The sequence below is a fragment of the Mangrovimonas spongiae genome, from assembly GCF_003944795.1.
GTDB classification, from domain to species: domain Bacteria; phylum Bacteroidota; class Bacteroidia; order Flavobacteriales; family Flavobacteriaceae; genus Mangrovimonas; species Mangrovimonas spongiae.
Window position 1 is genome coordinate 1 of record NZ_RWBG01000006.1, and the last position, 57,671, is coordinate 57,671.

At 34.0% G+C, this 57,671-nt stretch carries 55 protein-coding genes and 2 other RNA genes (1 of these 57 running past the window's edge); 26 read left to right on the forward strand and 31 right to left on the reverse strand.

From position 1 onward, the window contains the following. The 3 genes from EJA19_RS11960 to EJA19_RS11970 form a co-directional block, all read left to right on the forward strand. Window positions 1-3,513 (forward strand): gliding motility-associated C-terminal domain-containing protein (locus EJA19_RS11960; RefSeq protein WP_148101712.1); only part of this gene is annotated, 3,513 nt, incomplete at its 5' end. 13 nt (window positions 3,514-3,526) lie between these two features. After that, window positions 3,527-4,453, forward strand: a complete 927-nt coding sequence (locus tag EJA19_RS11965) for a PorP/SprF family type IX secretion system membrane protein (RefSeq protein ID WP_125468616.1) — start codon at window positions 3,527-3,529, stop codon at window positions 4,451-4,453. 11 nt (window positions 4,454-4,464) lie between these two features. Further along, window positions 4,465-6,381, forward strand: coding sequence for an OmpA family protein (locus tag EJA19_RS11970; RefSeq protein WP_125468617.1), 1,917 nt, complete (start codon window positions 4,465-4,467; stop codon window positions 6,379-6,381). A gap of 298 nt (window positions 6,382-6,679) precedes the next feature. Here EJA19_RS11970 and EJA19_RS11975 read toward each other — a convergent pair whose 3' ends face one another. Together EJA19_RS11975 and pdxH are read right to left on the reverse strand one after the other, a co-directional pair. Continuing rightward, window positions 6,680-7,174 carry a CAP domain-containing protein gene (locus tag EJA19_RS11975; RefSeq protein ID WP_125468618.1) on the reverse strand — a complete coding sequence of 165 codons (495 nt, stop codon included), beginning with the start codon at window positions 7,172-7,174 and terminating at the stop codon, window positions 6,680-6,682. Window positions 7,175-7,329: 155 nt separating this feature from the next. Next, the gene (pdxH, locus tag EJA19_RS11980) at window positions 7,330-7,983 is read right to left on the reverse strand and encodes a pyridoxamine 5'-phosphate oxidase (RefSeq protein WP_125468619.1); all 654 of its coding nucleotides are present in this window, start codon (window positions 7,981-7,983) and stop codon (window positions 7,330-7,332) included. 176 nt (window positions 7,984-8,159) lie between these two features. Here pdxH and EJA19_RS11985 point away from each other — a divergent pair, with 176 nt between their 5' ends. Next, entirely contained in the window at window positions 8,160-8,492 is a 333-nt protein-coding gene (locus EJA19_RS11985; RefSeq protein ID WP_240640288.1) for a hypothetical protein, read from the forward strand. Here the strand turns inward: EJA19_RS11985 and EJA19_RS11990 are convergent. The 9 genes from EJA19_RS11990 to lon form a co-directional block, all read right to left on the reverse strand. Continuing rightward, window positions 8,485-9,396, reverse strand: a complete 912-nt coding sequence (locus tag EJA19_RS11990; RefSeq protein WP_125468621.1) for a ribonuclease Z — start codon at window positions 9,394-9,396, stop codon at window positions 8,485-8,487. The two genes, EJA19_RS11985 and EJA19_RS11990, sit on opposite strands and share 8 nt — an antisense overlap. Window position 9,397: 1 nt before the next feature. After that, a complete protein-coding gene (locus EJA19_RS11995; protein WP_125468622.1) occupies window positions 9,398-9,730 on the reverse strand; it encodes a ribonuclease Z in 333 nt (110 codons plus the stop codon). Window positions 9,731-9,734: 4 nt separating this feature from the next. Continuing rightward, window positions 9,735-10,664 carry an aspartate carbamoyltransferase catalytic subunit gene (locus tag EJA19_RS12000; RefSeq protein WP_125468623.1) on the reverse strand — a complete coding sequence of 310 codons (930 nt, stop codon included), beginning with the start codon at window positions 10,662-10,664 and terminating at the stop codon, window positions 9,735-9,737. Between the two features lie 9 nt (window positions 10,665-10,673). Then, window positions 10,674-11,213, reverse strand: coding sequence for a bifunctional pyr operon transcriptional regulator/uracil phosphoribosyltransferase PyrR (gene pyrR / locus EJA19_RS12005; RefSeq protein WP_125468624.1), 540 nt, complete (start codon window positions 11,211-11,213; stop codon window positions 10,674-10,676). Window positions 11,214-11,350: 137 nt separating this feature from the next. Further along, window positions 11,351-12,097 carry a T9SS type A sorting domain-containing protein gene (locus EJA19_RS12010; protein WP_125468625.1) on the reverse strand — a complete coding sequence of 249 codons (747 nt, stop codon included), beginning with the start codon at window positions 12,095-12,097 and terminating at the stop codon, window positions 11,351-11,353. Between the two features lie 313 nt (window positions 12,098-12,410). Beyond that, window positions 12,411-14,249 carry a 30S ribosomal protein S1 gene (rpsA, locus tag EJA19_RS12015; RefSeq protein WP_125468626.1) on the reverse strand — a complete coding sequence of 613 codons (1,839 nt, stop codon included), beginning with the start codon at window positions 14,247-14,249 and terminating at the stop codon, window positions 12,411-12,413. Window positions 14,250-14,427: 178 nt separating this feature from the next. Next, window positions 14,428-15,123 (reverse strand): (d)CMP kinase, encoded by a 696-nt coding sequence (cmk, locus tag EJA19_RS12020; protein ID WP_125468627.1) that lies wholly within the window; start codon window positions 15,121-15,123, stop codon window positions 14,428-14,430. Then, on the reverse strand, window positions 15,120-16,148 hold the full coding sequence (gene porQ / locus EJA19_RS12025) for a type IX secretion system protein PorQ (protein WP_125468628.1): 1,029 nt from the start codon (window positions 16,146-16,148) through the stop codon (window positions 15,120-15,122). Before porQ ends, cmk begins: the two co-directional genes overlap by 4 nt. Before the next feature lie 95 nt (window positions 16,149-16,243). Then, entirely contained in the window at window positions 16,244-18,694 is a 2,451-nt protein-coding gene (gene lon / locus EJA19_RS12030) for an endopeptidase La (protein WP_125468629.1), read from the reverse strand. A gap of 226 nt (window positions 18,695-18,920) precedes the next feature. Between lon and EJA19_RS12035 the strand changes: the two genes are divergently transcribed. From EJA19_RS12035 to EJA19_RS12045, 3 genes are read left to right on the forward strand one after another with little or no spacing between them, the layout of a single operon-like run. Further along, on the forward strand, window positions 18,921-19,481 hold the full coding sequence (locus EJA19_RS12035) for an RNA polymerase sigma factor (protein ID WP_125468630.1): 561 nt from the start codon (window positions 18,921-18,923) through the stop codon (window positions 19,479-19,481). Between the two features lie 11 nt (window positions 19,482-19,492). Then, the gene (locus EJA19_RS12040) at window positions 19,493-20,044 is read left to right on the forward strand and encodes a hypothetical protein (RefSeq protein WP_125468631.1); all 552 of its coding nucleotides are present in this window, start codon (window positions 19,493-19,495) and stop codon (window positions 20,042-20,044) included. Beyond that, window positions 20,022-21,101 carry a DUF4097 family beta strand repeat-containing protein gene (locus tag EJA19_RS12045; protein WP_125468632.1) on the forward strand — a complete coding sequence of 360 codons (1,080 nt, stop codon included), beginning with the start codon at window positions 20,022-20,024 and terminating at the stop codon, window positions 21,099-21,101. The genes EJA19_RS12040 and EJA19_RS12045 overlap by 23 nt, the downstream gene beginning before the upstream one ends. 52 nt (window positions 21,102-21,153) lie before the next feature. Here EJA19_RS12045 and EJA19_RS12050 read toward each other — a convergent pair whose 3' ends face one another. From EJA19_RS12050 to EJA19_RS12060, 3 genes are read right to left on the reverse strand one after another with little or no spacing between them, the layout of a single operon-like run. Beyond that, complete coding sequence (locus tag EJA19_RS12050) at window positions 21,154-21,762, reverse strand: hypothetical protein (protein ID WP_125468633.1); 609 nt, start codon at window positions 21,760-21,762, stop codon at window positions 21,154-21,156. A 37-nt stretch (window positions 21,763-21,799) separates the two neighbouring features. Next, a complete protein-coding gene (locus EJA19_RS12055; RefSeq protein ID WP_125468634.1) occupies window positions 21,800-23,128 on the reverse strand; it encodes an MFS transporter in 1,329 nt (442 codons plus the stop codon). 59 nt (window positions 23,129-23,187) lie between these two features. Further along, window positions 23,188-24,024: a M48 family metallopeptidase gene (locus tag EJA19_RS12060; RefSeq protein WP_125468635.1), complete on the reverse strand. Its 837-nt coding sequence runs from the start codon at window positions 24,022-24,024 to the stop codon at window positions 23,188-23,190. A 179-nt stretch (window positions 24,025-24,203) separates the two neighbouring features. Between EJA19_RS12060 and msrB the strand changes: the two genes are divergently transcribed. Beyond that, the gene (gene msrB, locus EJA19_RS12065; RefSeq protein ID WP_317124829.1) at window positions 24,204-24,710 is read left to right on the forward strand and encodes a peptide-methionine (R)-S-oxide reductase MsrB; all 507 of its coding nucleotides are present in this window, start codon (window positions 24,204-24,206) and stop codon (window positions 24,708-24,710) included. On the opposite strand, the gene EJA19_RS12070 is transcribed toward msrB, so the two are convergent. Continuing rightward, window positions 24,707-25,993, reverse strand: coding sequence for an NAD(P)/FAD-dependent oxidoreductase (locus tag EJA19_RS12070; protein ID WP_125468636.1), 1,287 nt, complete (start codon window positions 25,991-25,993; stop codon window positions 24,707-24,709). The two genes, msrB and EJA19_RS12070, sit on opposite strands and share 4 nt — an antisense overlap. A 108-nt stretch (window positions 25,994-26,101) precedes the next feature. Between EJA19_RS12070 and lpdA the strand changes: the two genes are divergently transcribed. Then, window positions 26,102-27,478 carry a dihydrolipoyl dehydrogenase gene (lpdA, locus tag EJA19_RS12075; protein WP_125468637.1) on the forward strand — a complete coding sequence of 459 codons (1,377 nt, stop codon included), beginning with the start codon at window positions 26,102-26,104 and terminating at the stop codon, window positions 27,476-27,478. Window positions 27,479-27,561: 83 nt separating this feature from the next. Here the strand turns inward: lpdA and aroQ are convergent, their stop codons facing one another. The 3 genes from aroQ to EJA19_RS12090 form a co-directional block, all read right to left on the reverse strand. Beyond that, on the reverse strand, window positions 27,562-27,981 hold the full coding sequence (gene aroQ, locus EJA19_RS12080) for a type II 3-dehydroquinate dehydratase (protein WP_125468638.1): 420 nt from the start codon (window positions 27,979-27,981) through the stop codon (window positions 27,562-27,564). Window positions 27,982-28,048: 67 nt separating this feature from the next. Then, entirely contained in the window at window positions 28,049-28,582 is a 534-nt protein-coding gene (locus tag EJA19_RS12085; RefSeq protein WP_125468639.1) for a hypothetical protein, read from the reverse strand. 152 nt (window positions 28,583-28,734) lie between these two features. Then, a complete protein-coding gene (locus EJA19_RS12090; protein WP_125468640.1) occupies window positions 28,735-29,319 on the reverse strand; it encodes a porin family protein in 585 nt (194 codons plus the stop codon). Between the two features lie 193 nt (window positions 29,320-29,512). On the opposite strand from EJA19_RS12090, the gene xerD reads away from it, so the two are divergent. Further along, a complete protein-coding gene (gene xerD / locus EJA19_RS12095) occupies window positions 29,513-30,409 on the forward strand; it encodes a site-specific tyrosine recombinase XerD (protein WP_125468641.1) in 897 nt (298 codons plus the stop codon). A gap of 138 nt (window positions 30,410-30,547) precedes the next feature. Here xerD and rny read toward each other — a convergent pair whose 3' ends face one another. The 4 genes from rny to EJA19_RS12115 form a co-directional block, all read right to left on the reverse strand. Continuing rightward, the gene (rny, locus tag EJA19_RS12100) at window positions 30,548-32,122 is read right to left on the reverse strand and encodes a ribonuclease Y (RefSeq protein ID WP_125468642.1); all 1,575 of its coding nucleotides are present in this window, start codon (window positions 32,120-32,122) and stop codon (window positions 30,548-30,550) included. A gap of 59 nt (window positions 32,123-32,181) precedes the next feature. Next, a non-coding RNA gene (gene ssrS / locus EJA19_RS12105) (6S RNA) lies at window positions 32,182-32,289 on the reverse strand. Window positions 32,290-32,342: 53 nt separating this feature from the next. After that, a complete protein-coding gene (locus EJA19_RS12110) occupies window positions 32,343-32,636 on the reverse strand; it encodes a cell division protein ZapA (protein ID WP_125468643.1) in 294 nt (97 codons plus the stop codon). A 19-nt stretch (window positions 32,637-32,655) separates the two neighbouring features. Beyond that, window positions 32,656-32,946: a hypothetical protein gene (locus EJA19_RS12115; protein WP_125468644.1), complete on the reverse strand. Its 291-nt coding sequence runs from the start codon at window positions 32,944-32,946 to the stop codon at window positions 32,656-32,658. A 185-nt stretch (window positions 32,947-33,131) separates the two neighbouring features. On the opposite strand from EJA19_RS12115, the gene EJA19_RS12120 reads away from it, so the two are divergent. Continuing rightward, window positions 33,132-34,826, forward strand: coding sequence for a M23 family metallopeptidase (locus tag EJA19_RS12120; RefSeq protein WP_125468645.1), 1,695 nt, complete (start codon window positions 33,132-33,134; stop codon window positions 34,824-34,826). A gap of 11 nt (window positions 34,827-34,837) precedes the next feature. Beyond that, a complete protein-coding gene (locus EJA19_RS12125) occupies window positions 34,838-37,300 on the forward strand; it encodes a TonB-dependent receptor (RefSeq protein ID WP_125468646.1) in 2,463 nt (820 codons plus the stop codon). Between the two features lie 15 nt (window positions 37,301-37,315). On the opposite strand, the gene EJA19_RS12130 is transcribed toward EJA19_RS12125, so the two are convergent. Further along, window positions 37,316-38,464, reverse strand: coding sequence for a cysteine desulfurase family protein (locus EJA19_RS12130; protein WP_125468647.1), 1,149 nt, complete (start codon window positions 38,462-38,464; stop codon window positions 37,316-37,318). A 121-nt stretch (window positions 38,465-38,585) separates the two neighbouring features. Here EJA19_RS12130 and EJA19_RS12135 point away from each other — a divergent pair, with 121 nt between their 5' ends. After that, window positions 38,586-39,557, forward strand: coding sequence for a hypothetical protein (locus EJA19_RS12135; RefSeq protein ID WP_125468648.1), 972 nt, complete (start codon window positions 38,586-38,588; stop codon window positions 39,555-39,557). Here EJA19_RS12135 and EJA19_RS12140 read toward each other — a convergent pair. Further along, the gene (locus EJA19_RS12140) at window positions 39,554-40,099 is read right to left on the reverse strand and encodes a Smr/MutS family protein (RefSeq protein ID WP_125468649.1); all 546 of its coding nucleotides are present in this window, start codon (window positions 40,097-40,099) and stop codon (window positions 39,554-39,556) included. The genes EJA19_RS12135 and EJA19_RS12140 overlap by 4 nt on opposite strands. Beyond that, window positions 40,092-40,295 carry a hypothetical protein gene (locus EJA19_RS12145; protein WP_125468650.1) on the reverse strand — a complete coding sequence of 68 codons (204 nt, stop codon included), beginning with the start codon at window positions 40,293-40,295 and terminating at the stop codon, window positions 40,092-40,094. The genes EJA19_RS12140 and EJA19_RS12145 overlap by 8 nt, the downstream gene beginning before the upstream one ends. Window positions 40,296-40,468: 173 nt before the next feature. On the opposite strand from EJA19_RS12145, the gene EJA19_RS12150 reads away from it, so the two are divergent. The 4 genes from EJA19_RS12150 to EJA19_RS12165 all read left to right on the forward strand — a co-directional run bounded on the left by EJA19_RS12150 (window position 40,469) and on the right by EJA19_RS12165 (window position 41,850). After that, window positions 40,469-40,735, forward strand: a complete 267-nt coding sequence (locus EJA19_RS12150) for a DUF2752 domain-containing protein (RefSeq protein ID WP_125468731.1) — start codon at window positions 40,469-40,471, stop codon at window positions 40,733-40,735. A 12-nt stretch (window positions 40,736-40,747) separates the two neighbouring features. Then, window positions 40,748-41,083, forward strand: a complete 336-nt coding sequence (locus tag EJA19_RS12155; protein WP_125468651.1) for a CCC motif membrane protein — start codon at window positions 40,748-40,750, stop codon at window positions 41,081-41,083. Window positions 41,084-41,171: 88 nt separating this feature from the next. Further along, window positions 41,172-41,447: a CD225/dispanin family protein gene (locus EJA19_RS12160; protein ID WP_125468652.1), complete on the forward strand. Its 276-nt coding sequence runs from the start codon at window positions 41,172-41,174 to the stop codon at window positions 41,445-41,447. Then, a complete protein-coding gene (locus tag EJA19_RS12165; RefSeq protein WP_125468653.1) occupies window positions 41,434-41,850 on the forward strand; it encodes a DUF2752 domain-containing protein in 417 nt (138 codons plus the stop codon). The genes EJA19_RS12160 and EJA19_RS12165 overlap by 14 nt, the downstream gene beginning before the upstream one ends. Window positions 41,851-41,913: 63 nt before the next feature. On the opposite strand, the gene rocD is transcribed toward EJA19_RS12165, so the two are convergent. Beyond that, window positions 41,914-43,158: an ornithine--oxo-acid transaminase gene (rocD, locus tag EJA19_RS12170; protein WP_125468654.1), complete on the reverse strand. Its 1,245-nt coding sequence runs from the start codon at window positions 43,156-43,158 to the stop codon at window positions 41,914-41,916. Between the two features lie 270 nt (window positions 43,159-43,428). Here rocD and rlmD point away from each other — a divergent pair, with 270 nt between their 5' ends. From rlmD to EJA19_RS12195, 5 genes are all read left to right on the forward strand, one after another. Beyond that, window positions 43,429-44,883, forward strand: coding sequence for a 23S rRNA (uracil(1939)-C(5))-methyltransferase RlmD (rlmD, locus tag EJA19_RS12175; protein ID WP_125468655.1), 1,455 nt, complete (start codon window positions 43,429-43,431; stop codon window positions 44,881-44,883). Window positions 44,884-44,890: 7 nt separating this feature from the next. Continuing rightward, complete coding sequence (locus EJA19_RS12180) at window positions 44,891-45,421, forward strand: DUF6452 family protein (RefSeq protein ID WP_125468656.1); 531 nt, start codon at window positions 44,891-44,893, stop codon at window positions 45,419-45,421. Further along, a complete protein-coding gene (locus EJA19_RS12185; protein WP_240640290.1) occupies window positions 45,393-46,121 on the forward strand; it encodes a DUF6048 family protein in 729 nt (242 codons plus the stop codon). The genes EJA19_RS12180 and EJA19_RS12185 overlap by 29 nt, the downstream gene beginning before the upstream one ends. A 95-nt stretch (window positions 46,122-46,216) precedes the next feature. After that, a complete protein-coding gene (pheT, locus tag EJA19_RS12190) occupies window positions 46,217-48,643 on the forward strand; it encodes a phenylalanine--tRNA ligase subunit beta (RefSeq protein ID WP_125468658.1) in 2,427 nt (808 codons plus the stop codon). A gap of 99 nt (window positions 48,644-48,742) precedes the next feature. Then, on the forward strand, window positions 48,743-48,985 hold the full coding sequence (locus EJA19_RS12195) for a putative signal transducing protein (RefSeq protein ID WP_125468659.1): 243 nt from the start codon (window positions 48,743-48,745) through the stop codon (window positions 48,983-48,985). Here the strand turns inward: EJA19_RS12195 and EJA19_RS12200 are convergent. Continuing rightward, window positions 48,982-50,607 carry an ABC-F family ATP-binding cassette domain-containing protein gene (locus tag EJA19_RS12200; protein WP_125468660.1) on the reverse strand — a complete coding sequence of 542 codons (1,626 nt, stop codon included), beginning with the start codon at window positions 50,605-50,607 and terminating at the stop codon, window positions 48,982-48,984. The two genes, EJA19_RS12195 and EJA19_RS12200, sit on opposite strands and share 4 nt — an antisense overlap. 144 nt (window positions 50,608-50,751) lie before the next feature. On the opposite strand from EJA19_RS12200, the gene EJA19_RS12205 reads away from it, so the two are divergent. Further along, window positions 50,752-52,200 (forward strand): TlpA family protein disulfide reductase, encoded by a 1,449-nt coding sequence (locus EJA19_RS12205; RefSeq protein ID WP_125468661.1) that lies wholly within the window; start codon window positions 50,752-50,754, stop codon window positions 52,198-52,200. 49 nt (window positions 52,201-52,249) lie between these two features. On the opposite strand, the gene fsa is transcribed toward EJA19_RS12205, so the two are convergent. The 3 genes from fsa to ffs form a co-directional block, all read right to left on the reverse strand. Next, window positions 52,250-52,903: a fructose-6-phosphate aldolase gene (fsa, locus tag EJA19_RS12210; RefSeq protein WP_125468662.1), complete on the reverse strand. Its 654-nt coding sequence runs from the start codon at window positions 52,901-52,903 to the stop codon at window positions 52,250-52,252. A 131-nt stretch (window positions 52,904-53,034) separates the two neighbouring features. Further along, on the reverse strand, window positions 53,035-53,838 hold the full coding sequence (locus EJA19_RS12215; protein ID WP_125468663.1) for an SDR family oxidoreductase: 804 nt from the start codon (window positions 53,836-53,838) through the stop codon (window positions 53,035-53,037). 56 nt (window positions 53,839-53,894) lie between these two features. Further along, an RNA gene (gene ffs, locus EJA19_RS12220) (signal recognition particle sRNA small type) lies at window positions 53,895-53,993 on the reverse strand. 89 nt (window positions 53,994-54,082) lie between these two features. Between ffs and EJA19_RS12225 the strand changes: the two genes are divergently transcribed. The 3 genes from EJA19_RS12225 to EJA19_RS12235 all read left to right on the forward strand — a co-directional run bounded on the left by EJA19_RS12225 (window position 54,083) and on the right by EJA19_RS12235 (window position 57,120). Continuing rightward, window positions 54,083-55,114 (forward strand): glutaminyl-peptide cyclotransferase, encoded by a 1,032-nt coding sequence (locus EJA19_RS12225; RefSeq protein WP_125468664.1) that lies wholly within the window; start codon window positions 54,083-54,085, stop codon window positions 55,112-55,114. A 1-nt stretch (window position 55,115) separates the two neighbouring features. Further along, window positions 55,116-55,502, forward strand: a complete 387-nt coding sequence (locus EJA19_RS12230) for an acyl-CoA thioesterase (RefSeq protein WP_125468665.1) — start codon at window positions 55,116-55,118, stop codon at window positions 55,500-55,502. A gap of 64 nt (window positions 55,503-55,566) precedes the next feature. Then, the gene (locus EJA19_RS12235; RefSeq protein ID WP_125468666.1) at window positions 55,567-57,120 is read left to right on the forward strand and encodes a right-handed parallel beta-helix repeat-containing protein; all 1,554 of its coding nucleotides are present in this window, start codon (window positions 55,567-55,569) and stop codon (window positions 57,118-57,120) included. Window positions 57,121-57,327: 207 nt separating this feature from the next. Here the strand turns inward: EJA19_RS12235 and EJA19_RS12240 are convergent, their stop codons facing one another. Beyond that, a protein-coding gene (locus EJA19_RS12240; RefSeq protein ID WP_125468667.1) for a serine hydroxymethyltransferase crosses the window boundary here: on the reverse strand, window positions 57,328-57,671 show its 3' end. The gene runs 928 nt beyond the window's last position; 344 of the gene's 1,272 nt are visible here — the last part of the coding sequence; its start codon lies off the right edge, out of view; the stop codon is at window positions 57,328-57,330.

Below are 57,671 nucleotides of genomic sequence, written 5' to 3' on the forward strand. Positions count from 1 at the left end.
GAATTACCGGCATTTACTGTACCAGCTAGTGAAACGGAAACAGTGGATTGTTTAGCTGATGCTGTACAACCTACCGCGCCTGTCGTAGCTGATGCTTGTGGTAATGATATTACACCAGTAATCACTGAAAATGCTGATCCAGCTTGTGAAGGGGCGAAAGTTTATACCTTTACTTATACCGATTGTGCTAATAACGAAGCCGTATATACCTATACGTATAATATCGAATTACCGGCATTTACCGTACCAGCTAGTGAAACGGAAACAGTAGATTGTTTAGCCGATGCTGTACAACCTACCGCGCCTGTCGTAGCTGATGCTTGTGGTAATGATATCACACCAGTAATCACTGAAAATGCTGATCCAGCTTGTGAAGGGGCGAAAGTCTATACCTTTACCTATACCGATTGTGCTAATAACGAAGCCGTATATACCTATACGTATAATATCGAATTACCGGCATTTACCGTACCTAATGGCGAAAGCTCAACGGTTACTTGTATTGATGACGCACAAGCTGTTCCTACACCTCCAGAGGTTCAAGATGCATGTGGAAATATGATAACTCCAACTGGACCAATTGTTAGCAACGACCCTACTTGTGATGGTGTAAAAACCTATACATGGAATTATACCGATTGTGCTGGAAATTCAAATGATTGGACTTACACATACAATATAAATGACAATATCAACCCTACAATTGATATAGCAGCAAGTGACTTAATTGTAGAATGTGATGGAAGTGGAAATAATGGTGCTATTCAAGACTGGTTAGACAATAACGGAGGTGCTCAAGCTACAGATAATTGTGGAGATGTCACTTGGACAAATAATTATAATGGTGCTGATTCTGACTGCTCTACTCCTGTAGATGTCATTTTTACAGCAACTGATGAATGTGGTAATTCAATAACCACAACAGCAAGCTATGCTATTCAAGATACAACAGCTCCAGTAATTTCAACAGAAGCTTCTAACGAAACTGTAGAATGTGGTGGGGACGGAAATATAACTGATTTAAATGATTGGTTAACTAGTAATGGTGGTGCTGTAGTTTCCGATGACTGCTCAGCAATTACTTGGTCAAATGACTTCACCGCTCTTTCAAGTGAATGTGGAGCAACAGGTTTCGCCACAGTTACATTTACAGCAACTGACGGTTGCGGTAATGAAAGTACAACTACTGCTACATTCACTATTGAAGACACCAATAATCCCACGTTCTCAGTACCACAAGATATCACCATTGAATGTGATCAAGATGCAACGGACCTTACCTTAACTGGTGATGTAACAGATGAAGCGGATAACTGTTCTGCTGATATTGAAGCAACGTATACAGATAGCGTGGCCGATGGCAACTGTCCTTCTGAAAGTATTATTACGAGAACATGGACATTAGTAGACGATTGTGATAACACAACGACGCAAACACAAACTATTAATGTAGTCGATACGACTAATCCTACGTTCTCAGTACCGCAAGATATCACCATTGAATGTGATCAAGATCCAACAGACCTTACCTTAACGGGAGATGTAACGGATGAAGCGGATAACTGTTCTGCTGATATTGAAGCAACGTATACAGATAACGTGGCCGATGGCAACTGTCCTTCTGAAAGTATTATCACGAGAACATGGACTCTTGTTGATGATTGTGGTAACACAACGACGCAAACACAAACTATTAATGTAGTCGATACCACTAACCCAACATTCTCAGTACCGCAAGATATCACGATTGAATGTGATCAAGATCCAACAGACCTTACCTTAACGGGAGATGTAACGGATGAAGCGGATAACTGTTCTGCTGATATTGAAGCAACGTATACAGATAGCGTGGCCGATGGCAACTGTCCTTCTGAAAGTATTATTACGAGAACATGGACATTAGTAGACGATTGTGATAACACAACGACGCAAACACAAACTATTAATGTAGTCGATACGACTAATCCTACGTTCTCAGTACCGCAAGATATCACCATTGAATGTGATCAAGATCCAACAGACCTTACCTTAACGGGAGATGTAACGGATGAAGCGGATAACTGTTCTGCTGATATTGAAGCAACGTATACAGATAACGTGGCCGATGGCAACTGTCCTTCTGAAAGTATTATCACGAGAACATGGACTCTTGTTGATGATTGTGGTAACACAACGACGCAAACACAAACTATTAATGTAGTCGATACCACTAACCCAACATTCTCAGTACCGCAAGATATCACGATTGAATGTGATCAAGATCCAACAGACCTTACCTTAACGGGAGATGTAACGGATGAAGCGGATAACTGTTCTGCTGATATTGAAGCAACGTATACAGATAGCGTGGCCGATGGCAACTGTCCTTCTGAAAGTATTATTACGAGAACATGGACCTTAGTAGACGATTGTGGTAACACAACGACACAAACACAAACTATTAATGTAGTCGATACCACTAACCCAACATTCTCAGTACCGCAAGATATTACCATTGAATGTGATCAAGATCCAACAGACCTTACCTTAACTGGGGATGTAACGGATGAAGCGGATAACTGTTCTGCTGATATTGAAGCAACGTATACAGATAGTGTGGCCGATGGCAACTGTCCTTCTGAAAGTATTATCACTAGAACATGGACCTTAGTGGACGATTGTGGTAACACAACGACGCAAACACAAACTATTAATGTGGCCGATACGACAGCTCCTGAAGTATTAAATGACTTATCAGATATTTTTGTGAGTTGTGATGAAATTCCATCACCACCAACTCTAGAATTTAGTGATTGTTCTGAAGTAACTATTGTTGACTTTTCGGAAAATAGCACTTTTGATGGTACTAACAATGATTATGAAATTGTTTGGAGTTGGTCAGTAATTGATGCCTGTGGAAATAAAGCATCATTTAATCAATCTGTTTTTGTATCTGTTTACGAAACGGTAACACAACTAAGTGAGACTAGATGTATTGACGATGGTGCTATTGATCTTTACAGTTATGTAAGTAATATAAATATTCCATGGCAAGTTCAATCTGGAAACATCTCATTAAGTGATATTGTTGATGGGTATGTTTTACCTTCAACACTTGAAATTGGAACGTATGTTTTAAACCATACTACCGAAACTGAATATGGTTGTGTTGAAACAACTGAATTAACCATAAACCTTCATGATGATTGTATTGTTCTTCCTTCACCTGATTGTGAAAGATCTAACGTAGAAATCTCTAAAGCTATTACGCCAAATGGCGATCAATGGAATGAGTATTTTGAAATTACTGGTGTTGAAGAATGTGGATTTACAGTTGATGTTAAAATATTTAACCGTTGGGGAGCTATGATTTTTGAAGCAAACAATTACCAAAATAATTGGAATGGTCAAGCTCATAAAGCCGCAATAGGTAATGCTGATAAAGTTCCAACTGGAACATATTATTACATAGTGAATTTAAGAAATAGTGGATTTGAACCGTTTACAGGACATATCTACGTAGGAACCAAATAAATACTATAAACCTATGAAACTTGTTAAAAATTATATAGTTGCTATTGCCCTACTGAGTACTTCTTTGGGAATTTCTCAACAGATGCCTCAATTTACGCAGTACATGTTTAATACTGTTTCTATTAACCCTGCGTATGCTGGTAGTAGAGAAACTCTAAGCGTTGTTGGACTTCATAGAAGTCAGTGGGTTGGATTTGATGGCGGTCCCATAACACAAACCCTATCTGTCCACTCTCCATTAAGAAACGAAAAAATAGGTCTTGGTTTATCTTTTATCAATGATAAGCTAGGAGATGAACGTTTCACTTACATGTATGGTGACTTTTCGTATACTATTAACACTGGAGAAAAAACCAAACTAGCCTTTGGTCTTAAAGCTGGGTTTACAAGTTATCGTCTAGACAGACAAGCTTTAGACCCTAACGCGCAAGACCCTAATATTTATGGTATTGAAGACAGATGGAGTCCTAACATTGGTGCTGGTTTATACTGGCATACCAACAAATGGTATTTAGGGCTTTCAGCTCCTAGAATTTTCACTAATGATTATCATGATAGCGACAGCGGTCAAGACTATGCTGCTCTTGAAAGAGTAAGTTACTATTTTACTGGTGGTTATGTATTCAGTTTATCAGAAAACACCAAATTAAAACCAGCCTTTTTAGTTAAAGCTACAAATGGAGCTCCAATGTCTTACGATGTTACGGCAAACTTTTTATTCTATGAAAAATTTTGGCTAGGTGGTGGCTATAGAATTAATGAAAACACATCTTCTCTTGGAGGTATAGCAGATTTTCAAGTTTCAAAACAATTTAGAATTGGATACGCCTATGAATATCCGCTATCCGACATTAATGATTATACAGGAGGAACACATGAAATTATAGTCATGTTTGAACTATTCAGAGAAAGACGAGTTAAATCACCTAGATACTTCTAAAAAACGTACTTATGAAAGCGAAAATATTATTTACCGTAATTGCTCTTTATAGTGTTTTTGGGTTTTCTCAAAAACAACAAGTAAGAGTTGCCGATAAACTTTATAAAGACTATGCTTATTTAAAAGCTGTCGATTTATATAAAGAAGCCGTAAAAAAAGGAGACAGTAGTGCCTATGTACTAACCCGAATAGGTGATTGTTATTATAATAATTCTAACTCTGAAGAATCTACCAAATGGTATAAAATGGCCGTAGAGCTTCATGAAAAAGACCTTGAACCAATTTATATTTACAAATACTCCCAAGCTCTAAAGGGACAAGGAAATTATGAAGATGCCATAACCTGGTTAGATAAATACAAAGCTTTAAACCCCGATGATGATAGAATTGCTGGTTTAAATTTTGATAACCTTGACTTATACCAACAATTATCATCTGATGATGACGTATATATGCGTGTAAAATCTCTAGAAATTAACTCTAAGTATTCAGATTTTGGTGCATATAAACATGATGGTAAACTATATTTTTCATCTGCTAGAGATGGAAAAGACAAAATATATGATTGGAACGGTGAACCATATTTAGATATTTATGAAGCGTCTATTGAAGAACAAGACGGTGAAAATTCACATCACAGTGCTCAAAAAATTGATGCTAAAAACATAAACTCTATTTATCACGAATCTAACATTGCTATTACTCAAGATGGAAAAACAATGTATTTCACTAGAGATAATGTTACCAAAAACAACAGGTTACGTACTGACAGAGAAGGTACATCACACTTAAAAATTTATAAAGCTAGTTTTATTGACAGTACTTGGACAGATATTAAAGAGTTGCCCATTAACGATAAATACTTTTCTAGTGGTCATCCTGCTTTAAGTCCAGATGATAAAACTCTGTTCTTTGTTTCAGATCGCGAAGGTGGCTTTGGACAAACAGATATTTACAAGGTAACTATTAATGAAAATGGCGAATATGGAACCCCAGAAAATATGGGACCTAAAATAAATACAGAAGGAAAAGAAATGTTTCCTTTTGTAGCCAAAGACAGTACGCTATATTTTTCATCAGACAGTAATATCAATTTAGGATTTTTAGACATTTTTAAATCTGATATTTTAAAAGGTAATTCTAGCAACCCTGAAAACTTAGGCGCTCCTATTAATACCAGTTACGATGATTTTGCTTATTTTATAGATTCTGATACCCAAACAGGCTACTTCTCCTCTAACAGACCTAATGGCGCTGGAAGCGACGACATATATGCGTTCATTGAATGCTATCAAACTATAGAAGGTATTGTAAAAAATAGCCATTCAAACGAACCTATAGAACTCGCCACTGTTAAACTTATAAACGAAGATGGCAAAATTTTAAAAGAAGTTAATAGTACAGAGTTAGGTGAATATAAGTTTAAGGTAAAATGTGGTACTAAATATACCGTTTTAGCTTCTAAACAGGATTATAAAGACGACCATAAAGATATTACAACAGGAATTGAACTTGCCGAAGTAAACACTTTAGATTTATCATTAACGCCATTAATTATTGATGATGAAATAGTTATCAACCCTATCTTCTTCGATTTCGATAAATGGGATATTAGAGCTGATGCTGCTTACGAGCTAGAAAATATTGTTTCAGTTATGCGTGCTCATCCTGATATGGTTATTAAAATAGAATCGCACACCGATAGCCGTGGTGGTGACAGATATAACATGAAATTATCTGACAGAAGAGCTAAATCTACAAGAGACTATTTATTATCTAGAAATATAGCTCCAGAACGTATAGAAAGTGCTATTGGCTATGGTGAAACACAATTAGTAAACGAGTGTTCTAATGGTGTAAAATGTACTAAAGAGCAGCATCAAGAAAACAGACGATCTAAATTTATTATTCTGTCTGGTAAAAATTAATTTCTATTATAAAAAGACTGTTTAAACTCATGTTTAGACAGCTTTTTATGTCCTATTAAAACAGTGGGTAATAAGGTTCATAGTAATTATATAGCTTACACATTCTAATTTCCTAAAGTAATTCTTATTACCTAAAGCCACTCTTTAAAAAAAGAGTGGCTTTAAATTTACTTACACAAAAAAAACCGCCCCATAACAGAGCGGTTTACTTCATGCTAAACAAACAACATGAGGAATCTAAAATTTAACAACAATAATTGTTAAAAAATAATATAGCTTACATATTATTCCTTAGCTTTTATTTTTTTAAGAAGATGTTCGTGAAGTACCATCTCCCTTCACTATCCATCTCAGCAGATATGTCAAAATCAGTAAAATCACCTTCAATGTTTTCTTTATGTCCAGGACTATCTAACCAAGCATTAACAACAGATTGTGCCGATGAAAACCCATAGGCAACGTTTTCTGATACTTTGGTTGCTCCTGCATTATTAATTAAGTAGTTTTTTCTTTGGAAAAAATTATGATGAGAAACATCTCTAGTTTCTACCATATAATCTGTGTGACTAAAGGCTTGCGACTTTATAATATCCATATTATCTAAAGCACTAAAACCGTTAGTAAGCCTATACTCATTTATAAGCTCAAGTATTTCAATTTCTATTTGTTTGGCTTCTGGTACAACAAATGTAGAGGCTACTTTGTTATCGTTTTCATCTATACTATCTGTAGAACATGAAAAAGTAAATAAACATAATAATACCAAAATTGGTAGTAGGGTAGGTCGTTTCATTGTTAGGTTATTTTAGATTTGGTTCTGTAAAATTAGAATCCTATCTAAAACAAACTGTTAATAAAATGTTAAAATCGATGAAAAACATGTATTTCACCGATTTTATATGTTTTTAAACGACATAAAAGTACTTAAAATGCTTTTAAACGATAAAATCAAGGAGATAGTCGTTTTTTTAACCAATTAGTAGTCTTAGCTTGATCTAATACATACAAAATCCTGTCGTGGAGTCTATTAGGTCTTCCTTGCCAAAACTCAAACTCTAACGGAGTTACTTTATAACCTCCCCACCAATCTGGTCGGGATACTTCTTTATCAGCATATTCTTCTGAAAGCTCTACTAATTTCTTATCTAGGCTATCACGGCTTTCTACCTCTTCACTTTGATTAGAAACTAAGGCACCTATCCTACTTCCTTTGGGTCTAGACTTAAAATAAGAATCACTAATATCGCTACTTGTTTTATTAGCCACACCTTTAATAATAACTTGTCGCTCTAGCTCTGGCCAAAAAAAGGACAAACATACATTAGGGTTTTTAGCAATTGCCTTTCCTTTATTACTATTGTAATTAGTAAAGAATACTAAACTATCATGATCCATTTCTTTTAAAAGTACAATTCTACTTTCTGGAAACCCCGATACACCAATTGTAGATAATGTCATGGCATTGGCTTCTACTTTTGGAAAATTTTCATCTATTTCATGAAACCATTCCTTAAATAATACCATAGGATTATCAGGTGTTTCCGCTTTGGTTAAAATATGTTTTTCGTAAGATTTTCTGTAACTCCCTAAGTTTGTTTTCATTATAAAGATTATTTTCTATGTATCATTCTTTTACCAAGAATAATTTTTAATTCTTGATTTATTTGACATAAATTTAGGCTTTTTTGAGGAAAATGACATTTGAAAACAGCCCCTTTTACAAACGTCTTGAACACAAAAAAGTAGTATACAGTTTTGGTACTTTTTATTTTTGTGACATGTTTTTTATATCCGAATTAAATGAAGGCATTCATTTTGATTGGGATAAAATAACACAGGTTATCTCCACGATTTATGATGTTTATGGTAATAACAACGTTAAATTAGCTCATATTTCTAATAGAGTTAACTCCTACTCTATAGAACCACATCTTTGGATTAACTTTAATGAGGAGTTTGGTTTTATTGTTGCTAGTGCCATCGTTTCATATTCTGAAATGAATTACATTAATGCTACTATTGAAAAAAGGTTTTCTAAAAATAGTATAAAACGATGTGCTAGTCTTGAGCAAGCTATAGAATGGGTAGAAAATTTAAGAGAGTTTAATTAAATTTAAACGTTTTCCCTTCTTTAGATAATTCAATAGTGCTATTAAACACCTCTTGTGCTTCACTTTTAAAGGCGTTTAAATTATCATAACGCGTAGAATAATGTCCTAAAATTAACGTCTTAACATTGGCTTGCTTGGCTATTTTTGCTGCTTGTTTAGCCGTACTATGTTTTGTTGGTTTTGCTAGTTTTTCATGTTTCTCTAAAAAAGTAGATTCATGATATAGCACATCAACATCTTTAATTATTGGTAAGATAGATTCGTTATAAGCTGTATCGCTACAAAACGCATAACTTTTTGGTTTAACAGGTGGCGATGTAACATCGGCGTTTTTTATTAAATCGCCATCATTATTTACAACATCAAAACCTTGCTTTAGTTTTCTATAATAAGCTTTATCAATATTAGCATCAATTGCAGCTCCTACACGTAATTTTCTTTCGCCTGGTTTTTCCTGAAATAAAAAACCATTAGTATAAACTCTATGATCTAACGGAATTGTTGACACTTGTACTTGATTATCTTCAAATATAACTTCTGAAGCTTTTGAAGTTAATTCATGAAAAATAAGTCTGTAATTCGTCCAAGAGTCTGCTAACTTCATTTGAAGTGTTATAACTTCTTTGATTCCTTTGGGGCCATAAATGTGTAAATCGGTTTCTCTTGTAAGTAGTCTAAATGTTGATATTAAACCTACTAAACCAAAATAGTGGTCGCCATGTAAGTGTGAAATGAAGATGTGCTTTATGCGATTAAATTTCACCTTATTTTTTCTAAGCTGAACTTGCGTTCCTTCTCCGCAGTCAATTAAAAATACATGATTTTTTATTTCTAAAACTTGCGAAGTAGGATTGGTGTTTATTCGTGGTGTAGCACTATGGCAACCTAAAATGGTAAGTTTCATACTAAAACCCTAAATCTCGTTCCATTTCTTCCATTTCAATAATATCGTAAGCCTCATGTAGTGTTGGCACAACAACTATTTCGTCTGGGATGTCATCAAAATTCACTTTTTCTGAAACTATTACAAAAGAGTTTTTGGCTGCTCTATGATTATTAGATAGTCTTAAAAACTCCACTATTTCTTGTAACGATATAGGTTTTAGGCTGGTTAAGTTTACGATAATATTATCGTTTTTAAAACGCTCGTACATAACATCTAGCTTCTTTACCAGTTCTATAATAGAAGCTTTTTCCTGTGTAATTATGGAAATGTTACCATCTTTATCTATTATCATAATTTTATTGTTTTATTTTAGAAGCTAGCAAGTAAATTACAGCCATTCTAACCGCAACACCGTTTTGAACTTGGTCTAGTATAATAGCTTGATCAGAGTCTGCAACATCGCTTGTAATTTCAACACCTCTATTTATTGGTCCTGGATGCATAATTACAATCTCTTTATTTAAAGAGTTTAACAAGGCTTTATTTACACCAAATTGCTGAGAGTATTCTCTGGTAGATGGAAAATAATTAATATCCATGCGTTCGTTTTGTACTCTTAGCATATTAGCTACATCGCACCATTCTAAGGCTTTTCTAAGATTAGTTTCAACTTTAACGCCTAATTTATTAATATATTTTGGCAATAATGTTTTTGGGCCACAAACCATAACATTGGCACCTTGTAATTGCAACGCATAAATATTTGAAAGGGCTACTCTACTGTGTAAAATATCGCCAACAATAACCACATTTTTACCTTTAACCTCTCCAAGTTTTTCTCTTATTGAATACGAATCTAACAAGGCTTGTGTAGGGTGTTCGTGCGCACCATCGCCAGCATTTACAATACTTGCATTAATATGATTAGATAAAAACACTCCTGCTCCTGGATTAGGATGGCGCATTACAACCATATCAACTTTCATGGAAAGAATATTGTTAACCGTATCGATAAGTGTTTCGCCTTTTTTAACTGAAGATTGAGACGCCGAAAAATTAATCACATCAGCTGACAATCTTTTTTCTGCTAATTCGAAAGACAATTTAGTTCGCGTAGAGTTTTCAAAGAAGAGATTGGCAATCGTAATATCTCTTAATGAAGGGACTTTTTTTATGGGTCTGTTTATAACTTCTTTAAAGTGGTCTGCTGTTTCAAAAATTAAATCAACATCAGATGCTTTTAGATACTTAATTCCCAATAAGTGGTTAACACTTAATTCGCTCATGGTTATTGTTTAGTTCTTAATTAAATATACAGCGTCCTCACCGTCGTTTTCAACCCATTTTACTTTTACCTTTTCTTCATTTATAGCATCTACTTGTCTTCCTCTATAATTGGGTTGTATAGGTAAATGTCTACTAAATCTTCGGTCTATTAAGGTTAAAAGCTCTATTTCTTTAGGTCTTCCAAAAGATTGAATGGCTGTTAGAGCTGCTCTAATACTTCTTCCTGTGTACAATACGTCGTCAATAAATACAACGTTTTTATCTTCAACTAAAAAGTTAATTTGGGTAGTGTTTGCTTCAAGTATTTTTTCGCCTCTTCTAAAATCATCACGATAAAAAGTAATATCTAAAAACCCTAACTTAATATTTTTAACCTTATAGTCTTGCTCTAAAATTTGAGCTAGTCTTTCTGCTAAAAATGTGCCTCTAGGTTGTAGGCCTATTAGAACTGTATTCTTAAAATCATAATGGTTTTCAATAAGTTGGCAAGCCAATCGATGAAGAATGATGTTTACCTCTTTTGCACTAAGTAAAGCTTTATGACTCATATTGTAACCAAAAGTATCTAAAAAGCAAAGTTACGGTAAAAAAGTGTAGGTTACAATGAAGTTATATAGTTATGTTGCTTACAAAAAAGAGTCCCTTACTTAGGAACTCTTTTTAAAATGTATTATGTTTTTACCAATCAACTTTTAATGAACTTATATGATTTTGTTTGTCCATTACCTTTAAAATTAATAATGTAAACACCATTGTTTAAATAACTTGTGTTAATTGCTTTTAATGTTTTTATGCTATTTTTTGAAGCAATTAATCTACCTGACAAATCATAGAGCTGATAGGATGTATAACTTTTATTATTAATTAATTGCACACTATTTTTACCAACTACCATTTTAAATTTGGTATAATTTTCTTGGTTGAGTGATAACGTTGCATCAAATTCGCTATACATAGTCATGGTTGTAAGGTTTAGCAAATCGGTTAAAAACGAAAGTGTTCCCGATGGAATATAAACTCTTAAGTAATAATCATCGTTAGGGTTTACATCATCTATAACTACTTCAAAGCTACCTCCTACCAAAATGATAACATCGTAAAACGAACAGCTAATTTCTTCCAAATTGTTAGTGTCGCCATTAACTGCTTTTAAAATTTGAAAATCTATTTGAGATCCTAAGGAGAGCCCTAAAGTAGCCATCCCAATGGTAATTTTATTATCACCGTTAGAAATATCGTGTTTGTAAAACACGTCGGCCGAAGTCCCGCAAGCTGGTGTTAATGCTGATGACGTGGCTGAATTAAAATCCAATACATTTAAATCTACACCAGCACCATCAATAACAATGGCATCTTCAATGGTGTTTCCACTTTGTGCAAAAGCACATAAGGTGAATGCATACAATGCTAAACTAAGTAACATTTTTTTCATAATAATAAGTGTTTAGGGTTAATAAATAATAGACTATTAATCTGTTAGGGGAATTATATTTAGTCTAATTATAAAGCGCTTTATAATTATTATGAAATTCTAATTTGAGGTCTATATCATATTATGTATTTTTTAAATAAAATTAAAAAAACGAAATGTTTCCCATTTAAGCTAGTTAAAAACATGCAATAAAAACAACTAAACGCAATAAAAATCTATGAAATACATAAAATTCTAACATTTACCATGTTTTGGGTATAAAAAAAGCCTTGCATTTGCAAGGCTTTTTATTATTTAAAAATGTGGGGAAGAATTATTTCTTACCGTCCATTTTATCTTTAAGTGCTTGAAGCGTTTCGTTAGCATCACCTAATGTTGGTTTTGCTTCGGCAGCAGCATTAGCAGCTTTCTTAGCAGCGGCTTTTACTATTTTTGCTTCTTCTTCTCTAAAGATGGCTGTATGAGAGGCAACAACTCTTTTGAATTCTTTATTGAACTCAATAATTTTGAACTCTGCTTCTTCTCCCTTTTTAAGTTTTTTACCATCTTCTTTTTCTAAGTGACGTGCTGGTACAAAAGCAACGATATCTTCGTTAAACTCGATTGTTGCACCTTTGTCTACGATATCAGAAATTTCGGCAGTGTGAGATGTTCCTACTGCAAATTCAGCTTCGTATTTATCCCAAGGGTTCTCTGTTGTTTGTTTGTGTCCTAAACTTAATTTACGACCTTCAACATCTAACTCAAGAACAACTACTTCTAGCTCATCACCTACGTTACAGAACTCAGATGGGTGCTTAATTTTCTTAGTCCAAGATAAATCTGAGATATAAATTAATCCGTCGATACCTTCTTCTAATTCAACAAATACACCAAAGTTTGTAAAGTTACGTACAATACCTTTATGTGTAGATCCTACAGGGTATTTTGTTGTAATATCTGTCCATGGGTCTGGTGTTAATTGCTTAATACCAAGGGACATTTTACGTTCTTCTCTATCTAAAGTTAAGATTTGTGCTTCAACTTCGTCTCCTACAGATACGAAATCTTGTGCAGAACGTAAGTGTGTAGACCATGACATTTCAGATACGTGAATTAATCCTTCAACACCTTCAGCTACTTCAATAAATGCACCGTAGTCTGCAATAACAACTACTTTACCTTTTACTTTATCACCTACTTTAACATCTTCACCTAAAGCGTCCCATGGGTGTTTACTTAATTGTTTTAATCCTAATTGGATTCTAGATTTATCCTCATCAAAATCAAGAATTACAACATTAAGTTTTTGATCTAATTCTACGATTTCGTTTGGATGATTAATTCTAGACCAAGATAGATCTGTAATATGAACTAAACCATCTACGCCACCAAGATCGATAAACACACCGTAAGATGTAATGTTTTTCACAACACCTTCTAGTACTTGACCTTTTTCTAATTGGCTGATGATTTCTTTCTTTTGTTCTTCAATATCTGCTTCGATAAGTGCTTTATGAGACACCACTACGTTTTTAAACTCGTGATTAATTTTCACCACTTTAAATTCCATAGTTTTGTTTACATACGCATCGTAATCACGGATTGGTTTTACATCGATTTGAGAACCTGGTAAGAATGCTTCGATACCGAATACGTCAACAATCATACCTCCTTTAGTTCTACACTTCACAAAACCTTTAACGATTTCTCCGTTATCGTGAGCTGCATTTACACGATCCCATGCTTTAATTACACGAGCTTTACGGTGAGATAATACTAATTGTCCAGTAGCATCTTCACGTACATCGATTAATACTTCTACTTTATCACCAACTTTTAAATCTGGGTTGTAACGGAATTCATTTAATGAAATAACACCCTCAGACTTTGCGTTGATATCGATAATAGCATCGCGATCTGTAATGTGGATAACTTCTCCTTCTACAACTTCATCATCTAAAGTATCTACAAAGTTATCGGCTACTAATTTTTCGAACTCTTGTAATTGAGAATCTTCAACCTCATCAATACCTTCTTGGTAATTGTGCCAGTTAAAGTCTTTTAAAAATTGTTCTGGATTTTTTTGAGCTTCAGAAACTTGAATTTCTGGAGTTTCTGTTGTTTTTGCTTCAGTTGCTTCAACTTCAGCTTGTTTTGCTTTTTCAGCCATGTGCTGATTAAAAATTTGTATTCTGTATGATTACGGAAGATTTAAAGCGAAACACACAGAAGTGTTTTTAAAATTTGTTTACTATCCTTTCTCTATTTCCGACTATCCGCTAAAAGGAGTGCAAAAATACTACTTTTTATTAGAATAACCTAATCTTATTTTGCTAAAAACTAAACTATTACCCCATTGATTTTTGGGCATCTTGAATTATGGTAAGAATTTTATGTAATTGCTCTTCTTGGGTAAGTGATGAGTTGTCTATTTCTATAGCATCATTGGCTTTAATTAAAGGCGAATCAGCTCTGTGAGAATCTATATAATCGCGTTCTTTTACATTTTTTAAAACATCTTCAAACACTACTTGATCACCTCGGTTAACTAATTCATCAAATCGCCTTTGTGCTCGAACTTCGGCAGACGCTGTCATGAAAATTTTAACTTCAGCATTAGGAAATACAACAGTTCCTATATCACGTCCGTCCATAACCACACCTTTATCTTCGCCCATTTTGCGCTGTTGCTTCACTAATTGATAACGAACTTCTGGAACGGCTGCTACTTGACTTACAAAAGATGAAACGTTTAACGTACGTATGTCTTTTTCTACGTTTTTATTGTTTAAATAGACTTCTGAAAATCCTAAATCGCTATTAAATTTAAATTGAATACGAAGTTTGTGAAGATTTTCTACTAATGTATTTACATTAAAAGCTTCTTTAGTAATAAAACCATTTTGCATAGCAAAAAGTGTAACTGCTCTATACATAGCGCCACTATCTACATAGGTATATCCTAAATGTGATGCTATTTGTTTGGCGACTGTACTTTTCCCTGTTGAAGAATGTCCATCTATTGCTATTGTAATTTTTTTCATCGGCCACTTAAATCTATTTGCATACCAAAAAAGTTTGCGTTCGAGGCGCTTGTATAACGTGCATGTGTGTAACTAAACCTAAACTTACCAAACTTTAGTCCTACACCTGCCGATATTCCAGAGAAGTTTCTTTGATCTACAATACGCAACTCCTCGCCTCTTCTAAAGTTATATCCTAAACGAATATTAAAACCGCCTTTAGGAAATAATTCTGCACCTATAATAGTATGTCTTAACACATTTCCAAAAAAACTTACTTCATCCTGAGTTTGATTACCCTCTAAATCGGTTTCAGCGCGTGCTGGATTGGCCACACCAATGGGCCATTTTTGTAAGTTTTCGAATGTTAAATGCCAGCGTAATGGGACATTTTCCAAGGTTTGCGACATACCAAATGCAATTTCTAATGGTAATGGTTCGTTTTGCCCGGCATATGTGGTTATTTGAAACCCGGCATTTCTAACAACCAAAGAAGCTTGAAACTCGATATCTTCATTTATATAAAGTAATCCAGCATCTAATGCGGCACCAAAAGAATTATATTGTTCTAGCTTAGAAGTAATAAGCTTTACATTGCCTCCTAAATAAAAGTCTGAATATCCTATTTGACGTGCATAACCTACAGATATTGCAGCTTCATTTCCTGTAAATGTATTGGTAGCGTTACCATATTCATCGTATCCATCAAACTTACCATAGTTAATATAATTTACACCTATGTGTAATGTTTGTGTACGCCTATCCCATGTGTAAGCATAGGCTGCTGTGCCATAATTTATGTCGCCTAAATAACTGGTGTAATTTACCGCTAATTGGTTATCCATCTCAACATTAATAGTTGACGGATTATAAAGTGCTTGGGTAACATCGTAATCTACATTAGTTAATACCTTCCCCCCTAAAGCTGCTTGTCGTGGCGACGACACCAAGTTTAAAAACTGGTAGGTAGTTTCTCCACCAACTTGCGCACTAGCTACAAAGTTAAATAGCAATGAAAAAAGTAAAAAGGTTATTTTTCTTGACATAAAGCTGCAAAATAACTAAATCTATCTTAAAACGACAGTATGTTTAATTTATTTTTATGTCATAAAAAAACCCCGAAAAATTTCGGGGTTTTGTATTATAGTTTTTTGGCGTTCTTGACCTTAGTATTTGTTAAAGCAATGTTGATTACTTCACTCATATCGGAAACATAGTGAAAGGTTAATCCTTTAAGATATTCTTCTTTAATTTCATCTATATCTCTTTTATTGTCTTCACAAAGAATAATTTCTTTAATTCTAGCACGTTTAGCTGCTAAAATCTTTTCTTTTATTCCGCCAACAGGAAGTACTTTTCCTCGTAATGTTATTTCTCCTGTCATGGCTAAGTTTTTCTTTACTTTGCGTTGTGTGAATAGCGATACTAACGAAGTTAACATAGTAATTCCTGCACTTGGTCCATCTTTAGGAGTTGCCCCTTCTGGTACGTGAATATGAACATTATAATTATCGAATACCTCTGGATTTATACCAAATGTTTTTGCATTGGACTTAATATACTCCATAGCAATGGTTGCCGACTCTTTCATCACCTTACCAAGATTTCCAGTAATACTTAAATTACCTTTTCCTTTTGAAAGGATAGATTCGATAAATAAAATATCGCCTCCTACTCTTGTCCACGCTAAACCTGTTACTACACCAGCGACATTATTATTTTCGTATTTATCACGCTCTAGTTTAGGAGCGCCAAGAACGTCAATAACATCATCGTTAGTAACTTTTATATTATAGTCTTCTTCCATAGCTATATTTTTGGCGGCATGACGCACCATTTTAGCTATTTGTTTATTTAAACCACGAACACCAGATTCTCGGGTATAGCCTTCTACAATTTTTTCTAATTGCGGTTTACCAATTTTTAAGTTATTGGTATTTAAACCATGTTCTTTTAATTGATCTGGCAATAAATGTCTTTTTGCGATTTCTACTTTTTCTTCAATAGTATATCCTGTAACATTAATAACTTCCATTCTGTCACGTAATGCTGGCTGAATTGTAGACAAGCTATTACATGTTGCTATGAACATTACTTTAGATAAATCGAAGCCCATTTCTAAGAAGTTATCATGAAACTCGCTATTTTGTTCTGGGTCTAGAACTTCTAACATTGCCGATGATGGATCACCTTGATGCGAACTTGCCAGTTTATCTATTTCATCTAATACAAATACAGGGTTTGACGTTCCTGCCTTTTTTAAATTCTGAATGATACGACCTGGCATAGCTCCAATGTAAGTTTTTCTATGACCGCGTATTTCGGCTTCATCGCGTAAACCACCTAAGGACATACGTACATATTCTCTGCCTAAGGCTTCGGCAATAGATTTTCCTAGAGAGGTTTTACCAACTCCTGGAGGGCCGTATAAACAAAGAATAGGCGATTTCATGTCGTTACGCAGCTTAAGTACGGCTAAATACTCTATAATACGGCGTTTCACATCGTCTAATCCATAATGGTCACGATCTAAAATTTTCTTAGCACGTTTTAAATCGAATTTATCCTTGCTAAATTCATTCCAAGGAAGCTCTAGAAATAAGTCTAGATAATTACGCTGGATTGAGTATTCTGCAACTTGCGGGTTCATGCGTTGCATTTTAGCTATTTCTTTTTCAAAATGCTTAGCTACTTTCTCGTCCCATTGTTTGCTTTTTGCACGCTCTTTCATTTCTTCCAACTCCTGATCGTGGCTTACACCTCCCAATTCTTCTTGAATGGTTTTCATTTGCTGGTGAAGGAAATATTCGCGTTGCTGTTGGCTCATGTCGTTTTGAACCTTAAGCTGAATATCGTTTTTAAGCTCCAGTTTTTGGAACTCTATGTTCATATACTTTAAGGTTTCGAGAGAGCGATCTTTTAAATGATTTATCTCAAGTAACTTTTGCTTATCCTTAACATCTAAATTCATATTAGACGATACAAAGTTTACCAAAAAGGAGTTACTTTGAATGTTTTTAATGGCAAACGAAGCTTCGGTAGGAATGTTTGGACTGTCTTTTATAATTTGTAACGCCAAATCTTTAATCGAGTCTATAATGGCTCCAAACTCTTCGCTAGCTGGTTCTGGCTTTTCTTCTTTAACATCGCTTACAGTTGCTGTCATGTAAGGTTCTTCTGTTAAAACCTCATCTATTTTAAAGCGTTTTTTTCCTTGTATAATAACAGTGACATTGCCATCTGGCATTTTTAGTACTCGTAATATACGTGCTACAGTACCTGTTTTATAAATATCGGTTGGCGAAGGATTTTCTACCTCTTCATCTTTTTGTGCAACAACACCAATTACTTTGCTTCCGGAATTGGCATCGTTAATTAACTTTATAGATTTATCTCTACCGGCAGTTATTGGTATAACCACCCCTGGAAATAACACCGTGTTTCGTAACGATAGTATAGGTAAAGTTTCTGGTAGATCTTCTTTGTTAATTTCTTCTTCGTCTTCTGGAGTCATTAACGGAATTAACTCGGCATTCTCGTCAAATTCTTGCAATGACAAACTGTCAAGACTTAAAAAACTTGTTTTCTTCATAGTAATATTTGAGCCATTCTGTCATAATTAATACAATATAACAGAAATCTATTGCTTATTTTTAAATTAAAAAATCAAATGTCTCTTTGTTTTTCAAGCATTTAAGCTAATAACCAAGATACATTTGCTACCTATACCGACAATTAATATGCCACGAATTATTTTTTTCAAGATAACTGTAACAAACTAAAAAATATGCTATCTATATAACAGCAAAACGTTTTAATTGACACTAACCCATCAAAATATCGAACAGCTTATTAAGCTTTGTAAAGTAGGTAACCAACTTGCGCAACTGGAAATCTACAATAGGTACCACAAGGCTATGTATAATATAAGTTACAGGATTGTAAAAAATGATTATGTTGCTGAAGACATCATGCAAGATGCTTTTTTAACAGCATTTACAAAACTTAACAGCTTAAACGATATAAACACATTTGGTGCTTGGTTAAAACGTATTGTAGTCAACAAAAGTATTTATCATTTTAATAAAAATAATAAATATCAAAACGTTCCTTTTGATGATGTTGCTTTTAAAATTGAAGAAGACTCAAGTATAAATAATAATACCGAGAACTTTACACAACTAAAAGCTAAGGAAATTCTTAAAACTATGAATTCGCTTAAAGAAAATTATAGAATTGCCTTAACCCTACATTTAATTGAAGGATACGATTACGAAGAAATATGTGATATTATGAATTTGTCTTATGCTAATTGCAGAACAACTATTTCTAGAGCAAAAACTAGTTTAAGACAGAAGTTAGAACCTATGGTTAATTAATTTTAGAGCTTATGAAAGACGATATAGAACAAATATTTAATGGCTTAAAAGGTGATTTTGATATAGAATCTCCTAGAACAGGACACGAGAAAAGGTTTATAAATAAGCTTCAACAACAAGAGCAAGACACCCCTAAAAAGATAACGTTTTTATGGAAACCTTTCGTTAGTATAGCTGCAATTATAGCCATAGTTTTTACTCTAGGAATACTTAATACCACTACACACGAAACGGCTTCTTTAGCCAATGTGTCTCCAGAAATGGCACAAGCCGAAAGTTTTTTCACCTCAACGATTACTGCTGAGTTAAAAAAACTAAATCAAGCTAAAAACCCAGAAACCAAATTGGTTATTAAAGACGCCATGCTTCAACTTAATAAACTAGAGCATGAGTACGAAAAACTAAAAACGGATTTGGTAAAAAGTGGTCAAGACCAACGCGTTATTTATGCCATGATATCCAATTTTCAAAGTAGAATTGACATTTTACAAAATACTCTAAAACAAATAGACTTACAAAATCAATTAAAAAACACAGATTATGACACCAATAACACATTTTAAAACATTTCTTGTTTTTCTGTTTATTCCAGTATTTTCATTTGCAACAGTAAACGATAAGCATGAGAGAGAAAAAACAATAAAACGTAGCTTTAATGTTAATGCTAATGCCGAGTTACATATTGATAATAGTTACGGAAACTTAAACATCGTCACGTGGAACGAAAATAAAATAACTATTGAAGTTACTATAAAAACAAGTGGCGATAATGAAGAAAAAGTTCAAAAAAAGCTAGATAATATTACGGTTGAATTTGATAATTCTGCAAACCATGTTTCAGCAAAAACAATTTTCAATAAACTCAAGAGCAGTTGGTGGAATTGGGGCGGAAATAGCAACATAAACATGCAGGTTAACTACCTTGTAAAAATGCCCATAACAAACGCTGTAAACTTAAGTAACGACTATGGTAACGTCAATTTAGATAAACTAGAAGGTCGCGCAGTAATTAACTGCGATTATGGTAAAATAACCACCAAAGAATTACTAGCCGATAACAATAGCTTTAATTTTGATTACACCAAAGGCTGCTATTTCGATTACATAAAAAGCGGTAGTATAAATGCCGATTACAGCGATTTTACTATTTCAAAAGTTGAAAATATTACTATAAATGCCGATTATACAAATACTGAAATTGAACTTGCCGAAAACGTTCATTATAATTGCGATTATGGTACCGTAAAAATTGATCAAGTAAATAATATTGAAGGCAATGGCGACTACCTTACAGTTATTGTTGGCGATGTATATAAAAATGCTTCTATTAAAGCCGATTATGGCTCAATAAAAATAGATAACATCACTAAAAATGCCGAAAACATTACTATAGAGTCAGATTACACAGGCATAAAAATAGGGTACGATGCTAATTATAACTTTAACTTTGATTTTGATTTGTCCTATGCATCTCTAAGTAGTGACAACACATTACAATTTTCTTTAAAAGATAAAGATGGTAGCGATAAAACCTATAAAGGTTATTATGGAAAAAGTAATTCTGGAAATAGTATAACTATTACTTCAGATTATGGGAGTGTTACTTTAAAAAGAAAGTAAACAAAAAAGCCTCTCGAAACTGAGAGGCTTTTTTTATTATTTAAAGGTTAGCTTACAACCTATTTAAAACTGTTGTTGAATTAACTATAGTTATTGTTTCTGCGCCATTATTTGTTTCCACTTCTTGCGTATCTTGCGTCATAGTAAGTGTTTGCCCACCATTAGAAAATGAATATTGTGCTGTTTGCGGACCTCCAAATTCAGACATATCTACACCATCAAAATTAAAATCAAAAAAAGTACCATCAGTCGTCATTGTGTTTCCATCTGTTGTATAAGTTCCAAAACCTGTCACATCGGTATATGTTTGCGACATCGTCTGCGTTGGTTGTCCATCCATTAAAACAGTTAATTCCATGTTGTAATTACCATTAGTTTCAAAAGTACTTTCGGTAAAAGTTACAATATAATCCATTTCTACACCTTCAACTTCAAAACCAGTAGAAAAGACTTGTCCCATCATATCAATTTCGTTAGCAGTAGTTGCTTCAAAAGAAACAATTTCCCAGTCACCAATTAAATCAGCTGGATTTGCCGATCCACCACCGCCACCTGTTTCTCCAGTATTATTACCAAAATCACCATCTAATGGTTCGTTATCACAAGCACTTAATGCTAAAAGTGATACAAAAAGTAACGTTATCTTTTTAAAATTTTTCATAATAGATTTAAGTTTATTTAGACAAACATAATAATTTTTAATCAACTTCCCTTTTTTGAGTTTTTAATACACGAAATAACAATATAATGCCTAGCAAGAAAAAGATGAATAAGAATACAATAGCATTACGCATGCTTCCAGTAACTTGATCTATGGTGCCATAAATAACCATACCTATCACAATACCAACTTTCTCAGAAACATCGAAAAAACTAAAATACGATGTCGTGTCTTTTGTTTCTGGTAAAAACTTAGAGTAAGTAGACCGTGATAAAGACTGAATACCTCCCATAACCAAACCAACAAAAGAGGCAGTTATATAAAATTCTACAGGTTTTGTAACAAAGTATGCAGCAAAACACATAGCCATCCAAATAAAGTTAACAGCAATTAATGTTTTTATATTTCCTATTTTTTCTGAAACTCTCGAGGTTAACACAGCACCTAATATAGCAACTACTTGTATAACCAAAATACTAATAATTAATCCCATGGTTTTTTCCTGCTCTGTTCCCCAAGCTATTTCTTGCTCGCCAAAATAGGTAGCCACCAACATAATCGTTTGCACCGCCATACTATATACAAAAAAAGCATACAAATAACGCTTTAGAATAATATTTTGTTTTAAAGCTTGCCAAACCGTATTAAGCTCTTTAAAGCCATTCATTAATACATGCTTTGTAACTTTTCTTCCTGTTGAAACCCCTTTGGGCAAAATATAGAATGTATATTGACTAAATAATACCCACCACAAACCAACCGTTATAAACGAATAGCGCATAGCTTTTACGGCAGTTTCTTCTGCTGTTCCTGTTATACCAAACTGTTCAGGATACATCACCATGGCTAAATTAATTAGAAGCAATAATACACTTCCTATATATCCCATTGAAAACCCTTTAGCACTCACACGATCTTGCTGTTCTGGAAAAGCAATGTCTGGCAAATACGAATTATAAAATACCAAGCTTGCCCAATACCCTATTAAGCCAAAAAAGTAAAACAGTAAACTTAAGTATATATAATCTAAACTAAACCAATTTAAACCAATACAACCTATTCCACCTAAATAACAGAAAAATTTCATAAAGGCTTTTTTATTACCCAGATAATCGGCAACACCGGATAATATTGGAGAAATAAATGCAACAACTAAAAACGCAAAGGCTGTAACAAACGAAATAAGCGCTGTGTTTTTTATTTCAAAGCCAAAGGCTTGGACTTTATTACCATCAATAAAATTTAAAGTCCCATAAAAAATGGGAAAAATAGTTGATGCTATGGTAAGGGTATACACCGAATTTGCCCAATCGTAAAACGCCCATGCGTTAAGAAGTTTTTTACTTCCTTTTTCAAATTTCTCCATAAAAAAGCTGCTTTTTTTAAGCAGCTTCTAAAGTAAGTATTTATTTTTTATTTCGGTTTTTAAAACTTTGAAATTGGCCTAAATGTATTTATTCCAAACTTTTTTGCTTCTGCTTTTGCCTGTGGCGCTAAAGCATTTAAATTATCTATTCTTGAATCGTTAGATGGGTGTGTGCTCAACATTTCTGGCGGTGCTTCTCCACCACTGGCTGCTTTCATACGTACCCATAAATTAGCTGCTTCATCTGGATTATAACCCGCTATAGCCATTAAATACAAACCTATTTTATCAGCTTCGGTCTCATGTGCTCTACTAAAAGGCAACATGCCTCCTACCTGAGTTCCTATACCATAAGCTTGGTTATAAAGCTCTACGTTTTCATCGTCTTGTAAAGCTACATTAAGTCCAATAGCACCAACTTGCTGTAACATACCTGCACTCATACGTTGCTGTCCGTGATTTGCTAAGGCATGGGCAACTTCATGCCCCATAATAGCGGCAACCCCTGTTTCACTTTCGGCAATAGGTAAAATTCCTGTATAAAAAACAATTTTTCCACCAGGCATACACCAAGCATTTACAGTTTTATCATCAATTAAATTATATTCCCATTGGTAATCACTTAAATACCCTTGATGCCCATTAGCATTAAGCCAACGTTCGGCTGCAACAGCAATTCTTTGTCCTACACGTTTAATCATTTCTGCTCTAGCGGTTCCTGTTTCTACATCACTTTCTGCAAGCACTTGATTGTATTGCTGAAAAGATGCTGGGAACAAAGCACTATTTTCTGTACCTGGCAATGCCATAGTTTGTTTTCCAGTAAATGGATTTGTCGCACAAGACAATAATACCCCAGTAGCTATTACTGCAGCTATTTTACTTTTTAATTTCATAAGTTAGTGTTTTAATATCTCTAATTAAAAATACAAAAATCGTTCCTAAAAAAACAACAATCAAAAAAGAATTGATTTATTTTTATTATCCTCTACCTAACAACATATTAATTTTAACATAGTACTTTGTTATTTAAGTGAATTGTCTCCGACAAAACAAAAAACGCAAATTGATTATGATGAAACGTGCTACTATGTTAACCATTTTAATTATCTTTTTATCTTTAATAAGCTGTCACAGTCAAAATAAACCTATGGATTCAAATAAGAAAACAACATACAACGTTAATAAAACAGATGAAGAATGGCGCAACATTTTAACCGATGAAGAATACCGTATTTTAAGAGAAAAAGGTACCGAGCGTCCGCATACCGGAAAATATAACCTGCATTTTGAAAAAGGAAACTACAACTGTGCTGCTTGTGGGCAAACCTTGTTTGATAGCAATACCAAATTTGATGCCCACTGTGGGTGGCCTAGTTTTGACGATGCTCTTGAAGGCACTATAACCTATGTAGAAGATCGCTCTCTAGGTATGGTAAGAACCGAAATTTTGTGTAGTAATTGCGGAAGCCATTTAGGTCATGTGTTTAAAGATGGCCCAACAGACACAGGGTTGCGCTACTGTGTTAATTCGGTGAGTTTAGATTTTGAAAGTAAAACCAAACAAAATTCGGAAGATTAACGGGTTCTGTTTTTATACTTAAACGGCCGAATAATTAATCGTGCTTCACGGTCAAACCTAATATAGTTGTATACCCAGTTTATAAAAACTACAGCTCTATTTCTAAAGCCAATTAAAAAGTATAAATGCACAAACATCCATACAAACCAAGCAAAACTTCCTTGAAATTTCCAACGCTCTAAGTCTACAACCGCTTTATTTCTACCTACTGTTGCCATAGCGCCTTTATCTTTATATTTAAAGGGAACCATTGTTTTTCCCTCTAATAATCGTACAAGGTTTTTCCCTAATTGCTCCCCTTGCTGAATGGCTGGTTGTGCCATCATAGGAAATCCGTTTGGATAATTTTTAGTTTCCATGCTAGCAATATCGCCTACGGCAAAAATATTGTCCAATCCGTTTACTTTATTAAATTCATCTACAACTACTCTATTTCCTCTAGTAGTAAACTTCTCGGCATCTAACCCTTTTATGTTAGCACCTTTAACACCTGCAGCCCAAATCATGGTTGCTGTTTCAAAAACCACATCGGTATTTGTAGTAACCACGTTACCATTATATGTATTAACACGTAGGTTTTTCCATATATTAACACCTAATTCTTCTAAAAAAGCTTCTGCCTTTTTAGAGGCTTTTTCGCTCATTTGCTTTAATACACGATCGCCAGACTGCACTAAATTTATTTGCACACGTCTGGTATCTAAATCAGGATAATCTTTAGGTAAAATCCCTTTTTTTATTTCAGCTAGAGCACCTGCTAGTTCAACACCCGTTGGTCCTGCGCCAACAATAACAAAATTCATGAGTTTGTCGCGTTCTTTTAAATCGGAAGTCAACAAAGCATCTTCAAAATTCTCTAATATTAAACTACGTAAATTTAACGACTGTGGTATGGTTTTCATAGCCATAGCGTTTTGTTTAATCTCGGTATTTCCAAAGAAATTGGTTTTCGACCCTGTTGCTACTACTAAATAATCGTATTTAATATCACCTATATTAGTTACTATAGTGTTAGCATCTGTATTAACCGCTTCTACATTAGCTAACCTAAATAATATATTCGGGAAGTTTTTAAGAATTTTTCGCAACGGATACGCAATAGAATCGGGCTCTAAACCTCCAGTAGACACTTGGTATAACAAGGGCTGAAACGTATGATAGTTATGCTTATCTAACAACACGACTTGCGCTTCTTGCTTAGACAATTGTTTCGCTAAAGAAACACCTGCAAATCCGCCTCCAATAATAACAATACGCGGACAGCTTAAACGAGGTATATTCATATGTGTATACTTTCAATACAAAGGTATTATTTTTTTTACAGCTAAATTCATATTTCGGTTTAGGTTTCGTAAATTCGTAGCTTGAAAAATTAGACAAAATAAATTCTCATGAGTAAATACGATATTATTGTTCTAGGAAGTGGCCCAGGAGGCTACGTTACTGCTATTAGAGCATCTCAACTAGGTTTTAAAACGGCTATTGTAGAAAAAGAAAGCCTTGGTGGTGTTTGTTTAAATTGGGGATGTATTCCAACAAAAGCCTTGTTGAAATCTGCTCAAGTATTTGAATATCTTAAACATGCCGAAGATTACGGCCTTTCTGTAAAAGAAGCCGATAAAGACTTTGATGCTGTAGTAAAACGCAGTCGTGGTGTTGCCGAAGGCATGAGTAAAGGTGTGCAATTCCTTATGAAAAAGAACAAAATAGACGTAATTGAAGGCTTTGGAAAACTTAAACCTGGTAAAAAGGTAGAAGTTGATGGTAAAGACTACAGTGCAGACCATATTATTATTGCAACTGGAGCACGCTCTCGTGAATTACCAAGCTTACCTCAAGATGGTGAAAAAGTAATTGGATACCGCGAAGCTATGACGCTTAAAAAACAACCTAAGAAAATGATTGTAGTGGGTTCTGGCGCCATTGGTGTAGAGTTTGCTTACTTCTATAACTCTATGGGAACCGATGTAACTATTGTTGAGTATTTACCAAATGTTGTTCCTGTTGAAGATGAAGACGTTTCAAAACAATTAGAACGTAGCTTTAAGAAAAATGGTATTAAAATCATGACTTCTGCCGAAGTTACTAACGTAGATACCTCTGGAAAAGGTGTAAAAGCAACGGTAAAAACTAAAAAAGGCGAAGAAGTGCTTGAGGCCGATGTGGTTCTTTCTGCTGTTGGTATTAAAACCAATATAGAAAACATAGGACTAGAAGATGTTGGTATTGTAGTTGATCGTGATAAAATTTTAGTAAACGATTACTACCAAACCAACATTCCTGGTTATTATGCCATTGGCGATGTTACTCCAGGACAAGCTTTAGCTCACGTCGCATCTGCTGAAGGTATTCTTTGTGTTGAAAAAATTGCTAACATGCACGTAGAAGCTTTAGACTATGGTAACATTCCAGGTTGTACCTACTGCTCTCCAGAAATTGCCTCTGTTGGATTAACCGAAAAAGCTGCCAAAGAAGAAGGTTACGATATTAAAGTTGGTAAATTCCCATTCTCAGCATCAGGTAAAGCTAGTGCTGGCGGAAACAAAGATGGGTTTGTAAAAGTTATTTTCGATGCTAAATATGGTGAATGGTTAGGTTGCCACATGATTGGAGCTGGCGTTACCGATATGATTGCCGAAGCTGTTTTAGGTAGAAAATTAGAAACTACAGGACACGAAGTTTTAAAAGCCGTACATCCGCACCCTACCATGAGTGAAGCCGTTATGGAAGCTGTTGCCGATGCTTATGATGAAGTTATTCATTTATAGATATTCTAGATATTTAGATATAAAAAAGTTCCGAGTTAATCGGAACTTTTTTGTTTTTATAACTTTTCTCAATATCTATTATTCTAAATAAAACTCTGAATAGCCAATTCGTAACTTTGCAACCCAAATCCTACAATAACACCTTTTGCATGTGGTGATACGTACGATTTATGCCTAAACTCTTCCCTATCAAACGTATTCGAAATATGTACTTCTACTACAGGTGTTTCTATAGCCGCTACAGCATCACCAATACCAACCGATGTATGCGTATAAGCCGCAGCATTTAATATAATACCATCGTAAGTTCCAAAACCAGCTTGGTGTAATTTATTAATCAATTCGCCTTCTACATTAGATTGATAATGCTCTAAAGTGATTTCTGAATACTTACTTTGTATTTGCTCAAAAAACTCATTAAACGTTAAACTGCCATAAATATTAGGTTCGCGTTTCCCTAATAAGTTTAAATTGGGGCCGTTTATAATAATGATTTTCTTCATAATGTAAATGTATAAAAAAAGAGCAGAAAACCTCTGCCCTTTTAAATATGTATTCGTTAAGTATATATTAGAAGCTAAACATAGCACCTACACTTAATATACCATAGTTCCAGTCAACGCTACTACGATAAACATTTGATCCGTTATAATATACATTATCGTAACTTGACCTTACACCTCTATAAGACGCGTTTAATTGAATCATATCGTTTATGTTATACCCAAACATTGGGCGGTAGTAAAAGCCACCATCGTTGCCATCGTTAATTCCTAAAGCGTACCCTAAGTCTAACCCAACAGTGAACATCTCGTTAATATAAAAACGTCCTGCTCCCGCAATAGGGATAAATTGGGTATCATCATAGTCTAAACCATAATAAGTATCTCCAAAAGAATGCGAATATCCTGTTGCTGGACCTACACTAAATTTCTCATTAATGGCAAATTGATATGTCACATCAAATCCAGCAGAAAAGGTTGCTACATCACCGCCATCGGAAACAGGTAACCCAATAAATGGCCCAACACTAATACCTTCTTGGGCATTCATTCCTAAAGTTAAAGCTAAAACAGCGATAACCGATAAAAACACTTTTTTCATAATAGTTAAGTTTTTAAATTGATTAATACGGAGGTAATTTAGTAAAAATTTTAGACTTCGCCATATCAAGCCATAAAATAGCTTGGTATATAAAAACAAAAAGCCGAAGCAGTTGCTTCGGCTCTAATTGTATATTATACAATATCTTAATCTTAGAACATGTATCCTACAGAAAGCTGGATTACACCATTAGAGATATTATTATCATCAGAATTAGGACCATCATATACATTTGATAGACCTAAGTTATAACGACCATTAAAAAATAGTCCCATATCCATTTTGTAACCTAATCCAAAGTTAATACCAAAATCGATAGTACTTAAATCGTCTATATCAGCTGATTCTGATTCTCCATTAAATTCTGCTTTTGCTTTAGAATCTACTAAGAAACCTACTTGTGGACCAGCCTCAATACTAAATCCTTCTATAGGGAAAAATTTGGCCATTACAGGAACGTTAATATAACTTAAATTGTATTTAAGTTCTAAATCACCATCTTCCCATTTTGTACCTTGAGTAGAGAACAATAATTCAGGCTGTAAAGCAAATTTATCATTAAATTTAATTTCAGCAACACCACCAACATGAAATCCTACTTTCATATCGTTGTCTTCTACATCACCATTTAAGGTTGCAAAGTTAACACCAGCTTTAGCTCCAAAGCTAAATTCTTGTGCCATAACACCAGTAAATCCAAATACTGCAATTGCAGCAGATAAAATTAATTTTTTCATAATTGTTTAAGTTTTTTAAATTGGTGCTGCAAACTAAATACTTTTTTTTTAATTATTAACAATCAAATTTATAAATAATTAACCATAAAAATATAAAATACTGAAAATCAGATATTTATTTAAAAATAAATGTTCTTTAAATTGTTAAAAACTTAAAAATCAAACGCTTAAAATGTAATTTTACTTATTAATTATGACGTGGAACCAAGCCATAAAAGATTATAAACTGTATTTAAAAATAGAACGTGGGTTATCTAATAACTCTATTGTTAATTATGGTTTGGATGTTGAAAAGCTAGTCAACTACCTAGACAACAATAACATAATAATCTCACCTATACAAATAGAGAGCGAAACCATTCAAGGTTTTATTTATCAATCGGCTAAATCGGTTAACGCAAGGTCACAATCGCGTTTAATTTCTGGATTACGAGGCTTTTTTAATTATTTAATTTTTGAAGATTACAGAACAACCAATCCGTTAGAGCTTATCGAATCACCTAAAATTGGCAGAAAACTACCTAATACGCTCTCTGAAGACGAGATAAATCAATTAATTGCTGCTATAGATTTAAGCAAACCCGAAGGCGAACGTAACCGCGCAATGTTAGAAACCTTATATAGTTGTGGCCTGCGTGTAAGCGAATTAACTGGTTTAAAGCTATCGGATTTATTTTTTGATGAAGGCTTTATAAAAGTTACTGGGAAAGGCGATAAACAACGTTTTGTACCTATTGTTCCCTCTACGCAAAAATATATTACAATATATAGAAAAGAGGTAAGATCTCATCAAAAAATACAACCTAGCTTTGAAGACACCTTATTTTTAAACCGCCGTGGTAAACAGCTTACACGCGCCATGATTTTTACTATTATAAAACGATTGACGGAAAAAATAGGACTTAAAAAAAGTATCTCACCACATACGTTTAGACATTCGTTTGCCACACATTTACTGGAAAATGGTGCCGATTTACGAGCTATACAACAAATGTTGGGTCATGAAAGTATTACCACTACCGAAATTTATATGCATATAGAAAAAGGCCACTTACAGGATATTGTAGAAACGTTTCATCCAAGAAAATAAAAACCCGTTTAAAAAGTTGAATATGTGTGTCATTCTGAACTTGTTTCAGAATCCCTCTAGAAGATTACTAATCTTTATGAGAACCTGAAACAAGTTCAGGTTGACAAAAAGAACTTTTTAAGCGGATTTTATATGCTTTTACTTCGCGATATTGATAGCTCTTGTTTCACGAATTACTGTAATTTTTACTTGTCCTGGATACGTCATATCGGTTTGAATTTTTTGCGATATGTTAAATGATAATTCTGATGCTTTTTGGTCGTCTACTTTATCACTTTCTACAATAACACGTAATTCACGTCCCGCTTGAATAGCATAAGCTTTCTTTACGCCGTTAAATCCAAAGGCAATGTCTTCTAAGTCTTTTAAACGCTGAATATAGCTATCTAACACTTGACGTCTGGCTCCTGGTCTGGCTCCTGAAATAGCATCGCACACTTGAACTATTGGTGCTAGTAACGATTTCATTTCAATTTCGTCGTGATGCGCTCCAATAGCGTTACAAACGTCGGCTTTTTCACCATATTTTTCGGCCCATTGCATACCAAGGATAGCGTGTGGTGTTTCCATATCGGTTTCGGCATCTGGTACTTTCCCAATATCATGTAACAATCCGGCACGTTTTGCTAATTTAGGGTTTAAACCTAATTCGGCAGCCATAACGCCACATAGTTTTGCGACTTCTCGCGAGTGCTGTAATAGGTTTTGGCCGTAAGATGAACGATATTTCATACGTCCTACAGTTTTTACTAATTCCGGGTGTAGATTATGAATACCTAAATCTATGATAGTACGCTTACCTACTTCAATAATTTCTTGTTCTATTTGCTTTTTGGTCTTCTTTACCACTTCTTCAATTCTTGCAGGGTGAATTCTTCCGTCGGTAACTAATTTGTGTAGTGATAATCTAGCAATTTCACGTCTTACAGAATCGAAACAAGAAAGAATAATGGCTTCTGGAGTATCATCAACAATAATTTCTACACCAGTAGCGGCTTCAATAGCGCGAATGTTTCGACCTTCACGACCAATAATACGGCCTTTTACATCGTCCGATTCAATATTAAATACAGACACACAATTATCGATAGCTTCTTCTGTTCCTACACGCTGAATGGTATTAATAATAACTTTTTTGGCTTCTTGTTGTGCCGTAAGTTTTGCATCTTCTAAAGTAGATTGAATATAAGCCATAGCATCGTTTTTAGCTTCGCCTTTCAGCGATTCTACTAATTGTGTTTTGGCTTCATCGGCAGATAAACTAGAGATAACTTCTAGCTGTTGCACCTGACTTTTATGTAGTCTATCTATTTCTTCTTGTTTCTTGTCAAGAATTTCTAATCTATGGTTATAGTCCTTTATTTTATCTTCAAGACTTTGGTTAAGTTTTTTATTTTTTGAAAGCTCGCTTGATACTTGAGATTCTTTATCTCGTGTGCGTTTTTCGGCATCGGCCATTTTTTTATCGCGAGACATGATCACTTTTTCATGTTCGGATTTTAGTTCTATAAACTTTTCTTTGGCCTGAAGTATTTTGTCTTTTTTTATTGACTCGCCTTCGCTTTTGGCTTCTTTTACAATGCTTGCCGCTGTTTTTTCGGCTTCTGTTACAAGCTTTGATGCATTTTTCTTTTCAATGGTTTTGGCTATGATAAATCCTACGATTATACCTAGCAAAACACCTCCTACAAGTAATATAATTGGGTTGTCCATAATGGGTTTAGTTGTTTATATATATAAAAAAAGCCTACATCGATTTTGTGTTTTGAATAAAACTCCTTAAATACAAGTTTAGGACTAACAAGCTGATCAAGAATCTATTCTAAGATAGCGCGCTTTAACAACTTAGACTCATCCTTTTTAAAGAATTCCTGTTGAGTTTACCAAAAAAAATAATCAATGTAGGCAGTAACCTTATTTATTTTTAAGAACGTTAAGAGTTTAAATGCTCCAGAAGTATATTGTTTAAAGCTTCTAACTTCTCTTCAACATGCTCTGTGGCATTATCTTTATCTATTGTTTTTTGTTCCACTTGAGATGCAAATTGTAAGGCGCACATGGCTAATACATCTTGTTTATCTCTAACGGAATAACTTTGCTCAAATTGTTTAATCATGGTTTCAATCTTTTTGGCTGCTTTACGCAAACCTTCTTCTTGATTGGGCTGAATAGTTAAAGGATATACCCTGTTAGCTATGGATATTTTAATTTTTAACTTATCAGACATAGGTTAATTAAACTTAGCATTATTGGGAGAGTTCGGCTATACAATAGTCTATTTCTCGTATTAATGCATTTATTTTGAGCTTAGTTTCTCTTTTACTGTCGTCACTACCAAGTATTGTATTTGCTACTTTTAAAGCTTCGTATTTTTCTTCCCACTCTGCAGTAAGCTGCTTTTGGTTTTGAAGCTGTTTTTGAGTTGATTGCAGCTCTTGTTGTATGCTTAAATTAGCTTGTTTTAACTCTTCAATTTTATTAACTGCCTTATTAATTTGGGCGTCAAGAGTAGCAACAAGGGTTTCAATTTTACTCATCAGCAATACATAATACTTATCATACAAAGTTAAGATACCTCTCCTAAAATTACAATTGTTTTTAAATAAATTTTGTATTTTCACGTTATTATACCCTCCTTGTACCTTAAAAATTTCTAGCGTTTGATTTGCCTTTGCAAATCCTAATCAAATTAATATTTTAGCAATTCGATATTACAAGCTTTATGCAGAAGACCTTTTTATTATTTTTATTATTACCAACGTTATTTTTTGCCCAAAACTCAAGTCCTTACCCTGACGATTATTTTAGGCACCCGTTAGATGTTACCCTTGTGTTATCGGGAACTTTTGCCGAGTTACGCTCAAATCATTTTCACTCTGGACTTGATATAAAAACACAACAAAGAGAAGGTTTAAAAGTTTATGCTGCTGCAAGTGGTTATGTAAGTAGAATTAAAATACAGCATTATGGCTACGGGAAAGCGCTATACATTACACACCCTAATGGGTATACCACTGTTTATGCACATTTACAAAAGTTTAGTCCTAAAATTGAAGCTTACATTAAAAAAGCACAGTACGATAAAGAATCGTTTGAAATTGAAGTTTTCCCAAAAACTAGCGATTTATTAGTTGAACAAGGCGATGTTATTGCTTACAGTGGCAACACTGGCGGGTCTGGTGGGCCACATTTACATTTTGAAATTAGAGACAATTTAGAGCGCCCTATTAACCCGCTACTCTTTGGCATGGATGTTAAGGATACGACAAAACCCATGATTAAAAGTTTATTTGTTTACCCTATTGGCGATAATGCGCATGTTAATAATTCTAACGATAAACAAAAATTACGCCTTAGGGCTTTAGGTAATGGCGATTACACCACCGAAAAAATTGAAGCTTTTGGCAAGCTTGGGTTTGCCATTGAAACTAATGACAGACAGGACTTAGCTTACAATAATAATGGGGTTTACAACATTCAATCATTTTTTAACGGATTTAAAAAAATTGATATTGATTTTAGACGGTTTTCATTTTCCGAAACCAGACACCTTAATAGGTTAATAGATTACAAATATTATAAGACCCATAAAGATAGACTGCAAAAACTATTCATTGAAAAAAACAATCCGTTAAGCCTATATAAAGAAGCCGACAATAATGGCTACTTAATAATTGAAGACAGCACAGCATCGGTATATAAAATTCGTGTAAAAGATTACCACGAAAACGATAGTTGGGTTACCATTAATATTAAAGGAAAAAAGGAAGAAGATATAAGAAAAGAGCCCATTAAAGAGACACATTATTATATTTATGCCAATAAGCAGAATGAAATCCTCCATAACAACATTTCTATAAATTTTCCTCAAGACACGTTTTACGATGACTTTTTCTTAGACTTTTCGGCAAGTAATGACACTATTCAATTACACGATGATATTATTCCTGCTAAAAAATATTTCACAATTACATACGATACATCTTCCTTAAAGCAAGACGATTTAAACCAACTATACATTGCACGATTAGTAGGCTATAACGATTACCCTTTATATTCTAAAACATACAAAGAAACCGGAAAAATTTATACGAGAACGAGAACTTTAGGAAAATATGCCTTAGCCATAGATGATGAAAACCCAACCATAACCCCAACAAATTTTACCGATGGCAAGTGGCTAAGTAAATACCGCTACTTAAAATTAAAAATTGACGATAAAGGATCCGGAATTTCTAATTACAGAGCTACCGTAAACGGTAAATGGATTTTAATGGAGTACGATTATAAAACAGACAGTTTAGTTCATGACTTTAAAGACGGCATGATAACAGAGACTAAAAATAAATTAAAGGTAATTGTAACTGATAATGTAGGAAATAGTTCTACATTTGAAGCTACATTCTATAGAAAATAAAAAACAATCCCTTGAAGGCCTATTTTAAAATTCAGCTTATTTGCCTTTTTTTACTACCTGTGTTAAGCATAGCACAAACAGGTACCATTAAAGGTGTTATTCTAGATGAAAATAACATTCCTGTAAGTAATGTTAACATTAAAACATCGCAATTTGGAACAACCTCAAACAATAACGGGTTTTATACTCTTAAAATTCCCGCAAATCAAGATGTTTTAATCACCTTTACGCATATTACATTTAAAACCATACAAGCTACATTTAATCTTAAAAACGGAGAGTCTTTTGAGTTTAATCCTGTGATGAAAAGTAACGTGGAACAAATTTCAACCGTTGTTATTTCTAGCGAGAAAAGAAAAGACATTCAAGGTATTGTTACTCTAGAACCCAAAACCATTAGAAAAATTCCTGGCGCCAATGCTGGTGTAGAAAATCTATTAAAAACATTACCTGGCGTTAGTAGTAATAACGAATTAAGCACACAATATTCTGTTCGCGGTGGAAATTATGATGAAAACCTAGTTTATGTTAACGGGTTTGAAGTTTACCGCCCGTTTTTAATTCGCTCAGGGCAACAAGAAGGACTTAGTTTTGTAAATACAGACTTGGTGAGAAATGTTGACTTCTCTGCTGGTGGATTTCAAGCTAAATATGGTGATAAGCTTTCCTCTGTATTAGATATCACCTATCGTCAACCATACGAATTTGGTGTTAGCCTTGATGCTAGTTTACTTGGCGGAAGTCTTGCTGTTGAAGGCACCAGTAAAGATTCCAAGTTTACCGGAATTGTAGGTGTACGTTATCGTGACAACAGCTTATTAGTCGATGCCAAACAAACCGAAACCAACTACGATCCTACTTTTTTTGACGTACAATCGTATTTAACCTATAAGTTTAGCGACAAGTTTCAATTAGACTTTCTTGGAAATGCTTCTATTAACAGATACAATTATCAACCAAAAACCAGGCAAACCAATTTTGGTACATTAGATAATCCGTTAGCTTTATTAGTTTTTTACGAAGGTCAAGAAAAAGATAGATATCAAACCCTATTTGGTGCTTTAAAAGGAACTTATACTGTTAACGACAATCTATCGTTACAGCTTATAGGTTCAACCTACCACACAACAGAAGAAGAGTATTTCGATATTTTAGCCCAATACCGTTTAGGAGAAGTCAACACCAATATTGGCGATGAAGATTTGGGTGAAGTTGAATATAGCGAAGGTATTGGTGGGCAACTTAATCACGGTAGAAACGATTTAGACGCTTTAATTACCAATGTTCAACACAAAGGAAACTACGAAATAAATGATAATAATTTTGAATGGTCTTTAAAATACACCCACGAAGACATTCGTGATCGTTTAGTTGAATGGGAAGTAATTGATTCGGCAGGGTTTTCAATAAACCCACCAAGCAGCGATGCCTTTAACGAGCAACCTTATGCACCATATGAAGGCCCCTTAACGGCATTTCAAAATGTGCGCACCAAAAACCAAACCCAAATAGATAGGATTCAGGCTTATTTACAATGGAGTCGCCGTTTAAATATAAACGACACCGAGGTTTGGCTTAATGCTGGCGGACGTGTTCATAATTGGACAGTGAGTGGCGACAATATTACATCAAAAACACAAACAGTTATTAGTCCAAGAGCGCAAATAGCCGTAAAACCTAACTGGAAAAGAGATATGCTATTTAGGCTTGGTGGTGGTTTATATTATCAACCGCCATTTTATCGTGAGCTTAGGGATTCTTCAGGCATGGTTAACCCCGAAGTAAAAGCACAAAAATCGTTTCACCTGGTTATAGGAAACGATTACAGCTTTAAAATGTGGGATAGACCATTTAAATTAACAACCGAGGCTTACTACAAAAAAATAACCGATGTTAACCCCTATACAGTAGAAAATGTACGTATTCGATATCGTGCTAAAAATAATGCCGAAGCCTATGCGTATGGTTTAGATTTAAGACTTAATGGTGAGTTTGTACCAGGAACAGAATCTTGGGTTAGTTTTGGCTATTTAAAAACCGAAGAAAACATAGACGACCAAGGCTATATTGCAAGACCTACAGACCAACGCTTAAAGTTTGCTGCCTTATTTCAAGACTATGTACCAGTATTACCAAAAATGAAAATGTACCTTAATTTGGTTTATAACACGGGATTACCTGGTGGCTCTCCTAGCTATGCTAATCCTTATGAGTATCAAAACCGTTTACCAGATTATAAACGCGCCGATTTGGGCTTACAATATGTGGTTGTAGATTATAACGAACGTTTTGACAAAGGCTGGCGTAAACCTTTTAAATACTTATCGTTAGGATTTGAAATTTTCAATATTTTTGATGTACAAAACTCCATTACCAATACTTGGGTAAGAGATGTGTATAGTCAACGCCAATATGCCATACCTAATTATTTAACCCCAAGAATTTTTAATGTAAGAACAACAATGAAGTTTTAAGAATTTAGCTTAATTTTAATTTTCAACAAATTCTTTTAAAACATTAACTACATAATCAATCTCATCCTTAGTATTAAACTTACTAAATGAAAAACGAATAGATGGTTTTTGTTTATCTTCCTCTGAAAGAATTTGATCTAAAACATGAGAGCCTTTACCACTACCACTTTGGCATGCACTTCCTTTAGAACATGCAATACCTTTTAAATCTAGCTGAAATGGTAACGTTAACGCCTTTTCTGGAGACATTGGCAAACAGGCATTAATTAAAGTATACGTACTTTTAACTTTATTATGGCAATTACCATTAAATTTAACTTCTGGTATGGCCGCCTCTAATTGCGATGTAAAATAATCTTTCAATTCTTGTACATAAGCACGTTCTTCCTCTAAGTTTTCATAGGCTAACTTAAAAGCCGTTTCCAAACCTTTAATATTATGTACAGCTTCGGTTCCTGCACGATAACCACGTTCTTGCGAGCCCCCAAAAATCAAAGGCTTTAAGTTGCTATCTTTTCTTATATAAGCAAATCCAATCCCTTTTGGACCATGAAATTTATGGGCTGCTGCCGTCATAAAATCAATAGGAACTTGTTGTACATCCCATTCAAAATGACCGATAGATTGTACGGTATCACTATGAAAAAGCGCTTCATTGTCTTTACACATTTTAGCGACTTTTTCTATATCGAGAATATTTCCTATTTCGTTATTTACATGCATTAAACTTACTAATGTTTTTTCACTATTGTCTGCAAGTAAATGCTCTAAATCGTCGTAGTCTGGTGTTCCGCACGCTTGTAGTTTAACATATTTTACTGTAATACCGTACTCCTTTTCAAGCTCTTCTACGGTATGCAAAACAGCATGGTGCTCGATAGCCGATGTAATAATTGTTTTTACACCGCCATCACGAACAGCACAACGTAAAATCATGTTATCGGCTTCGGTTCCTCCTGAAGTAAAAATAATTTCTTGTGGTAAGGCATTTAATGTCTTCGCTATAGCTTTTCGTGCAGTTTCAATAATTGTTTTAGAAGAACGCCCAAACGCATGGGTTGAGGATGGATTTCCATAATTATTCAACAAAACGTCTTTAATATCATTAATGACTTCTTCTCTAACTTGTGTGGTTGCTGCACTATCTAAATATACCGATTTCATTGCCCTATTTTATGCCTTTTTTTATTTAGGCCACAAAAATAGGTCAAATAAAATTATTTACAAGATGCAGCGTTCTATATTTAGCAAATCCTGTATTTTTGTTTCAAATAAAATTAATGCTATGCAAAAATATTTAGCTCTATTCGCTATAATTACTTTCTTATTCTCTTGCGATGATGGTGATGTGATAACTGTTGAATTAGACTTTGACGATACTTTTGAATATTGTGGCAATCTTGTGTTTTATAAAACCAAAACAACTCCTAACGAGTCGCTTTCTTTAAAAGTAACGAATCCTATAGATGCTATTGAAGATATTTTAGAGTACAACAATATTAGTGCAGACTCTCCTATAGTAGAACTGGTAAACCCTGAAATTACGGGTAATATTAATGGTTCAACCAATGCTTTTAATTATCGTACCTATAATTCTGCTATTAGTGGTAATATTTTTTGTAACGACATTCCGCCATCCAACCTTGGTATTGAAAACGATTACTCTAGTACTAGTGGGGATTTTACTATTTACACCACTTTAATTGAAGATGACAATGATGGTGTTCCTGCAGAAATGGAAGATATAAATGGTAATGGCGATTTATATGATGATGATACCGATGGTGATGGCCTACCAAACTTTTTAGATGCCGATGATGATGGTGACAACGTATTAACGCTAACAGAACTTAATGATAATGATTTGGTTGATGCCAACAACGATGGCGATTTTGATGATGATACCGATGGTGATCCGTTAACAAATCCGGTAGATACCGATGGCGATGGTATTCCTAATTATTTAGATAACGACGATGATGACGATGGCGTTTTAACTATTGATGAAGAAAATGAAATACAAGATAACAACCCTGCTAACGATTTTACCAATCCTAATGTAGCCGACTATTTAAACCCAGATGTTAGCACGACTGTTCCAGCAACAGCATACAGAACTCATAATATTGAACAACTGTTTGTTATTGAAATTCTTGTTGAAAACATTTCATTTTCAAACCTAAACCAAAGCGAATTTGATTTTGGCACTATGGAAATAACCCCTTCAGCAGATAGAACATTTACACCTGAGTTTTAGTCAGGTGTTGCATTTTGGTAAATATAAACTTCGGTAGCACCTAAACCGTATTTTTTGTAATCGGCGTCGTAATACTTTACGTTATAGCGCCCAAAAAGGTATTCTAATTCCATTTTTAGAACACCTTCGCCAACACCATGAATAAACACAATTTTCTGAAAACGCTTTCTTATAGCAAACTCTAATTGTCGCCTAGCAGTATCTACTTGTAAGTTTAGCATTTCATGGTTTGTCATTCTACCAGACTTATCGGTTAACTGATGGATATGTAAATCCACTTCCATAGTTGGTAAATACTTATCCTTAGTCTTTTTCTTACGCGTAGTTTGCCTTTTCTTAGGTTGTGCTTTTTGTTTTATATCTTCTTGATCTGGTGTTATATAAGATTGCCCTAAAGTATTATCAATTAATACTAATTCATCAGCCGAAAACTCTAAATCAAACCCATCGCAAGAAACAGTAACAACATTACCCTTTACAGCAATAACTTGTCCTGCTAAATCCTCATCTAATACCGATACCGATTGTCCTACCTTAAACATCCTCTGAATTATTTTTTTCAGCTTCATTTTCGTGTTTACTAGGTATTGTTCTAGAAACCCTGTACAAACCAATCATTAAACAAAACATACCTAAAACAAGTATTACGGTGTCCTGTTCCTCGCCTGCTTGCGCATAAATAGCTACAATTGCACCAATAATAATAAGTAAGTAATTTATCGTTTTTTGAATAATCATATGTCAAGCTTTATTAATACAAGTAACAAAAATACATATTACTGCGCCACTAATTAAATTAAAATCATACAATACGTTTGCAATTAATTTGTACTTTTAGGCAAAATTATTGTAAATAGTTATCTCCTAAAACAACGTAAACAGACGTGATGTCTTTTGATCTAGAACATTATATGCTTCCTTGCCTTAATAAGCAATTATTAGGTTTTGATTGTTTTGGTTGTGGTATACAACGTGCATTCTTTTTAATTTTAAAAGGCGAGTTTAGTGTTGCATTTAAAATGTATCCGGCTATTTACCCTTTAATTGTTTTAACGCTTTTTTTGTGTTTAAATTTTTTCTTTAAATTTAAACGCGCTAACAAAATTATTAATATTCTTGCAGTAACTTCGGTAGCAACGATACTTGTAAGTTTTACTATTAAATTAATTAACCAATAATATCACTCACTTATGGAACAACAAAAACTTAACCCAACAGTCGTTTATATTTTAGCCATCTTAGGCTTATTATGCTGCTGCTTTGGTGGCTTAGGCTTTATCTTAGCCGGAATTGCCTTTTTTATTGCTATGAATAAGCTAAAAGATGCTAAGCTTCATCCAGAAAATTACGATCAAAGTAGCGTTAAATCTATGGATACAGCTAGGATTGTTGCCTTAGTTATTTTAATCATCAACTTAGTTTATTTTGCAGCAACTATATACAGAATTGCTACTGTTGGATGGGATGAAATGATGGAGCAATCGCAACAAATGATGGAACAATGGCAACAACAGCAAGGCAACTAACCGTTTTGCTTTAACTATTAAAAGTGACCATTTTAATGGTCGCTTTTTTATTACTTTTTATTCAAATTAAAAACTTACACCAAAAAACATGGAAAATAAACCAACTAGACCTAACAGTTATTTAGCCTTGGCTATTATTAGTACCATTTTATGTTGTTTACCAGCAGGAATTGTTAGTATTATTTATTCAACAAAGGTTAATAGCCTTTATGAGGATGGTAACTACGCCGAAGCCGAAAGAGCGTCTAAAAATGCTAAAACATGGGGAATTGTTTCTGTGGCATTAGCACTTTTAATTTATATCGTTATTTTTGCTATTTATGGAATTGCAATTTTTGCCGCAATAGCTAATGGCGACTTCTAGATTAAGACTTTTTTTATACATTATTATAGCGATTCTGCTTATCTCTGCAGTATCGCTATATTTTTTTGTAAACCCCTCTTCTGAAGAAATACAATTATTTCCTAAGTGCCCTTTTTATAGTTTTACAGGACTATACTGCCCAGGTTGTGGGAGCCAAAGAGCCATTCATGATATTTTAAACGGGCATTTTATAGAAGGGTTACGCCATAACTACTTATTTATTCTTTTGGGGTTTGTTTTAGGTTATGAAGCCTTAACCTTTATACGGTTAACGCTTTTTAAAAAAGAAACTTATAATGTCATTCACACCTCTAAATTTACAATAATGGTTCTCGTTATTGTTCTTGTTTTTTGGCTTTTAAGAAACCTTCCTTTATATCCGTTTACCGAACTTGCTCCATAAAAAAAGTGATTGATAAACATCAACCACTTTTAATACTTTAATACTACCGTATGTTAGTTTTACTTATTTTTCAAACGCTTTAAGTGTTTTTGTAATAATAGCAACACAATCTAACAATTGCTCTTTGTTCATTACTAATGGTGGTGCAAAACGAATAATATTACCGTGTGTTGGCTTTGCTAACAAGCCGTTATCACGTAATGCCATACAAATATTCCAGGCGGTGTCGCTTTCTTCATCATCATCAATAACAATAGCATTTAACAAGCCTTTTCCTCTCACAAGTGTAACAATATTGCTTTCGGCTATATATTTATTCATTTCACTTCTAAAAAGCTGCCCTAAAGCTTCTGCATTTTCGGCTAAAGACTCTTCTTTAACAACTTCTAACGCAGCAATAGCAACCGCGGCAGCTACAGGGTTTCCTCCAAAAGTACTTCCGTGACTACCTGGTGTAATTACATTCATGATATCATCATTAGCTAGAACAGCACTTACTGGATAAGCGCCACCACTTAAAGCTTTACCTAAAATTAAAATGTTAGGCTTTACATTCTCGTGGTCGCAAGCTAATAATTGTCCAGTTCTGGCAATACCTGTTTGTACTTCATCGGCAATAAACAAAACATTATACTTTTCGCAAAGGGCTTTGGCTTTTTGCAAATACCCTTCAGATGGCACATAAACACCAGCTTCACCTTGAATGGGTTCTACTAAAAATCCAGCAACATTAGGATTATTTTTTAAAGCTTGTTCTAAAGCGTCAAGGTTATCGTAATCTATTTTAATAAAACCTTTAGTGTAAGGTCCAAAGTTTTTTCTTGCTACAGGATCGTTAGAAAACGAAATAATTGTAGTTGTTCTTCCGTGGAAATTGTTTTCACAAACAATAATTTCGGCATCATTTTCGTCAATTCCTTTAACTTGGTAAGCCCAACGTCTACATACTTTAAGTGCCGTTTCTACTGCTTCGGCTCCCGTATTCATTGGTAGTAACTTGTCAAAGCCAAAATATGCCGTTGCAAACTTTTCAAATCGCCCTAACATATCGTTATAAAACGCTCTTGACGTTAGTGTTAAAGTTTGCGCTTGCGATGTCATTGCCCCAACAATTTTTGGGTGACAATGCCCTTGATTAACAGCAGAATATGCTGAAAGAAAATCGTAATATTGTTTACCTTCTACATCCCAAACATGAACGCCTTCACCTTTACTTAATACCACTGGAAGTGGATGATAGTTATGTGCGCCATACTTGTTTTCTAAATCCATCGCTTCTTGCGATGTTAATTGGTCTAAAACAGCCATTTTAATAAATAGTTTAATGTGTGAATAAAATAACCATTCCTTCTCTACCTTTATCCTTCCGAAATCCTCGAAAATTCAGCGTGGGAGAGAAATCATCCCTAAGAGTTCGCAAATTACTAAATATTAACTGCTTCTTAAAATGTTAGTTTAAGATTTTTTGCTAGTATATATTTAAGTTTAAGAAAACAAACAACATTATCAATGTTATAATAAAACCCGTATTAATTCATAAGTTTTGCTAATTTTGCAGACCATTGAATATAAAGAATAATGCCTCGAAGAGAACGAAATAAATTTGTAAAACGCGGACAAATACTAAATTTAAAAATAGAAGACTATGCCTTTGGCGGAAAAGGTATTGCGCGTCTTAAAAACGAACATGGCGAGTTTGTTGTATTTGTACCCAATACACTTCCTGGTCAGCTTGTAAAAGCTCAGGTTAAAAAGTCTAGTAAAAAGTATGCTGAATGTAAACTTATTGATGTTTTACAATCATCGCCCGATGAAGTTGAAATGCCCTACCAAGACATCCCTGGCGCACCCTACATAAAATTGCCTATTGACTTACAACATAAGTATAAAAAGGAAAGTACCCTTTCGCTGTTTAAAAAAATTGGTAAAGTAGATAATATTGAGGACTATTTTGATGCGTTTATTAGTTCTCCAAATGTGTTTCATTACAGAAACAAAATGGAATATGGCTTTTCGGCTATTGGATATGATAAAACCAAACAAACCGATGTAGACGAATTTACCCTAGGCTTTAAAAGACGTGGTACTTGGTGGATGGGAGAAAACCTAGAAAAAGATTCTGGCCTTTTTGATGAAGCGGTAGAAACCCATTTAAAAACCATAAGACATTACTGTGAAAAAACAGGGCTACCACCATGGCACGCCCCTAGAAAAACAGGTTTTTTTAGATATCTTGTTGTAAGAAAATCTCATAAAACCAGTGCCTTGTTATTCAATTTAGTGACCACATCTCATGACTTATCAAAATTTGATTTAACTGCTTTTGCAGAGTTTTTAGTGTCTCTATTTGGAGATAGATTAGCAGGTTTATTACATACTATTAACGATGAAATTGGAGATCGTACTATTGCTACTTCGGGGAGCATAAAACTAGTCTATGGAAAAGATAAAATTGTCGAAGAATTATTAGGGTTACAGTTTGAAATTAGCATGAAAAGCTTCTTTCAAACCAATCCAAAATCTGCCGAAAAATTATATTCAAAAGTTGTTGATTATGCTCTTGAAGATAGAGAAGCTGTAGATAATAGTGTTGTTTTAGATTTATTTTGTGGTACAGGAACTATAGGTCAAATTATAGCTTCAAAAGCAAATAATACAAAAATAATAGGTGTAGACATTGTTGCATCGGCAATAGAAGATGCCAAAAAAAATGCACAACGTAATGGTATTGAAGGCTTACAATTTTATGCTGCCGATGTTGGAAAATTTTTAACCGAACATCCACAGTACAAAAACAATATAAAAACCATTATTTTAGATCCCGCAAGAGCTGGTATTACACCTAAAACGCTTAAAAAAATCATAAACCTAAATGCAAAACGTTTGGTTTATGTATCTTGCAATCCAGCAACCCAAGCCAGAGACATTGAACAACTTGGGCACGCCAATTACAAGATAAAAAAACTAAGTTTAGTCGATCAATTTCCACATACAGCGCACATAGAAACTGTTGTGCTTTTGGAAAGAAGATAAAATTGTTATGAAAAAAATCACAGCGTCACTTCTACTCGCTTTAGTTTTATTCACGTGTGAACGTGATGATATTTGTTCCGAAAGTATTACAACATCCAGAATTAATATTGCTCTTTTAGACATTAATTTCCCTGATGAAGACACGCCAAAAAATGTGTTTAACTTACGTGTACAGGGTGTTGGCAACGAATCGGTATTATCAGATTACGATGTTGTTAGAACCAATAATTTGCTTTTACCATTAAAAACTACCGATGATGTAACACAGTTTAGGTTACATATAAATTATGCCATAGATGATAATGGAACACCAGAGCCAGAAGACGATATTATAGAAGGAAACGAAGATATTATAACCATTAATTACACCAGAGAACAAGAATACCTTTCAAGAGGCTGTGGTTACAGAACTATTTTTAAAAATGTAACCATAACCGTAGAAGATGATGGCAACAATTGGATTCAAAATATATTACCAGCAAACGATAATTTAATAGTAAACAATGAAGATGAAGTACATTACAAAATTTACCATTAACACGGTTTTTCTACTGTTATGTGCTATCTCTTTTGCTCAAAACGATAGCCTTCCAGAAACCAATAATATAGCCGACTCATTAAAAATCAAACAAAAATATGGCATTCGTCTTGGTGGTGATATTGGAAAATTAATTCGCTCTTTTATTGATGATGATTACACGGGTTTTGAAATAAATGGAGACTACAGATTAACCCGACGATGGTATATAGCAGGTGAAATTGGTGCCGAAGAGAAAAAAACCAATAACGACCATTTAACCAATACAGCTAAAGGAACCTACTTTAAAGCAGGTGTCGATTATAATGCCTACGATAATTGGTATGGTATGGAAAATATGATTTATGGTGGGTTTCGGGTTGGAGCCAGTTCATTTTCTCAAACATTAGAATCGTTTAGTGTATACGCTCCTAATCAATATTGGGCACCACAACTTTCAAGTAACGAAAGTCAAGAATTTAGTGGTCTTACTGCTATTTGGGGTGAAGTTATTCTAGGTATAAAAGTAGAAGTTCTTAATAACTTATATTTAGGCGCCAATGCACAGTTTAAATATACTATTAGTCAAGACCAACCTAACGGCTACGAAAACTTATATATTCCAGGATACCATAAAACTTACGACAGTGGTAACTTTGGTTTTGGATATGGCTATAACATATCCTACTTAATCCCATTATTTAAAAAGAATAAAAACTAATTGTTTTTCTTTTAAAACATTTTAAAAACCTCTTATCTATTTCAAATAACCTAAGAGGTTTATTATCTTTGCACACTTAAACAGGATGACATCTTATGAAGATTTCTTACAATTGGCTTAAGCAATTTATTCAAATAGATTGGGACGCTGAAAAAACAGGTGAATTACTTACAGATTTAGGACTTGAAGTTGAAGGTATCGAAAACTTTCAATCGGTTAAAGGCGGCCTTCAAGGTATTGTTGTTGGCGAAGTGCTAACCTGCGAAAAACATGCAAACGCAGACCGCTTAAAAGTTACTACGGTAAATATAGGCGAGCCGGAACCCGTTCAAATCGTATGTGGTGCTCCTAATGTAGATAAAGGTCAAAAAGTACCTGTGGCTACTGTAGGAACAACATTATACACACCAGAAGGTGAAGCTTGGAAAATAAAAAAAGGAAAAATTCGTGGTGAAGTGAGTCATGGTATGATTTGCGCAGAGGACGAATTAGGGCTAGGAAACTCTCACGATGGTATCATGGTTTTAGAGAACAGTTTAACTCCTGGAACGCCTCTAGCTGACGTTTTCGAGGTTGAAAACGATTATGTTTTCGAAATTGGCCTAACGCCCAACCGTGCCGATGCTATGAGCCATTTTGGCACCGCAAGAGACCTTAAAGCTGGGCTGCTTCAAAAAGATATTAAGTCAGAATTGATAACACCATCTGTAAGTGCATTTCATGTTGAAAACCGCACGCTTCGTATTGATGTTGACGTTAAAAATTACGATTTAGCACCAAGATATTGTGGTGTAACTATTTCTGGATTAAAAGTAAGCGAATCGCCAAACTGGTTAAAAAACAGACTATTAGCCATAGGATTAACCCCTAAAAACAATGTGGTGGATGCCACAAACTATGTACTACACGAATTAGGGCAACCATTACACGCTTTTGATGCTTCTAAAATTACAGGCAATAAAATTGAAGTAAAAACACTTCCAGCGGGCACCAAATTTACAACGCTTGATGAAGTAGAACGTGAACTTCATGAAGAAGATTTAATGATATGTAATGCTGAAAAACCCATGTGCATTGCTGGTGTATTTGGTGGGTTACATTCTGGTGTTACAGAAACTACTACAGCAATCTTTTTAGAAAGTGCTTATTTTAACCCTGTTTCTGTTAGAAAAACAGCCAAAAGACACGGTTTAAATACCGATGCGTCTTTTAGATTTGAAAGAGGTATCGACCCAAATATTACAGAATACGCATTAAAACGTGCTGCTCTACTAATTCAAGATATAGCGGGTGGTGAAATTACTAGCGATGTATTTGATACTTATCCTAAAAAAATAGAAGATTTTCAAGTACGTTTAAGTTTTGATAATGCTAAAAAACTTATTGGTGAAGAAATCCCCAAAGAAACTATAAAAGAAATTTTAATGTCGTTAGGCATTAAAATCAACAATGTAACTGAAGCCGGTTTAGGGCTTACTATTCCTGCTTACAGAAACGACGTACAACGTGAAGCCGACGTAATTGAAGAAGTATTACGTGTGTATGGATACAATAACATAAAAACAACCGAAAAGCTTAACGCTTCTATTTCTAACACTTCGAGATTTGAAGATTATAAACTTCAAAATATTATTGGTAATCAATTGGCGTCTCAAGGGTTTTACGAAATGCTTTCAAACTCGTTAACCTCTGCAAAATATACAGAACTTAGCGAGCAATTAAAAAACGAGCATAATGTAGAAATGCTAAATCCACTAAGTAGCGATTTAAGTGTGTTGCGCCAAAGTATGTTGTTTTCGGGGCTTGAAGCCATTAATCATAATATCAATAGAAAGCGTAACAACTTAAAATTATTTGAATTTGGTAAAACATACCACGATTTTAATGGTAAACGCGAAGAGTTTAAACGTTTATCGCTTTTTGTTACAGGAAATAGAGATAACGAACGTTGGAATTCTGCTATAAGAGAAAGTGATTTCTTTTATCTTAAAGGAATTATAAACACCATTTTTAATCGCTTAGGAATACAAGGAACCTCAACTTCTCCTATTTCAACCGATTTACTCTCCGAAGGTATTTGCATATCTAAAAAGAACACAAAACTAGTGGAGTTTGGTGTGATTAAAAAAGCGGTTTTAAAAACTTTCGACATTGCTCAAAACGTCCTTTATGCCGAATTTAATTGGGATAACATTATTGAAGTGGCTAAAACCAACAGTATTTCGTATACAGAGATTTCTAAATATCCTGAGGTAAGACGAGATTTTGCTTTGTTAATAGACAACCATATTACTTTTGAAGACATTGATAAAATAGCCTCTCAAACCGAGAAAAAACTATTAAAAGATGTCGATTTATTTGATGTTTATCAAGGTAAAAACCTTCCTGAAGGCAAAAAAAGTTATGCTGTAAGCTTTACATTACAAGACGAAAACAAAACTCTTACAGATAAACAAATAGATAAAATTATGAAAAAGCTCCAAACCAATTTTGAAAAACAACTTGGTGCTGAGTTGAGATAACAAAAAAGCCTGCTTTATGCAGGCTTTTTTCATATTTAAAATCTATATAATCTCAATAAAATTTCGTATCTTTAGTAGGCAACCATAAACTCTATAATTATGGATTCTACTTACAAAAAAATATTTTCTGGCAGCTTTATTGTTGTGCAACTTATTGTAGACAAACTTAAAGCTATTGGCATTAGTCCTGTGGTAAAAGATGAAACCGAATCAGGCCGTTTAGCTGGTTTTATGGCTTCTATTCCTGGTTTTCAAGATCTTTACGTTAGTGAAGACGAAGTTGAAACAGCACGTCCTGTAGTAGAAAGTGTTACCAATGAACTGGAAGCCGATACCAATTAAGCTGTTACGGCATACATTTTATCGCGTAGCTCCTTTATTTTAGGATCTTGCATGTATTCATCAAACGTCATGTATCTATCGATAACGCCATTTGGTGTTAGTTCTACTATTCTATTACCAACGGTTTGTGCAAACTCATGATCATGCGTGGTTAATAACACCGTGCCTTTAAAGTTTTTAAGCGAATTGTTAAACGCAGTAATACTTTCAAGATCTAAGTGGTTTGTGGGTTCATCTAGCATTAATACATTTGCTCTAACCATCATCATTCTACTTAGCATACAACGTACCTTTTCGCCTCCAGAAAGCACATTACATTTTTTTAAGGCTTCTTCTCCACTAAAAATCATTTTTCCTAAGAATCCTCTTATATAAACCTCTTCGCGTTCTTCTTCGGTCTTTGCCCATTGGCGTAACCAATCTACAAGCGATAATTCGCTATTAAAATAGTCACTATTATCTAATGGTAAATACGATTGCGTGGTTGTAATTCCCCAAGCAAACTCTCCTGAATCGGCTTTTTCTTTATCGTTAATTATTTGATAAAATGCTGTTGTAGCTCTAGAGTCTTTTGAAAACACAACTACCTTATCGCCTTTGGCTAAATTAAGATCTATGTTTTTAAATAAAGTTTCACCTTCTATTGATGCCGAAAGACCTTCTATATTTAAAATTTGATCGCCCGCTTCACGTTCTCTTTCAAAGATAATAGCAGGATAACGACGACTAGAAGGTTTAATTTCAGAGACGTTTAATTTTTCTATCATCTTCTTCCTAGACGTGGCTTGCTTAGATTTTGCGACGTTAGCAGAAAAACGTCTAATAAACTCTTCAAGTTCTTTCTTCTTCTCTTCGGCCTTTTTATTTTGTTGTGCACGTTGCTTAGCTGCTAATTGCGACGACTCATACCAGAATGAATAATTTCCTGAGTAATGGTTTATTTTTCCAAAATCAATATCAGAAATATGTGTACAAACCGCATCTAAAAAGTGACGGTCGTGAGAAACTACGATAACACAATTTTCGTAGTTTGCTAAAAAGTTTTCTAACCAAGAAATGGTTTCGTAATCTAGGTCGTTGGTAGGCTCATCCATAATTAACACATCTGGATTTCCAAATAATGCTTGTGCTAATAACACACGTACTTTTTGCTTTCCATCAAGATCGCTCATTAAAGTGTAATGCGAATCTTCGGTAATTCCTAAATTAGATAATAAGGCTGCAGCACTACTTTCTGCATTCCATCCATCCATTTCTTCAAACTTTACTTGAAGCTCCCCAATTTTTTCTGCATTTTCATCAGAATAATCGGCGTATAACTGGTCTATTTCTGTTTTAATTTCAAACAAAGGTTTATTACCACGTAATACCGTTTCTAGCACTGGATACTCATCATATAAATTATGATTTTGCTCTAAAACCGACATACGTTTTCCAGGCTCTAAATGCACATGCCCAGATGTTGGCTCTTGCTTTCCTGAAAGTATCTTTAAAAATGTTGATTTTCCGGCACCATTGGCACCAATAATTCCGTAGCAATTTCCTTGATTAAAGGTCGTGTTTACTTCATCAAACAAAATACGTTTTCCAAATTGTACAGATAAATTAGATACTGATAACATTCTTCTTGTTTTTAATTTTTGCAAAAGTAGAAAAAAGCTATTATATGTAGAAACAAAACCTTATATATTAATATTTAACAACGTCTTAACAAGGCTTCATCGCTGCAAAAGGTATTTTTGTACCATATAAAAACACCTATATCTATGCTTTTATTACTTAGCCGCATTTGCGTGATAGTATCCTTTGGCGTTTTGTTAGTGTCTTGTGAAAAGGATGTTAACCAAAACAATGATGTTGCTTATTTAGGTGGCGAAATTGTAAACCCTAAAGACGATTTTGTTGTCTTAACAAAATCGGACTCTAAGCTTATTGATACCTTAAAACTTGATAAAAGAAATAGATTTATTTATAAGTTTGATAGCTTAACTTCTGGGCTTTATTTGTTTAAACTACATGCTGCTGATGGCTTTGAACATCAAATGGTTTTACTAGAGCCTAACGATAGTATTATGCTTAGACTAAATACTATGGAGTTTGATGAATCGCTGGTTTTTACAGGACATGGAGCTAAAAAGAACAATTACTTAATTGAATTGTTTTTAGAAAGTGAAATTGATGATAAAAAAGTACTTGGTTTTAGCCAATTACCACCTAAAGAGTTTGAAGCTAAAGTAGACTCTATAAGAGAGAGTAAACTTAAAAAACTTAAAGATTTCTCTGTAAAAAATACCGTTTCAAAAAGATTTAACGACTTGGTAGAAGCCAATATTAATTACGATTACTACTTGAGTAAAGAGGTGTATCCTTTTGTAAATTATTCTACCAACGAACGTAGAATAATAGAATCGCTCCCTGAGGATTTTTACGCTTTTAGAAAGGATATAGATTATAATCATTCTAGCATAAAAGATTATTTCCCTTATTATTCTTTTTTAAGACATCATTTCGAAAACTTAGCGTTAACAAAACACTTTAAAGAATCTAACGATAGTATTTTTAACAGAAAATGCCTGGATTACAACTTAACTAGATTAGATTATATTGATAGCTTGGTAAAAAGTGACAATATTAAAAATTCGTTACTAATGAATACAGCAATAGAGTTTATAAGTGATAATAAAAATGTAAAAGATTACGATACGTTTTTAAAATCGTTTAACTCTAAATGTTCCGATAAGGATCAAAAAGAATATTTAACCAATACCATAAATGCTTTAAAAGGATTAAAACCAGGAAACACCTTACCTAATATTAAAGTGTTTGATTTTAATGGAAATGAAAAAAGACTTGGGCAATTAATGAACCATAAACCAACTGTTATTTATTTCTGGAGACAATCGTACTTAAGACATTTTCAAGAATCGCATGAAAAGGTTAAAGAATTAGAGAAAAAATACCCAGAAATAAACTTTGTTGCTATTAATGCCTATGAAAACCATGTTCCTGCATGGCAGGAGCATTTAAAGCTTTACAAATACGATAAAACAAACGAGTTTTTATTTGAAAACCCAACCCAAGGCAAGCAATCTCTTGCTATTTACCCTATTAATAAAGTTATTTTGGTAAATAAAAAAGGGCAAATAATTAATCCGCATACCAATATGTTTTCAATTCATTTTGAAAACCAATTACTAGAAGCCTTAAACCCATAAAAAAAGCCTCGAAATATCGAGGCTTTTTTTATTTTATATAAAGGTGTTTTTAATTTCCTTTTTTGTAATCTGCTAAAAACTTTTCTAACCCAATATCGGTTAATGGGTGTTTTAACAAACCTGAAATAGAACTTAAAGGTCCAGTCATAACATCGGCGCCTATTTTAGCACAATCAATTACGTGCATGGTATGACGCACAGAAGCGGCTAAAATTTCGGTATCAAACGCATAATTATCATAAATATGGCGAATTTCAGCAATTAGGTTTAATCCATCTGTTGAGATATCATCTAATCTTCCAATAAATGGCGACACATAAGTCGCTCCTGCTTTAGCAGCTAATAACGCTTGTCCTGCAGAAAATACTAGAGTCACATTGGTTTTTATACCTTTATCGCTAAAATATTTACAGGCTTTTACACCATCTTTAATCATAGGTAGTTTTATAACTATTTGATCATGAAGTTCGGCTAAGGCTTCACCTTCTTTTACCATACCGTCAAAATCGGTAGAAATGACCTCGGCACTTACATCGCCATCTACAATATTGCAAATGTCTACGTAATGTTTCATGATATTGTCATGACCTGTGATGCCTTCTTTAGCCATTAACGATGGGTTTGTTGTAACACCATCTAAAATTCCCATGTCTTGGGCTTCTTTAATTTGCTCTAAATTAGCTGTGTCAATAAAAAATTTCATCTAAATAAATGCGTTTAAGTTGTGTTATTTTCTCGAAAATCGAGATTTAAATATTTCAGAATTATTTTAAATCAAGCCTTTTACTTTCATTTTTTGATGAGTTCAAGGTTAATAATTCATGAATTGCAAAATTACAATTTATAATGGTTCATTAACAACCTTTCATAAACTTTATCTGGTAAAATACGCTTTAAAACAATAGAGAATTTTTGCATGAACTCCCCTACTTTATAATGAACTTTTGGCTTTTTACTATTAATAACTCTTAAAATAGCTTCGGCCATAATTTTAGGATCTTGTCCGCTGTCTACATGGTCGTCCATTAAAGCCAAAGTATTACCGTATGATGCTTTGTAAGGCGACTTATCATTTACAGGAGCATGATATCTTCCCGCTGCAATGTTCGTAGCAAAATCACCTGGTGCAACGTTGGTCATCTCTATATTAAATGGTTTTAGCTCCATTCTGTAGGCTTCGGTAATTAGCTCTAAAGCCCCTTTACTTGCACTATAAACACCACGAAAAGGCAAGCCCATATATCCCGCTATAGATGTAATATTAATAATTAACCCCGATTGTTGCTGTCGCATGTAAGGTAAAACTTCTTTTATAACATTTAAAGGACCAAAAAAGTTCGTTTCAAAGTTTCGTTTTATTTCAGTATCTGGAATTTCCTCTATAGGCCCTGTTATTCCAGCACCAGCATTATTAATTAGGATATCTAATCGCCCTGATTTTTGAATAACCTCGGAAACAGCCGATTTTATAGTTCCCACATTAGCAACATCTAAAGCAACTAAAGGAAATTTACTATTAGTATATTTTTCAGGGTTTCTACTTGTACCATAAACCTGAAACCCTTTTTCTGTTAGAAACTCACCAACCGATTTACCAATACCAGATGAACCACCAGTAATTAAAATAATTTTAGACATAAGTTGTGATAATTTAGCTCAAAAATACAATTAAATAGGAAAGAAAAGCGCATAAAAAAAGGCAAGCTACCTACATCACACCGCTACGACCGCGTACCTTTGCTGCGTTCCCGCCCTGGAGGATTCAGCAGGAGCTGGTTGTGTAGGACTTGCCGACTGCAAAGATACAACCTTTTAATACTTTTACAATGATTTTTTAAACTGAATTTTATTGAATACATTGCTTCAAATTATTTTTAAAGTCATGACATCTGTTAAATTACTTATTGCCATAGCATTATCCACTATTATTGTTTCATGCGGGAACAATATTGCTGAAATGAAAAAGAACATTTCTATTAAAACAAACACTAAAAACAACTCTTTTACCCTAGGAGAAACACTTGAAGTTAGTCTTGAGAATCCTAAAAATTATGATATTGGTAACGTTACGTTCTTACTTGATGGCAACAAGATTTCAAATAAAACACTTTTAAATACTATTAAACTTGGTGTGCACACTCTAGAAGCTCAAATTCAACTAAATGACACACCAGAAACAATCGCAACAAACATTACTGTTTTAAATAATAAAACACCTAAAGTGTATCATTTTGAAATTATTAATGAATTTCCGCACGATATAACATCGTACACCCAAGGATTAGAGTTTTACAATGGTGAATTATATGAAAGTACTGGACAATACGGCGAATCTAAATTAAGAAAGGTAGATTATAAAACAGGTGAACCTATAAAAAGTATTAATCTTCCTAACCAATATTTTGGCGAAGGGCTTACGGTTTTAAACAATAGAGTATATCAGTTAACATGGAAAAGAGGTACCGGATTTATTTATAATGCCGAGACCTTTGAAAAAACAGGATCCTTTAAATATAATAACAGTAAGCAAGGTTGGGGAATTTGTAACGATGGAAAAACACTATATAAAAGTGATGGTACCGAAAAAATCTGGACGTTAGATCCAGAAACTTTAATGGAACAAAGTTATATTCAGGCTTACCATAGTAAAGGTAAAGTTGTCGAACTTAACGAACTAGAATGGGTCAACGGAAAAATTTATGCCAATCGCTGGCAAAAAAATGGTGTGGCTATTATTAACCCTAAAAACGGCGCTGTAGAAGGTGTGATAGACTTTTCTCCTTTACATAAAAAAGTAACGCAGCACCCAAAACTAGATGTGTTAAACGGTATTGCCTACAATCCTGAAACCCAAACCTTATTTGTTACAGGAAAACGTTGGGACAAACTTTTTGAGGTAAAAATTATAGAATAACGTGAATACATTCACCAAAAATATTGTTGTTACCCAAAATAATCTTGATCAACTAAACCACGTTAACAATGTACAATATGTGCAATGGGTACAAGATATTGCAGAGCAACATTGGTATAAAGAAACCACCGAAGCGATAAGAAGCACTTATTTTTGGGTTATGATTAACCATTATATTGAATATAAAAAAGAGGCTAAACTCGGGGAAACGATTATCGTAACTACCTATGTTAAGGAAACTAAAGGTGTAAAATCTACTAGAATTGTAGAATTTTCTAATTTAGAAGACACTCTCCTAGCAAAGTCAACAACACAATGGTGTTTTATTGATGCAAAAAGTAAACGCCCAATAAGAATTCCTAAAGACATTGCTCAAATATTTTCTTAAGTCCATTTATAATAAATCATATTGTTAAAAGTTTTATTTTAGCATACACTAAGTCAACTCTTTCATGAAACGCATAGCTACTTTTATCTTGTTGTCATTAATTCTTTTACTGTGGAGTTCCTGCCGAAAAGAATTAGATTTTGAAACAAAATCTGGCGGATTAGCATTCTCCAAAGACACCGTTTATTTAGATACTGTTTTCACCAATATAGGATCTAGCACGTATAATCTTAAAGTATATAATCGTAGTGATGACGATATTAGTATTCCATCTGTAAGGCTAGCACTTGGCGAAAGCTCTGAATACCGCTTAAATGTAGATGGAGTTGCTGGTAAAGAATTTCAAAATGTAGAAATTTTAGCCAACGATAGTATGTATGTCTTTGTAGAAACAACTATTGATATTAATAACTTACCTAACACTAACGGCGAGTTTCTTTATACCGATGAAATTGAATTTGGTATAGGCACTAATATGCAAACAGTTGATTTGGTAACCTTGGTAAAAGACGCACACTTTATTTATCCAGATAGAGACAACACTACTGGGGTTATTGAAACATTAACACTAAATGTTGGTGGCGAACAAGTTGAAAGCGATATTCAAGGACGCTACTTACTCCCAGAAGAGCTTACCTTTACTAACGAAAAACCTTACGTTGTTTATGGCTTTGCGGCAGTTCCTAATGGCGAGACTTTAACCATAAATGCAGGAACAAGAGTGCATTTTCATGCCGATTCTGGTCTGTTGGTATCAGAAGGTGCTTCGCTTCATATTAATGGCGAATTAAGTAATGATGAAGAGTTACTAGAAAATGAAGTTATCTTGGAAGGTGATAGATTAGAACCATCTTTTTCTGAAGTTCCAGGACAATGGGGTACCATTTGGTTATTTGAAGGTAGTGTAAACAACACTATAAATTATACCACTATAAAAAATGCTTCTGTAGGTATTTTAAGTGATGGTAATCCTGATGAAGCTAACGACAAACTAACCATAACCAACTCGCAAATTTATAATTCTAGTAATTATGGTATTTTAGGTAGAAACACATCCATTTTAGCAGAAAATCTAGTCATTAATAATACCGGATTAACATCGTTTGCAGGAACTCTTGGTGGAAAATATAACTTTACACATTGCACAATTACAAATTACTGGAGTAATAGCTTTAGGCAATTCCCTGCATTATTATTAAACAATTTTCAAGAAAGTAGTGATGGCACACTATTCCTTGCCGATTTAACCGAAGCTAACTTTAATAACTGTATTATTTATGGTAATGATAATCCAGAGTTTCTTTTAGATGAAGTTAGTGATAATGACGTTTCTTTTAATTTCAAATTCACTAACTCTTTATTAAGATTTGAAGACCCAACAAATAGTTTCAATACAGCAAACTATAATTTTAACGACACATCAAAATACGAGGGTAATATTTTTAATGATGATCCAGCGTTTTTAAATGCTCAAAACAATCAAATGCGTATTGGCGAAGGTTCTGCTGCCATTAACTTAGGTGACGTAACATTTGCAGCACAAGTTCCAGAAGATATTTCAGGAGAAAACCGTACTACTGCTCCCGATGCTGGCGCTTACCAATATATTGGAGAATAGTTTTTTTTGAAATTTCTATTAAAACACAAAAAAAAGACTGCCTAAAAAAAATTTAAAAATTGTCATTCTGAATTCATTTCAGAATCCCTTCTTTTAGATTCCCAAAATCAAATGAGAATCTAAAACGGATACCCGTTGACAGATAGGCGTTCAGGTTGACAAACATCTCATTTTTTAGACAGTCTTTCCTTTTTTTAAAGCTATAGCTTAAGCAAATAAGGGTTTATCTCCCATCATAGCATTTACTTTACTTGCTACTGCTTTAAGTTTATCATCATCTTGATGATTTAGGATAACCTCGTCAATTAAATCAACAATGGCTGCCATATCATTTTCTTTTAATCCTCTTGTTGTTATAGCAGGCGTTCCAACACGAATTCCTGAGGTTACAAAAGGTGATTTATCATCAAAAGGCACCATATTTTTATTCACCGTTATATCGGCTTTTACCAAAGCTTCTTCGGCTTCTTTACCAGAAATATCTTTATTTCTTAAATCGATTAACATCATATGGTTATCAGTTCCATCAGAAATAATATGATAATCTTTAG

Bases quoted from the DNA above. Each gene is read 5' to 3' on its own strand.
- EJA19_RS11965 (WP_125468616.1), top strand. From the start codon at position 3,527: ATGAAACTTGTTAAAAATTATATAGTTGCTATTGCCCTACTGAGTACT.
- EJA19_RS11970 (WP_125468617.1), top strand. From the start codon at position 4,465: ATGAAAGCGAAAATATTATTTACCGTAATTGCTCTTTATAGTGTTTTT.
- EJA19_RS11975 (WP_125468618.1), bottom strand. From the start codon at position 7,174: ATGAAACGACCTACCCTACTACCAATTTTGGTATTATTATGTTTATTT.
- pdxH (WP_125468619.1), bottom strand. From the start codon at position 7,983: ATGAAAACAAACTTAGGGAGTTACAGAAAATCTTACGAAAAACATATT.
- EJA19_RS11985 (WP_240640288.1), top strand. From the start codon at position 8,160: ATGTTTTTTATATCCGAATTAAATGAAGGCATTCATTTTGATTGGGAT.
- EJA19_RS11990 (WP_125468621.1), bottom strand. From the start codon at position 9,396: ATGAAACTTACCATTTTAGGTTGCCATAGTGCTACACCACGAATAAAC.
- EJA19_RS11995 (WP_125468622.1), bottom strand. From the start codon at position 9,730: ATGATAATAGATAAAGATGGTAACATTTCCATAATTACACAGGAAAAA.
- EJA19_RS12000 (WP_125468623.1), bottom strand. From the start codon at position 10,664: ATGAGCGAATTAAGTGTTAACCACTTATTGGGAATTAAGTATCTAAAA.
- pyrR (WP_125468624.1), bottom strand. From the start codon at position 11,213: ATGAGTCATAAAGCTTTACTTAGTGCAAAAGAGGTAAACATCATTCTT.
- EJA19_RS12010 (WP_125468625.1), bottom strand. From the start codon at position 12,097: ATGAAAAAAATGTTACTTAGTTTAGCATTGTATGCATTCACCTTATGT.
- rpsA (WP_125468626.1), bottom strand. From the start codon at position 14,249: ATGGCTGAAAAAGCAAAACAAGCTGAAGTTGAAGCAACTGAAGCAAAA.
- cmk (WP_125468627.1), bottom strand. From the start codon at position 15,123: ATGAAAAAAATTACAATAGCAATAGATGGACATTCTTCAACAGGGAAA.
- porQ (WP_125468628.1), bottom strand. From the start codon at position 16,148: ATGTCAAGAAAAATAACCTTTTTACTTTTTTCATTGCTATTTAACTTT.
- lon (WP_125468629.1), bottom strand. From the start codon at position 18,694: ATGAAGAAAACAAGTTTTTTAAGTCTTGACAGTTTGTCATTGCAAGAA.
- EJA19_RS12040 (WP_125468631.1), top strand. From the start codon at position 19,493: ATGAAAGACGATATAGAACAAATATTTAATGGCTTAAAAGGTGATTTT.
- EJA19_RS12045 (WP_125468632.1), top strand. From the start codon at position 20,022: ATGACACCAATAACACATTTTAAAACATTTCTTGTTTTTCTGTTTATT.
- EJA19_RS12050 (WP_125468633.1), bottom strand. From the start codon at position 21,762: ATGAAAAATTTTAAAAAGATAACGTTACTTTTTGTATCACTTTTAGCA.
- EJA19_RS12055 (WP_125468634.1), bottom strand. From the start codon at position 23,128: ATGGAGAAATTTGAAAAAGGAAGTAAAAAACTTCTTAACGCATGGGCG.
- EJA19_RS12060 (WP_125468635.1), bottom strand. From the start codon at position 24,024: ATGAAATTAAAAAGTAAAATAGCTGCAGTAATAGCTACTGGGGTATTA.
- msrB (WP_317124829.1), top strand. From the start codon at position 24,204: ATGAAACGTGCTACTATGTTAACCATTTTAATTATCTTTTTATCTTTA.
- EJA19_RS12070 (WP_125468636.1), bottom strand. From the start codon at position 25,993: ATGAATATACCTCGTTTAAGCTGTCCGCGTATTGTTATTATTGGAGGC.
- lpdA (WP_125468637.1), top strand. From the start codon at position 26,102: ATGAGTAAATACGATATTATTGTTCTAGGAAGTGGCCCAGGAGGCTAC.
- aroQ (WP_125468638.1), bottom strand. From the start codon at position 27,981: ATGAAGAAAATCATTATTATAAACGGCCCCAATTTAAACTTATTAGGG.
- EJA19_RS12085 (WP_125468639.1), bottom strand. From the start codon at position 28,582: ATGAAAAAAGTGTTTTTATCGGTTATCGCTGTTTTAGCTTTAACTTTA.
- EJA19_RS12090 (WP_125468640.1), bottom strand. From the start codon at position 29,319: ATGAAAAAATTAATTTTATCTGCTGCAATTGCAGTATTTGGATTTACT.
- xerD (WP_125468641.1), top strand. From the start codon at position 29,513: ATGACGTGGAACCAAGCCATAAAAGATTATAAACTGTATTTAAAAATA.
- rny (WP_125468642.1), bottom strand. From the start codon at position 32,122: ATGGACAACCCAATTATATTACTTGTAGGAGGTGTTTTGCTAGGTATA.
- EJA19_RS12110 (WP_125468643.1), bottom strand. From the start codon at position 32,636: ATGTCTGATAAGTTAAAAATTAAAATATCCATAGCTAACAGGGTATAT.
- EJA19_RS12115 (WP_125468644.1), bottom strand. From the start codon at position 32,946: ATGAGTAAAATTGAAACCCTTGTTGCTACTCTTGACGCCCAAATTAAT.
- EJA19_RS12120 (WP_125468645.1), top strand. From the start codon at position 33,132: ATGCAGAAGACCTTTTTATTATTTTTATTATTACCAACGTTATTTTTT.
- EJA19_RS12130 (WP_125468647.1), bottom strand. From the start codon at position 38,464: ATGAAATCGGTATATTTAGATAGTGCAGCAACCACACAAGTTAGAGAA.
- EJA19_RS12135 (WP_125468648.1), top strand. From the start codon at position 38,586: ATGCAAAAATATTTAGCTCTATTCGCTATAATTACTTTCTTATTCTCT.
- EJA19_RS12140 (WP_125468649.1), bottom strand. From the start codon at position 40,099: ATGTTTAAGGTAGGACAATCGGTATCGGTATTAGATGAGGATTTAGCA.
- EJA19_RS12145 (WP_125468650.1), bottom strand. From the start codon at position 40,295: ATGATTATTCAAAAAACGATAAATTACTTACTTATTATTATTGGTGCA.
- EJA19_RS12150 (WP_125468731.1), top strand. From the start codon at position 40,469: ATGCTTCCTTGCCTTAATAAGCAATTATTAGGTTTTGATTGTTTTGGT.
- EJA19_RS12155 (WP_125468651.1), top strand. From the start codon at position 40,748: ATGGAACAACAAAAACTTAACCCAACAGTCGTTTATATTTTAGCCATC.
- EJA19_RS12160 (WP_125468652.1), top strand. From the start codon at position 41,172: ATGGAAAATAAACCAACTAGACCTAACAGTTATTTAGCCTTGGCTATT.
- EJA19_RS12165 (WP_125468653.1), top strand. From the start codon at position 41,434: ATGGCGACTTCTAGATTAAGACTTTTTTTATACATTATTATAGCGATT.
- rocD (WP_125468654.1), bottom strand. From the start codon at position 43,158: ATGGCTGTTTTAGACCAATTAACATCGCAAGAAGCGATGGATTTAGAA.
- rlmD (WP_125468655.1), top strand. From the start codon at position 43,429: ATGCCTCGAAGAGAACGAAATAAATTTGTAAAACGCGGACAAATACTA.
- EJA19_RS12180 (WP_125468656.1), top strand. From the start codon at position 44,891: ATGAAAAAAATCACAGCGTCACTTCTACTCGCTTTAGTTTTATTCACG.
- EJA19_RS12185 (WP_240640290.1), top strand. From the start codon at position 45,393: ATGAAGTACATTACAAAATTTACCATTAACACGGTTTTTCTACTGTTA.
- pheT (WP_125468658.1), top strand. From the start codon at position 46,217: ATGAAGATTTCTTACAATTGGCTTAAGCAATTTATTCAAATAGATTGG.
- EJA19_RS12195 (WP_125468659.1), top strand. From the start codon at position 48,743: ATGGATTCTACTTACAAAAAAATATTTTCTGGCAGCTTTATTGTTGTG.
- EJA19_RS12200 (WP_125468660.1), bottom strand. From the start codon at position 50,607: ATGTTATCAGTATCTAATTTATCTGTACAATTTGGAAAACGTATTTTG.
- EJA19_RS12205 (WP_125468661.1), top strand. From the start codon at position 50,752: ATGCTTTTATTACTTAGCCGCATTTGCGTGATAGTATCCTTTGGCGTT.
- fsa (WP_125468662.1), bottom strand. From the start codon at position 52,903: ATGAAATTTTTTATTGACACAGCTAATTTAGAGCAAATTAAAGAAGCC.
- EJA19_RS12215 (WP_125468663.1), bottom strand. From the start codon at position 53,838: ATGTCTAAAATTATTTTAATTACTGGTGGTTCATCTGGTATTGGTAAA.
- EJA19_RS12225 (WP_125468664.1), top strand. From the start codon at position 54,083: ATGACATCTGTTAAATTACTTATTGCCATAGCATTATCCACTATTATT.
- EJA19_RS12235 (WP_125468666.1), top strand. From the start codon at position 55,567: ATGAAACGCATAGCTACTTTTATCTTGTTGTCATTAATTCTTTTACTG.